At 59.8% G+C, this 54,698-nt stretch carries 62 protein-coding genes and 1 tRNA gene (1 of these 63 running past the window's edge); 16 read left to right on the top strand and 47 right to left on the bottom strand.

Annotated features, from left to right (window positions below; all coding sequences use genetic code 11):
• On the bottom strand, positions 1–260 hold the 5' portion of the coding sequence (locus tag KGA89_RS16555) for an Lrp/AsnC family transcriptional regulator (protein ID WP_003204111.1). The gene continues 241 nt to the left of window position 1, outside the view; only the first 260 of its 501 coding nucleotides appear in the window; it begins with the start codon at positions 258–260; its stop codon lies off the left edge, out of view.
• Between the two features lie 131 nt (positions 261–391).
• Here KGA89_RS16555 and KGA89_RS16550 point away from each other — a divergent pair, with 131 nt between their 5' ends.
• From KGA89_RS16550 to KGA89_RS16540, 3 genes are all read left to right on the top strand, one after another.
• Positions 392–1,852 carry an L-lactate permease gene (locus tag KGA89_RS16550; protein WP_223472057.1) on the top strand — a complete coding sequence of 487 codons (1,461 nt, stop codon included), beginning with the start codon at positions 392–394 and terminating at the stop codon, positions 1,850–1,852.
• 121 nt (positions 1,853–1,973) lie between these two features.
• Positions 1,974–2,363, top strand: a complete 390-nt coding sequence (locus KGA89_RS16545; RefSeq protein ID WP_003204115.1) for a hypothetical protein — start codon at positions 1,974–1,976, stop codon at positions 2,361–2,363.
• A 34-nt stretch (positions 2,364–2,397) separates the two neighbouring features.
• Entirely contained in the window at positions 2,398–3,084 is a 687-nt protein-coding gene (locus tag KGA89_RS16540) for a hypothetical protein (RefSeq protein WP_003204117.1), read from the top strand.
• Between the two features lie 29 nt (positions 3,085–3,113).
• Here KGA89_RS16540 and KGA89_RS16535 read toward each other — a convergent pair whose 3' ends face one another.
• The 7 genes from KGA89_RS16535 to KGA89_RS16505 all read right to left on the bottom strand — a co-directional run bounded on the left by KGA89_RS16535 (position 3,114) and on the right by KGA89_RS16505 (position 8,056).
• Complete coding sequence (locus KGA89_RS16535; RefSeq protein ID WP_003204120.1) at positions 3,114–3,659, bottom strand: NADAR family protein; 546 nt, start codon at positions 3,657–3,659, stop codon at positions 3,114–3,116.
• Between the two features lie 350 nt (positions 3,660–4,009).
• The gene (locus KGA89_RS16530) at positions 4,010–4,633 is read right to left on the bottom strand and encodes an SMI1/KNR4 family protein (RefSeq protein ID WP_003204121.1); all 624 of its coding nucleotides are present in this window, start codon (positions 4,631–4,633) and stop codon (positions 4,010–4,012) included.
• A 90-nt stretch (positions 4,634–4,723) separates the two neighbouring features.
• The gene (locus KGA89_RS16525) at positions 4,724–5,338 is read right to left on the bottom strand and encodes an alpha/beta fold hydrolase (RefSeq protein WP_003204123.1); all 615 of its coding nucleotides are present in this window, start codon (positions 5,336–5,338) and stop codon (positions 4,724–4,726) included.
• Between the two features lie 81 nt (positions 5,339–5,419).
• Positions 5,420–6,235 carry a suppressor of fused domain protein gene (locus KGA89_RS16520; RefSeq protein ID WP_223472056.1) on the bottom strand — a complete coding sequence of 272 codons (816 nt, stop codon included), beginning with the start codon at positions 6,233–6,235 and terminating at the stop codon, positions 5,420–5,422.
• Positions 6,232–7,329, bottom strand: a complete 1,098-nt coding sequence (locus tag KGA89_RS16515; RefSeq protein ID WP_027911469.1) for a sterol desaturase family protein — start codon at positions 7,327–7,329, stop codon at positions 6,232–6,234. The genes KGA89_RS16520 and KGA89_RS16515 overlap by 4 nt, the downstream gene beginning before the upstream one ends.
• A 99-nt stretch (positions 7,330–7,428) precedes the next feature.
• Positions 7,429–7,917, bottom strand: coding sequence for a GNAT family N-acetyltransferase (locus tag KGA89_RS16510; RefSeq protein WP_223472055.1), 489 nt, complete (start codon positions 7,915–7,917; stop codon positions 7,429–7,431).
• A complete protein-coding gene (locus KGA89_RS16505) occupies positions 7,886–8,056 on the bottom strand; it encodes a hypothetical protein (RefSeq protein ID WP_223472060.1) in 171 nt (56 codons plus the stop codon). The genes KGA89_RS16510 and KGA89_RS16505 overlap by 32 nt, the downstream gene beginning before the upstream one ends.
• Here KGA89_RS16505 and KGA89_RS16500 point away from each other — a divergent pair.
• Positions 8,019–8,585 (top strand): nucleotidyltransferase family protein, encoded by a 567-nt coding sequence (locus tag KGA89_RS16500; protein ID WP_223472054.1) that lies wholly within the window; start codon positions 8,019–8,021, stop codon positions 8,583–8,585. The two genes, KGA89_RS16505 and KGA89_RS16500, sit on opposite strands and share 38 nt — an antisense overlap.
• Before the next feature lie 6 nt (positions 8,586–8,591).
• Here the strand turns inward: KGA89_RS16500 and KGA89_RS16495 are convergent, their stop codons facing one another.
• The 7 genes from KGA89_RS16495 to KGA89_RS16465 form a co-directional block, all read right to left on the bottom strand.
• Positions 8,592–9,038: an NUDIX hydrolase gene (locus tag KGA89_RS16495; protein ID WP_027911472.1), complete on the bottom strand. Its 447-nt coding sequence runs from the start codon at positions 9,036–9,038 to the stop codon at positions 8,592–8,594.
• Between the two features lie 77 nt (positions 9,039–9,115).
• Positions 9,116–9,919 carry a diaminopimelate epimerase gene (gene dapF / locus KGA89_RS16490; RefSeq protein WP_223472053.1) on the bottom strand — a complete coding sequence of 268 codons (804 nt, stop codon included), beginning with the start codon at positions 9,917–9,919 and terminating at the stop codon, positions 9,116–9,118.
• Positions 9,910–10,275, bottom strand: coding sequence for a VOC family protein (locus KGA89_RS16485; protein WP_003204132.1), 366 nt, complete (start codon positions 10,273–10,275; stop codon positions 9,910–9,912). Before KGA89_RS16485 ends, dapF begins: the two co-directional genes overlap by 10 nt.
• A gap of 58 nt (positions 10,276–10,333) precedes the next feature.
• Entirely contained in the window at positions 10,334–10,897 is a 564-nt protein-coding gene (locus KGA89_RS16480) for a GNAT family N-acetyltransferase (protein WP_223472052.1), read from the bottom strand.
• 48 nt (positions 10,898–10,945) lie between these two features.
• Complete coding sequence (locus KGA89_RS16475; protein WP_223472051.1) at positions 10,946–11,527, bottom strand: hypothetical protein; 582 nt, start codon at positions 11,525–11,527, stop codon at positions 10,946–10,948.
• 183 nt (positions 11,528–11,710) lie between these two features.
• Positions 11,711–12,352, bottom strand: a complete 642-nt coding sequence (locus tag KGA89_RS16470; RefSeq protein WP_223472050.1) for a type II toxin-antitoxin system HigA family antitoxin — start codon at positions 12,350–12,352, stop codon at positions 11,711–11,713.
• A complete protein-coding gene (locus tag KGA89_RS16465) occupies positions 12,349–12,681 on the bottom strand; it encodes a type II toxin-antitoxin system HigB family toxin (protein WP_223472049.1) in 333 nt (110 codons plus the stop codon). Before KGA89_RS16465 ends, KGA89_RS16470 begins: the two co-directional genes overlap by 4 nt.
• A 156-nt stretch (positions 12,682–12,837) precedes the next feature.
• On the opposite strand from KGA89_RS16465, the gene KGA89_RS16460 reads away from it, so the two are divergent.
• Positions 12,838–13,188: a hypothetical protein gene (locus KGA89_RS16460; RefSeq protein WP_223472048.1), complete on the top strand. Its 351-nt coding sequence runs from the start codon at positions 12,838–12,840 to the stop codon at positions 13,186–13,188.
• A gap of 44 nt (positions 13,189–13,232) precedes the next feature.
• Here KGA89_RS16460 and KGA89_RS16455 read toward each other — a convergent pair whose 3' ends face one another.
• The 4 genes from KGA89_RS16455 to KGA89_RS16440 form a co-directional block, all read right to left on the bottom strand.
• Positions 13,233–14,189: a 2-hydroxyacid dehydrogenase gene (locus KGA89_RS16455; RefSeq protein WP_003204146.1), complete on the bottom strand. Its 957-nt coding sequence runs from the start codon at positions 14,187–14,189 to the stop codon at positions 13,233–13,235.
• Between the two features lie 32 nt (positions 14,190–14,221).
• Positions 14,222–14,980 (bottom strand): SDR family oxidoreductase, encoded by a 759-nt coding sequence (locus KGA89_RS16450; RefSeq protein ID WP_223472047.1) that lies wholly within the window; start codon positions 14,978–14,980, stop codon positions 14,222–14,224.
• A gap of 21 nt (positions 14,981–15,001) precedes the next feature.
• Positions 15,002–15,700 (bottom strand): fumarylacetoacetate hydrolase family protein, encoded by a 699-nt coding sequence (locus KGA89_RS16445; protein ID WP_223472046.1) that lies wholly within the window; start codon positions 15,698–15,700, stop codon positions 15,002–15,004.
• A gap of 101 nt (positions 15,701–15,801) precedes the next feature.
• On the bottom strand, positions 15,802–17,151 hold the full coding sequence (locus KGA89_RS16440; protein ID WP_223472045.1) for an MFS transporter: 1,350 nt from the start codon (positions 17,149–17,151) through the stop codon (positions 15,802–15,804).
• Between the two features lie 565 nt (positions 17,152–17,716).
• On the opposite strand from KGA89_RS16440, the gene KGA89_RS16435 reads away from it, so the two are divergent.
• On the top strand, positions 17,717–18,649 hold the full coding sequence (locus KGA89_RS16435) for a helix-turn-helix transcriptional regulator (protein WP_027911477.1): 933 nt from the start codon (positions 17,717–17,719) through the stop codon (positions 18,647–18,649).
• 21 nt (positions 18,650–18,670) lie between these two features.
• Here the strand turns inward: KGA89_RS16435 and KGA89_RS16430 are convergent, their stop codons facing one another.
• The 4 genes from KGA89_RS16430 to KGA89_RS16415 form a co-directional block, all read right to left on the bottom strand.
• Positions 18,671–18,898, bottom strand: a complete 228-nt coding sequence (locus KGA89_RS16430) for an integrase (protein ID WP_003204158.1) — start codon at positions 18,896–18,898, stop codon at positions 18,671–18,673.
• Between the two features lie 140 nt (positions 18,899–19,038).
• Positions 19,039–19,521, bottom strand: coding sequence for a nuclear transport factor 2 family protein (locus KGA89_RS16425; RefSeq protein WP_223472059.1), 483 nt, complete (start codon positions 19,519–19,521; stop codon positions 19,039–19,041).
• Positions 19,522–19,788: 267 nt separating this feature from the next.
• A complete protein-coding gene (locus tag KGA89_RS16420) occupies positions 19,789–20,997 on the bottom strand; it encodes an MFS transporter (RefSeq protein WP_223472044.1) in 1,209 nt (402 codons plus the stop codon).
• A gap of 216 nt (positions 20,998–21,213) precedes the next feature.
• Positions 21,214–21,303: transfer RNA gene (locus tag KGA89_RS16415), tRNA-Ser, on the bottom strand.
• 308 nt (positions 21,304–21,611) lie between these two features.
• On the opposite strand from KGA89_RS16415, the gene KGA89_RS16410 reads away from it, so the two are divergent.
• From KGA89_RS16410 to KGA89_RS16400, 3 genes are all read left to right on the top strand, one after another.
• Entirely contained in the window at positions 21,612–22,301 is a 690-nt protein-coding gene (locus KGA89_RS16410; RefSeq protein WP_013693979.1) for a crotonase/enoyl-CoA hydratase family protein, read from the top strand.
• 310 nt (positions 22,302–22,611) lie between these two features.
• On the top strand, positions 22,612–23,334 hold the full coding sequence (locus tag KGA89_RS16405) for a 1-acylglycerol-3-phosphate O-acyltransferase (protein ID WP_003204165.1): 723 nt from the start codon (positions 22,612–22,614) through the stop codon (positions 23,332–23,334).
• A 134-nt stretch (positions 23,335–23,468) separates the two neighbouring features.
• Entirely contained in the window at positions 23,469–24,440 is a 972-nt protein-coding gene (locus tag KGA89_RS16400) for a magnesium and cobalt transport protein CorA (protein ID WP_003204167.1), read from the top strand.
• A gap of 199 nt (positions 24,441–24,639) precedes the next feature.
• On the opposite strand, the gene KGA89_RS16395 is transcribed toward KGA89_RS16400, so the two are convergent.
• From KGA89_RS16395 to KGA89_RS16385, 3 genes are all read right to left on the bottom strand, one after another.
• Positions 24,640–25,374: an amidotransferase gene (locus tag KGA89_RS16395; RefSeq protein ID WP_223472043.1), complete on the bottom strand. Its 735-nt coding sequence runs from the start codon at positions 25,372–25,374 to the stop codon at positions 24,640–24,642.
• Positions 25,375–25,463: 89 nt separating this feature from the next.
• The gene (locus KGA89_RS16390) at positions 25,464–27,608 is read right to left on the bottom strand and encodes a 3-hydroxyacyl-CoA dehydrogenase NAD-binding domain-containing protein (protein ID WP_223472042.1); all 2,145 of its coding nucleotides are present in this window, start codon (positions 27,606–27,608) and stop codon (positions 25,464–25,466) included.
• A 26-nt stretch (positions 27,609–27,634) separates the two neighbouring features.
• A complete protein-coding gene (locus tag KGA89_RS16385; RefSeq protein WP_223472041.1) occupies positions 27,635–28,840 on the bottom strand; it encodes an acetyl-CoA C-acetyltransferase in 1,206 nt (401 codons plus the stop codon).
• A 607-nt stretch (positions 28,841–29,447) separates the two neighbouring features.
• Here KGA89_RS16385 and KGA89_RS16380 point away from each other — a divergent pair.
• On the top strand, positions 29,448–30,260 hold the full coding sequence (locus tag KGA89_RS16380) for a c-type cytochrome (RefSeq protein WP_043042622.1): 813 nt from the start codon (positions 29,448–29,450) through the stop codon (positions 30,258–30,260).
• Between the two features lie 164 nt (positions 30,261–30,424).
• Here the strand turns inward: KGA89_RS16380 and KGA89_RS16375 are convergent, their stop codons facing one another.
• The 14 genes from KGA89_RS16375 to KGA89_RS16310 form a co-directional block, all read right to left on the bottom strand.
• A complete protein-coding gene (locus tag KGA89_RS16375; protein WP_223472040.1) occupies positions 30,425–31,228 on the bottom strand; it encodes a transglutaminase N-terminal domain-containing protein in 804 nt (267 codons plus the stop codon).
• Positions 31,225–32,175 (bottom strand): alpha-E domain-containing protein, encoded by a 951-nt coding sequence (locus tag KGA89_RS16370; RefSeq protein WP_003204175.1) that lies wholly within the window; start codon positions 32,173–32,175, stop codon positions 31,225–31,227. Before KGA89_RS16370 ends, KGA89_RS16375 begins: the two co-directional genes overlap by 4 nt.
• A gap of 9 nt (positions 32,176–32,184) precedes the next feature.
• Entirely contained in the window at positions 32,185–33,594 is a 1,410-nt protein-coding gene (locus KGA89_RS16365) for a circularly permuted type 2 ATP-grasp protein (protein WP_003204177.1), read from the bottom strand.
• Between the two features lie 470 nt (positions 33,595–34,064).
• Positions 34,065–34,406 carry a ribonuclease E inhibitor RraB gene (locus KGA89_RS16360; RefSeq protein ID WP_003179463.1) on the bottom strand — a complete coding sequence of 114 codons (342 nt, stop codon included), beginning with the start codon at positions 34,404–34,406 and terminating at the stop codon, positions 34,065–34,067.
• Between the two features lie 201 nt (positions 34,407–34,607).
• Positions 34,608–34,844: a hypothetical protein gene (locus KGA89_RS16355; RefSeq protein WP_003204179.1), complete on the bottom strand. Its 237-nt coding sequence runs from the start codon at positions 34,842–34,844 to the stop codon at positions 34,608–34,610.
• A 140-nt stretch (positions 34,845–34,984) separates the two neighbouring features.
• A complete protein-coding gene (locus KGA89_RS16350; protein ID WP_003204181.1) occupies positions 34,985–35,593 on the bottom strand; it encodes an START domain-containing protein in 609 nt (202 codons plus the stop codon).
• 54 nt (positions 35,594–35,647) lie between these two features.
• Positions 35,648–35,902, bottom strand: coding sequence for a YkgJ family cysteine cluster protein (locus tag KGA89_RS16345; RefSeq protein WP_003204182.1), 255 nt, complete (start codon positions 35,900–35,902; stop codon positions 35,648–35,650).
• A 147-nt stretch (positions 35,903–36,049) separates the two neighbouring features.
• Entirely contained in the window at positions 36,050–36,526 is a 477-nt protein-coding gene (locus tag KGA89_RS16340) for a hypothetical protein (RefSeq protein ID WP_013693982.1), read from the bottom strand.
• 85 nt (positions 36,527–36,611) lie between these two features.
• A complete protein-coding gene (locus KGA89_RS16335; RefSeq protein ID WP_027911483.1) occupies positions 36,612–38,054 on the bottom strand; it encodes a PLP-dependent aminotransferase family protein in 1,443 nt (480 codons plus the stop codon).
• A 200-nt stretch (positions 38,055–38,254) separates the two neighbouring features.
• Entirely contained in the window at positions 38,255–39,064 is an 810-nt protein-coding gene (locus KGA89_RS16330) for an OmpA family protein (protein ID WP_058544284.1), read from the bottom strand.
• The gene (locus tag KGA89_RS16325; RefSeq protein WP_003204190.1) at positions 39,061–39,420 is read right to left on the bottom strand and encodes a DUF4398 domain-containing protein; all 360 of its coding nucleotides are present in this window, start codon (positions 39,418–39,420) and stop codon (positions 39,061–39,063) included. Before KGA89_RS16325 ends, KGA89_RS16330 begins: the two co-directional genes overlap by 4 nt.
• Before the next feature lie 9 nt (positions 39,421–39,429).
• Complete coding sequence (locus KGA89_RS16320) at positions 39,430–40,254, bottom strand: substrate-binding periplasmic protein (RefSeq protein WP_223472039.1); 825 nt, start codon at positions 40,252–40,254, stop codon at positions 39,430–39,432.
• Between the two features lie 75 nt (positions 40,255–40,329).
• Positions 40,330–41,259, bottom strand: coding sequence for an electron transfer flavoprotein subunit alpha/FixB family protein (locus tag KGA89_RS16315; protein WP_003204194.1), 930 nt, complete (start codon positions 41,257–41,259; stop codon positions 40,330–40,332).
• Between the two features lie 2 nt (positions 41,260–41,261).
• A complete protein-coding gene (locus KGA89_RS16310) occupies positions 41,262–42,011 on the bottom strand; it encodes an electron transfer flavoprotein subunit beta/FixA family protein (protein ID WP_003204196.1) in 750 nt (249 codons plus the stop codon).
• A 546-nt stretch (positions 42,012–42,557) separates the two neighbouring features.
• Here KGA89_RS16310 and KGA89_RS16305 point away from each other — a divergent pair.
• Positions 42,558–44,222 carry an electron transfer flavoprotein-ubiquinone oxidoreductase gene (locus KGA89_RS16305; RefSeq protein ID WP_003204198.1) on the top strand — a complete coding sequence of 555 codons (1,665 nt, stop codon included), beginning with the start codon at positions 42,558–42,560 and terminating at the stop codon, positions 44,220–44,222.
• Positions 44,223–44,324: 102 nt separating this feature from the next.
• Here KGA89_RS16305 and KGA89_RS16300 read toward each other — a convergent pair whose 3' ends face one another.
• Entirely contained in the window at positions 44,325–45,215 is an 891-nt protein-coding gene (locus KGA89_RS16300) for an AraC family transcriptional regulator (protein WP_003204200.1), read from the bottom strand.
• Between the two features lie 179 nt (positions 45,216–45,394).
• On the opposite strand from KGA89_RS16300, the gene KGA89_RS16295 reads away from it, so the two are divergent.
• Entirely contained in the window at positions 45,395–46,447 is a 1,053-nt protein-coding gene (locus KGA89_RS16295) for an NAD(P)-dependent alcohol dehydrogenase (RefSeq protein WP_003204202.1), read from the top strand.
• Between the two features lie 6 nt (positions 46,448–46,453).
• Here the strand turns inward: KGA89_RS16295 and KGA89_RS16290 are convergent, their stop codons facing one another.
• The 5 genes from KGA89_RS16290 to KGA89_RS16270 form a co-directional block, all read right to left on the bottom strand.
• Complete coding sequence (locus KGA89_RS16290) at positions 46,454–47,257, bottom strand: IclR family transcriptional regulator (RefSeq protein WP_013693986.1); 804 nt, start codon at positions 47,255–47,257, stop codon at positions 46,454–46,456.
• Positions 47,258–47,316: 59 nt separating this feature from the next.
• Entirely contained in the window at positions 47,317–48,627 is a 1,311-nt protein-coding gene (locus KGA89_RS16285; protein WP_003204206.1) for an MFS transporter, read from the bottom strand.
• Positions 48,628–48,804: 177 nt separating this feature from the next.
• Positions 48,805–49,953, bottom strand: a complete 1,149-nt coding sequence (gene dgoD, locus KGA89_RS16280) for a galactonate dehydratase (RefSeq protein ID WP_003179439.1) — start codon at positions 49,951–49,953, stop codon at positions 48,805–48,807.
• A gap of 49 nt (positions 49,954–50,002) precedes the next feature.
• Complete coding sequence (locus KGA89_RS16275) at positions 50,003–50,623, bottom strand: 2-dehydro-3-deoxy-6-phosphogalactonate aldolase (protein WP_003204208.1); 621 nt, start codon at positions 50,621–50,623, stop codon at positions 50,003–50,005.
• Between the two features lie 19 nt (positions 50,624–50,642).
• Complete coding sequence (locus KGA89_RS16270) at positions 50,643–51,623, bottom strand: 2-dehydro-3-deoxygalactonokinase (protein WP_003204210.1); 981 nt, start codon at positions 51,621–51,623, stop codon at positions 50,643–50,645.
• 187 nt (positions 51,624–51,810) lie between these two features.
• On the opposite strand from KGA89_RS16270, the gene KGA89_RS16265 reads away from it, so the two are divergent.
• The gene (locus tag KGA89_RS16265; RefSeq protein WP_003204212.1) at positions 51,811–52,443 is read left to right on the top strand and encodes a glutathione S-transferase family protein; all 633 of its coding nucleotides are present in this window, start codon (positions 51,811–51,813) and stop codon (positions 52,441–52,443) included.
• 5 nt (positions 52,444–52,448) lie between these two features.
• Here KGA89_RS16265 and KGA89_RS16260 read toward each other — a convergent pair whose 3' ends face one another.
• The gene (locus KGA89_RS16260) at positions 52,449–52,931 is read right to left on the bottom strand and encodes a GNAT family N-acetyltransferase (protein ID WP_003204214.1); all 483 of its coding nucleotides are present in this window, start codon (positions 52,929–52,931) and stop codon (positions 52,449–52,451) included.
• A gap of 117 nt (positions 52,932–53,048) precedes the next feature.
• On the opposite strand from KGA89_RS16260, the gene KGA89_RS16255 reads away from it, so the two are divergent.
• The 3 genes from KGA89_RS16255 (at position 53,049) to KGA89_RS16245 (ending at position 54,547) form a co-directional block, all read left to right on the top strand.
• Positions 53,049–53,705: an HD domain-containing protein gene (locus KGA89_RS16255; RefSeq protein WP_003204216.1), complete on the top strand. Its 657-nt coding sequence runs from the start codon at positions 53,049–53,051 to the stop codon at positions 53,703–53,705.
• 84 nt (positions 53,706–53,789) lie between these two features.
• Entirely contained in the window at positions 53,790–54,134 is a 345-nt protein-coding gene (locus tag KGA89_RS16250) for a hypothetical protein (protein ID WP_003204218.1), read from the top strand.
• A gap of 32 nt (positions 54,135–54,166) precedes the next feature.
• A complete protein-coding gene (locus tag KGA89_RS16245; protein WP_223472038.1) occupies positions 54,167–54,547 on the top strand; it encodes a Rho termination factor N-terminal domain-containing protein in 381 nt (126 codons plus the stop codon).
• Positions 54,548–54,698: the final 151 nt, after the last annotated feature.

Genomic DNA, 54,698 nt, shown 5'->3' with positions numbered 1-54,698 from the left:
TCGATGCTGGTGCGCTCTGCCATCACTTCCACAATGATCGTGATCGGCCGTCCTACGGCGGTGGGATCCACGATGGCTACGTTGCCCGTGATGACGCCCCCCGCTTCCATCCGCTTGATACGGCGCTGAACGGCGGCCGTGGAAAGATTGACCTGCTCGGCCATGAGGCGCAGCGGCATCGTGTTGTCGCGCTGGACGAGGTCCAGGATGGCACGGTCGAATTTGTCCAACGATTCAAGTGCTGCGTCGTTTTTGGCCATGGCAAACCCGTGAGAAATTTTCTCGAAAACTAACAGAAAACCGCGCCCCTTTATCTAGCCAAGAGAAATATTATCTTGCCAGCAGTCTGCGTACGCAGCCTTAGTCGCAACACACACAGGATATTATTGGCATGCTCGCACTGTTCCATCTTTCCCCTGTCCTGTTGGTTACAGCCATGCTTGTCGTGCTGCGCCGGCCCCCCATGCACGCCGCCATTGCAGGCACTGCATTGGTCCTGGTGCTCTGGCTCGCCGGCGCTGCAGACGCGTGGCGCCTAGGCAGTATGGTGGCCGCCGCTCAAGATACGGCCGTGCTGTTTGCAAGTACGGCTTTCGTGATCGTTCCAGGTCTGGTCTTCGTGATTTTTATCGAGCGCATGGGCGTCAACCTGGCGCTTAGCCGATGGGTGCAGTCACTGGGGCTTGGGCGCGGCGATCAAGTAGTGTTTATCGTTCTTGGACTGGCACCGCTGCTCGAAGCGATGACCGGCTTCGGCGTGTCGTTGATCGCCACGGTGCCCCTGCTGCTCAGTCTCTTCGAGCGTCGGATCGCGCTACGAATAGCACTGACCGGCATGGCAATCATGCCCTGGGGAACACTGGGCCTGGCATCGGTCATTGGTGCTTCGTTGGTTCACTTGGACGCAACCGCGCTGGCATCGACCTCGGCACTGACCAGCGCACCGGTTTTTTTGGTCCTCAGTGCAATCGCGCTATCTCTTGCAGGCGTTCGTGACTCGCGGGAATGGAGGGCGTTGGGGGCTTTCTGGCTGCCGTTTGTTGGCGTGCTTTACAGTGCCAGTCGGTGGCTGGGGCCGGAAGTGGCCGGCGTGGCCGCGGGCCTGGTGACGGCCGCAGCGGTACTCTCTGCTGGGCTGTGGCGCTTGCGCCGCAACGATAGCGAGCGCGGTGCAGTGCAATGGCCGCGTCAGGCATGGCCGTATCTGGTGCTGATTGTCTGCATTGTCGCATTGAAGATGGTGTGGGCGATCACCTCCTGGCAGGATCACTGGGTTGTACAGGGCGCTCAGGTCACCTGGAAGCCACTCTCCTCACCAGGCCTGGCACTGGTTCTGGTGCTGATCGGGCTAGGGTTTCACACGCGCCACACACAACGCCAGACAGCACTCGACGTCAGTATGCCTGCTGCGCTGGTGGCGCGGGCGAAGCGACCACTGTTGACCATTTTCTTCTTCCTCGCGATGTCGCAGATGATGGTGAAGGCCGGCTTCCTCGCGGGCTTGATGCAAATGCTGGCGGGCCTGTCGCCCGCCGCCGCGATGTCGCTGGTTGCCCTGTTTGGCGCGCTGTCAGGCTACATGACGGGGTCGAATGTTGGCGGCAACGCGATCTTCATGCCGGCCATCGCGATGTTGCCCGAATCCTCTCGCCTGTTGTTGGCTGCCGTCCAGAACAGCTCGGCAGGGCATGCAGCGCTGGGCTCGCTGTCGGTTGTCATGCTGATCCTGGGACTTGCCAAGACCCAGGCCAAGGAGGAAGGCGAACTGGTAAGGTTTGGCTTCACGCTGGTCTGTCTCAATACCGCGTTAGTCGCGTTGGGCGCGGTGTTGCTGAGTGGATGGTTTGGATAGCAGGGTATTTGCAGATGAGCACCTCTTTCTGCACTTTTTCCAGTCCCCTTTTTTCATGTCTCTTTCCCAATAGTTTCTGACTTAACTATCCTACGCCTCCACCCCAAACGGATTCGCCACGATGTATCTGCGTTCAAGCTTATTGTGCCTGTGCCTTTTCAGCAGCCTGAGCCAGGCCGCTGTCAACTGTTCGGCCCTGGCGGAAAAGATCTCCGGAACGGTGCCTGAGTTTCATCCGTCAGTGCAAGGCAAGGTCATTGGCACTGGGCGCCTGCATTTCCACGAAGCGCCAGATGAAGCCTGTGCCAATAAGAAGATTTTCGTAATCCCCGGCGACTCTCTCACCGTTTACTCCAGCCTTGAAGACGAATCATGGCTGGAAGTGAACTTCATCGCCAAGAGCGGCGACGACTATACCGGTTGGGTAAAGGCTGATCGGGTCGAGATTGGCGCACCTTACGGAGCGCCAGCAGACGATGCCGACGACGCGCCGGCGGGTGATGCCCAATAATTATCTTTTTCATTTTTGAAGTGCAGGAGAAACGATGACGGGTTCGCCAGAAGAGAACGGTCTATTCCCGGCCAGCCCACAGGGCGACCTCGACGCAGTTGATGGCACGGATTTCGACGCCTGGGCTCGCGTCTGGGCCGAGCTTGGCGTCGTATGCGCGTCACGAGAGACGTACGAAGAACTCATTCGACATTACTGCGAGCCGCATCGCGCTTACCACACCCTCCAGCACCTGAAGGAATGTCTTCAAGTGCGCCGATTCGTCAATGCGGCCTGCCAGGCCCCCGCCGAAATCGACCTCGCGCTGTGGTTCCATGACGCGATCTACGAGCCCCTTCGCAGCGACAACGAGCTGCGTAGCGCGCAATGGTTGGACGACGTGGCACGTGATAGCGGCCTGGGCGATGAAACGCGACGCAGGCTTTACGACCTGATCATGGTGACGCGACACGATGGCGCCCCGAAGTCGGCAGACGAAGCGGTGTTGGTGGACACGGATCTGGCGATCCTTGGAGCGTCGTTCGAACGGTTCGAGGAATACGACCAACAGATTCGCCACGAGTACCAATTTGTGCCTCTGCCTGTGTACCGCCAAAAGCGGCGCCAGGTCCTGGAGGGATTCCAGGCGCGCGGGCGGATCTATACGACCGCAGCGTACTTCGACGCATTCGAGCAGCAGGCACACGCAAATCTTGCACGCGCCATCGAGCGTCTCGACTGAGGACTGGATTCAAGCGGCGAAGGGATAACTTACTCCCCGTCCCGCACCTGCATCAGCGCAAATCCCAGCAGATTCAAGCCTTTCCACAGATTCGGATTGTTCGCATCCGCGTTGTCCTGTGCGAGCCCTATACCCCAGATGTTATCAACCGGGCTGGCTTCGACAATAACGCTCGAACCGGTTTGTAGAAGATATTCGTTCAACTGCGGATTTTGAGAGAACTTGGCCTGGTTCGCTCGAACGACGATGTCGTATCGGTGTTGCAGCCAAACCTGATCATCGAATCCGCGCACGTTGCGGCCAAGTGCCTTGGCGGCATTAGGAGTAGGTGCGTGGAGCACCTGCGCACGAATTTCCTGATCGTCGAACAAGGCCGCTTTCTCGGCCATCATGAAGTGTTCGGCTGTCGGGTAATGTTGCCCCTCGACAATGAACCCGGCCTCGAACCATTGGCTGAAGCACGAAGCCGTAACGGCAATTTTGCTGCGCTGGTGCCCCCAGAAAAACGTAAATTTCAGATGTTCTCCGGAGTTGAAACGGGCGCACAGTTCTTTCACATGTTCAGAGTCGTTCAATGAGATGTCCTTGCTGACTGAAGATCGAAGTTACAGCTACTGTGCTGACCCAGGCCGCTTCGTGTCTATAGCGCCCACTTGCATCGCTCATAGCTTATCGAAAGTTAACATTGTTGCCTGAAGCCTTAGGCAAGACAGCCAAGATAATTCTGCTCGAATCAACAGATCGTTTTTACCTATATCTCTGCTTCCAGATGAAGGCCGGCTTTATCTGGAAGCATCGCCAAGATCCGCAGTCTTTAAAAAAGCTACGAACGCCCGTAATGCTGCCGATTGGTGGCGACGACTTGGGAAGTAGAGGTAAACAGCCTCCAGGGGACAAGACCGGAATTCATCCACCCAATCAGTCTTCAAATCAACCGATCCACAACCCTCGCATTCCACAATTCCCGATACCGCTCCCGCCACCCCGGACTGCCCTTATCCAACCACTCCAACGTCGCCTCAATACTCTCAGGGCTAATGATGAAGTGATTGATATGCTCCTCGATCCGCTCTTGCGATAAATGCAGCGAATCCAGATAGCCATTGAAAGAATCCGCCAGCACCACGTACTCATCGCCCTGCTGACGGCGACCGGTCCAGGCAGGTAGGCCCGCCACCATCGCCGCCACGTCCTGGCGCCCTTCCCGCAGGTCCAGCAGCAAGATACTCGCGCCGCCGTCGCGACCGATCGGCAACAATCCCGTTGCGGGGAAACCGGGCTGGGCCCGCAGTTGCTCCAGTTCAAAGGGGTTGGATTCATATTCTTTGTCCGGGTCCAGCCCGTACAGTGAAAAACTGAGCAGTTCCTCATCGCCATTGGCCAGGGTCGCCAGCACATCGTATTCCACATAGGCGCCGTTGCAGGTCTTGAGGAATTGGCGATAGTCGTCCGGCAAGCGAGCCCCCAGGCTGGCTTCCAGTTGCGTGATGGCACGCTCGGTGGCGCCTTCACGGGTGTCTTCGAGGATGAGTCCGCGGTAGTCAGTCATTGATGTCTCGAAAAAGGTATTGGGTCCTGGAGGTCTTGAAACACGCCGCGCCGCACAATCAGTCCGACACTTTGATAACAAGTGCTCCGCTTACTCGCTCGCCAGATGTCTCTCGATCAGCCTCGCCGCCTCATCTGCGTGAGTGAAGCCCAGGCTGTGATCGGCGCCAGGAAAAACGTGCAGTTCAGCGCGGGACAACAGCTGGGCAAGGTACTGGCCAACACGAACGGGGCTGATCGGATCAGCGTCGCCCCAGAGCAGCAGGACCGGCATGCGCAACTCGATCAAGCGAGACGTGAGGTCGGTGCGGTCGTCGAGAAACCAACTCGGCAGTGTCGAGTTGGCCGCCGCAAAATCCGGGCGCCAGTCGTGTGCGCCCAGCGCCGACATGTCCACCCCGCCCGAGGTGACGGTCAACACGAGGTGGGTGATCAGCTCAGGGCGTTCAAGTGCTGCGAGCACAGCGACGATACCGCCCATGGATTGCGCCACCAGCGCTGTGGGTCGGTCGATCTCGGCCAGCACACGCGCCACCAGGTCACTCATGCCGGTCACGTCAGGCACAGGCGGCGTGTCTCCAAAACCGGGCCAGCCGATGTGTACTTGCTGCGCCGGGTGGGCCAAGCGTTCAGCGACCGGATGCCAGAACTGGGTGTTGCCCGAGGCGCCGGGCAGGAAGATGAGTTTGGCGGGGGATGCGGTCACGGGTTCGTCCTTGAAGATGGGATTGAAAGAGTCAGCAGGAGGCCAAAGGGATACCGCCAGGTTCGATGACCGGCTCCAGCATCACACCACACTCGCCCGATGCAAGCTGCTCATATGCCCAACACCCGCCGCCTTCAAACGACTCACCAGATCCTCCCGCGCCGCTCGCCCTCCCGAACGCACGTACTCCAGCTCCGCCGCCGTAATCAATACCACCGGCACCAATCTGACCGGGGACAAGGGCATGTCATCCAGTTGGGTAGGAAAATCCGGCGCCGGGGCGCCGAGTAGAACGCCGGTGGAGTCGTCATCGGTCACGAAGAGCTTGGGCAGTTGATCGCCCATGTGGTGCGATTGGCTGAGCCCTGGCAGTTCAAGGGATAGCGTCCCGTATTGGTCGAGTTGGTGGGTGATGCCGCCAGCGTCGGCCACCGTTTTGGCGACGTGCTCCAGCAGCTCGAAAGCCCAGCTGCCTTTGAAAGGATCGACCTCCCCCACAGGACCATAGGCGTGCTCGGGGATATCCGCGGTTTCGACGAACAATTCCATCTCGAAGCCGTTGCCCATTCCTTCCGTATCATCGAATGGATCGGACAGGCCTTCAGTGGCGAGAATGATCGTGTCGCCACGACGAACCACGCGGTAGGCCTGGCGGGTCGAAGGCCAGTAAGGGCCGCCGGAAAAGGTCGGGCTGATCAGGTAGGCAAGGACATCCCGCTCGACCGTGCCAACAGCGCTCCAATGACGATCCAGGCACGCTGCGCCGGCTTCCCGGACGGCCAGATTGGCGGCTTCAGCCTCGGTCAGGTCGCCAAGCTCGTGGGATTGCGGCGCGGGCTGGTCGTCTTGGGTTTCAGGGGCTTTCGATGAACCGAAGAGCTTCTTGAAGAAATTCATGGGCGTTCCTTGCTGGATTTTCGCTCAACCTCGCCCGCGTCAGCACTCGCTGATCCGATGGCAGGCGTTGGGCGCATTGTGGCGTGTTGGCGTTGATATGAAAACGCGGGCAGGCACTTGCGGGCAGTTTCAACGAAAGGCGTGACAATCAGGCTATACACCGTCAAGTAACGCTGGTGGTCCTGTTCTCCGGTGCCGAAACGCAAGTGCTCAGGCTGCGTGCTGGTGACATAGAGCGTGCCGAACATCCAGTCCCACAGCGACAGGTTGACGCCGAAATTGCGGTTGAAATGACGCGGTGCATCGCTGTGGTGGATCTGGTGCTGGGCCGGACTGTTCAGCACATGTTCCAGCACCGGACCAAAGGACAGCCAGACATGGGTGTGACGCAGGTTGGCCGCCAGGCTATTGAAAATGAACACCAGGTACGTCACGCCGAACAACGTGTAGCGGCTGATCTCACCACCACTGGCATACCAGAAGCCACCCGCGAAAAGACCCAGGCAGGCGGTGATGCCGAGCTTCTCGACGATTTTCTCCACAAAATGCATCCGACTCGCGGTGGCCGGCACCAGCACGGGCGCCGAGTGATGCACCTTGTGAAACGCCCAGAGCCAGCGCGAATGAAACGCCCGGTGTGCCCAGTAGTGGACGAAATCCTTCACCAGGAACACCCCCAGCCCATAAAGCAACGCGAGCGAAAAATTCTCACCGAGGCGCGGACGCGCGCCCCAGAGGTTGCTGAAAAAAGCCAGGTAATCCCCGGAGCGCAGGATGTACGGATCGACCAGATGAACAATGGGCAACACCAAGGCAATCTTGAGAATCGCCCGGACGAAGTAGTAGCGATAGTCCAGCAACGCCGAACGATGCAGGTACACCCCACGACCACCGATGAATTGCCAGAACGAACGAGCGTCAGTCAGGTGGCGGTGTTTTCTGAAACGGAACAGGCCATAGGCGACACCGTACGAAGCGCAGAGAAACAGGACTCCGAACCGACCGTTCAAGTTGAAGATGTCGAGGAACTGCTGGGTGATGGGGGCGATCACCCATGCGCTCAGGTGTTGATAGACAAGGGAAAACGCATCCACGAAATACCGGCCTCTGTCGAAGATGCGGTATTGTAAATCAGTCGCGTTGGGATGGGCTTGGGTTTTCAGGCATTTCTGGCGGTAGCCGCTCAAAAGGATCTAGGGGCGGCCCGTTCTACCGCGACGCATATGGATGAGTGCGGTTCTACGACTGTCTGGAGAAACTCGCTCTTCAACAGCGAAGGGCAAAAAGCCCAGCTTTGGATAAAGCAGCAAGCCTGCCGTGTTTTCATTGAAACACGATACCTGCACCTCAGTGGCGTCATAACGGTCGAACGCCAGGGCCGTCATCGTTTCCACAAGAAAGGTTGCAACGCCTTTACCTCGTGCCTCTTGGGCAACGATGACATTGCCGATACAGCAAACTCCACCTGTTTCAGCCCGATAGAAGTTAGCAAAACCAACGACACGGTTCCCAGCCTCGATGACCGTCGAATCGAATCGTTGAGCGATGGCGTCAGACAGCTGAGCCTCAGTCAGGGGGTATTGGGCTTTCGGGAACATATAGAACAGTTCCCGAGCGTCCTGCGCAAAGCTGCAGAGGGTCTTGATGTCATCAGCCTTCACTGGCCTGCTTTGCAATTGCATTGGGCGTCCTTGAAATCCATTCGTTTGGTATCTTGCTCACCTGATTTTGCTCAAACATTTGTTGGGGCGCCAGGACCGGATCGATTCCAAAAGGGATGCCTATGACATTGACGGCCGAAACTTTGGTCAGGATAGCCATGACCAATCCAATCAACGCGCAAATCACCTCGCGCGTGCCTTCACTCGGCTTGAATCAATGCATGCTCACCGCTGGCTGCTTGTTCCAAGCCGTCTGGAATCATCAGACGCAGCAGCCACCCGCTTGGGGCGTGAAGGATTACGACGTTTTTTACTTCGACCCGGATCTGTCTTGGGAAGCCGAGAATGAAGTGATCGACGCCGCGCAGCGGCTGTTCCAGGACCTCGACGTCAACATCGAAGTCAAAAATCAGGCCCGCGTCCACCTTTGGTACGGTCAGCGGTTTGGCAAGCCTTATCCTCAGTTGCGGTCGGCCAAGGATGGCATTGATCGTTACTTGATTGCGGGTACGTGTATTGGACTGGATGTTGAGACCGGTGAAATCTATGCGCCCTATGGCCTAGTTGACGTCGAGCAAGGTGTTCTTCGTATCAATCCAAAGAACCCTCAGCCCGATTTGTTCGATGAGAAGGCGAAAAGTTATCAAGCTCGCTGGCCGTGGCTCAGGATCATTGATGACCTTAGCTGATCCAACTCATTCCAGGAGCGAAGCCGACTTAAGTAAATCGTAAAGCCCTTCAGGTACCAGAGGGGATATAGCCGTGAAACTGGCACTGGAGCACCATGTTGCTCTGAACGATGCACCGTCGCTTTCAAAACCTTCCAGCCAAGGTTTTTCGTAGAGATCAGCGTCGTCAAACCTTGCATCGTAGACCTGGACGATCTCGTGCCCAGGCTTGCCGGCGTAGGTAAAAATGCTTTCCAAAGTGCCAATCAGTCGAAGGTCACTGATCGAGGCACCCAGTTCCTCTTGCACTTCTCGGACGATGGCATCATGGCTCCTCTCGCCGAATTCAATGCCACCACCAACGGGACGAAAAAACATCTGCTTTTTGTTGGCATCGTAGAACTGGTTGACCAGTATTTTTCCATGATGATGAAAGATACAAAGAGCGAGGGGGCGAATGCGTTGCTCCGACATGAATAAAACTTCCTTTTGATTTAATGATGCACAACGTCCTGCAAATCCCAGTGCCAGGGATTGAAACACCTACCGACTCAGCCTTGACTCATGGTCCCCGAAAAACTCGCCTCCACCGGCCCGATAAGAAAGACCGCGCCCACGCCATCCCAGCGAACCGTCACACACCCGCCATCACATTCAACCTCGACGGTGCTGTCCAACAAACCACGACGAATCCCATTAACAACCGCGCCACACGAGCAAGAACCTGAACCCAGCGCGACCCCAGCACCGCGTTCCCAGATGCGCAACCGAATATGCGTGCGATCAATGATCTGGACAAAATGAACGTTGGTCCTGAGTGGGAATAGCGCGTGGGTTTCGATGGCCGGGCCGATGGTCGCGATATCAACGGTTGCCAAATCTCCCACAAAGTAAGTGCAGTGCGGATTACCCATGCTGCACGCGGCTGGACTGCCGGCAAGTGGCAACACAGCGGTGTCCAGTGCTTGCGCCAAGGGGATGTCCGACCAGCCGAAAAGTGGCACACCCATGTCGACGGAAATGTCGCCGGTTGAGGTACGCTCGCACGTGAGCAGACCACGGTTGGTGCGCAGCGCTACCGAAGCAACATTTGCTTCGCGCATCAGCATATCCGCCGCTCCCCGTGTTGCGCTGCCGCAAACGTCCAGCGCGGAGCCATCCGCGTTCCAGAACATCACGCGCGCATCGGCATCGTCGCAATCGAGCAACACCGCGAGTTGGTTGAAGCCCACGCCCAAGTTCCGATCCCCCATTCGCTGGGCCATGGCACTCGTCACCGGGTTGGCCGAATTTCGCGAATCGACAATAACGAAGTCATCGCCATTGGCATGCATCTTTTGAAAGTTCAGCGGCATGCAAACGCCCTGCTGGAGATGGAAATGGAATTACCGTCGGGGTCCTTGGCGTTGGCGAAAGAGTAACCGTCCGCCCTGTGCGTAGCGCCAAACTTCAGGCCTTGGGCCAGGCACTTTGCCTTGAAACCCTCGACATCCTGGAGATCAAAGACAAGCTTTACGGTAACTTGCCCTGTTTTAACGGCCTTCCCTGCCGGGTGAACCATCAGGATCGCGCCACCGTTTGCAGGGCTCAATTCGGTGACGCGGTCATCGGTTTTTCTTTCACTGGTAAAACTGAAATGACGCTCATAAAAATCGCAGGTCGCTTGAACGTCCCGGACATACAGCATGATTCGATTGAGTGACGGTTGCATGTGTTCTTCCTTGATCAATGTCGACGATGAAACTCATGATGACGAAGCTTGATTCCGTTCAATGCGCTCCAGGTTTGGCCTTCCTTTCAAGCCACGCGTCACGCGTCATCTCCCAGACCTCCTTGAGCAACACCCCACAGACAAAATCCCCTTCCTGCGTCCCGATCAGGCGCATGCCTTCGTGCTCCGAAATCCTGCGCGAAGCAAGGTTGCCCACTGCCTTGGGCACTTGCATGACAGGGCGCCCCAGCGCTTCAAACCAATAGGCATTGATCACTTCACAAGCCTCGCGCATGTAACCCTTTCCCTGCCATTGCGGCGCCAGCCAGAAGCCACGGTTGTTGCCGGGCTGGTCGTAGAGGCTGATGCTGCCGATGCTCTGTGTCGGCTCTTCGGCAATACGGATCATCCAGTGCCACTCGCGTCCGGCTGCCATAGCGGGGAGCGCATGGTCGCGCACGTACGTCAGCGCGCCGTCATCCGGGTAAGGCCAGGGCACGCGGCTGTCCAGGTAACGGACCACTTCCCAATGGGGAAATAGCTGTTGAATTGCCGGTGCATCCGTCAGCTCAAGAGGTGTGAGGATGAGGCGGCGGGTCGGGAACGTGGGGGTGGGGCTCATGATGAAACTCCTTTTTCAACGTTATGGCGTCCTTGGAAACCCTCCACGCTAAAAGTTATCCGTCGCCCTGCACAGTTTGCTGTCCTCCAAGGATAAAGGGGGAAGCTCGGTCGTTTTCACGGACAGTTGCTTGAGGGTCACCGTGCACTTGTATCGCCCCGCGGCGTCCAGCTGGTAGTCCGCCCCTGCTTTAGGGACAAAGCGGAACATGTTGTAGCATTGAGCACCTATGTAATGAAACGCGATGGGCTGCCCGGCAGGCACCAGCAGCTCAGTCATTACCGTGGAAGATGAGTGTTTGTCGTCATCCGGCATACCCAGGCTTTCGCCGTTGCGATTGGCGTAGCCATCGCGGAACGCCACCATGACACCCGCGCCCGGCAGGCGGAAGTCCACACAATCGGACTTGGGTACAGCCCTGACCATGCCATCGCTGATCACCCGCAAGCGCGCGGTCTCGCCACCGTCAGGCGTTGAGTAAGGGGTGGAGAAAGAGCGGACATCCGACAGCGCTCCACAGCCGGTGAGCAGGGTCAGTAAGGTGAGGCTCCAGGTATATCGCAGGACGCGGGACGTAACGCGCGGAAAAATGTCAGTTCGGGAGTTGAGGGGGCGTGGCGATTGGCTCACGATGATGCTCCGTGCGGGTCAGATATCCATGGCCAACGGCGGTCGAGAGGAACGCGATGCCAGCGCGAGATTTTATAGAGGGTTCGGGGATTGGCTGCAATGGCCGATGTATCGGGCCGCGTATCATCCTGAGCTCCCGTGGATCGACAACCAACCCGGCCCCCTGATCAGCAGATAATTGCCCTACCCCTTGTCCGGCTCTTTGGCCGTCTTTCTGCGACCCTTCGAAGTCACTACTTTGTATTCACCGGCACCGGCCTCTTCCACTGAATATGCGATCAAAGAATCCCCGTGCAAAAGGTAATGAGCTGAAGTTTTACTGACGGAAAGAGGGACAGTTTCGATATGAGCCGCCACCTTTGCTGAAGTCGCGGTCAAGAAAGCACTCGGCTCCATCGCAAACCGCTCCGCCAGCGCATACGCCATCTTGTGGCTGATAGGCCTATCGCCATTGAGCACTTTGGACACCGCCGTTTTATCACCGATCTCAGGGAGGTCTGAACCGGTGAGCCCGAGCGTCTCCATCAGATCCTTGATCAATTGCACAGGCGTGCAGGTCGCCTCAAAAGCGGCATTCGACTCGCGAAACTGTTCGCAGTTGCGCTGGTAGGCCAGGATTTCGTCCTCGAGCTCAACGAGAATTTTCTCCTCAGTCTTGCTCAGTTCGCGCCCGTCGGTGAGCGCATCGAGCAGGTCGGTCGCACGCTCATAGTCGGCAGGGGTCTTGATGCCATGCACAAACTCACCGCGCAGGCGATCCAGTAACGCATGTAGCTCGCCAAGCGTTGCGATCACGGTTTGAAAGTCGTTCCGGGCTGCGCTCATCGTCTTACCCCTTTGTTTCTTGCATACCAGACGTTGGCAACGTCGTAATCGGCATGCGTGTAGATGTGTTTGACGTAGATCTTCTGCCGGGTGTAGTTGACGCCACCTATCACCCTGAGATTATTGCCGCCTACGTCGATCACCACCCAGTTCATTGCGGCTCTGGGCTTGAACAAGTCGACACCGTGCGTACCGAAAAGCTTTTGCAGGTCCGCGAACGCTTTGGGGCGCGCCATCCTCAAAATGCGCAGGCATCGATCAAGCCCGGCCTTGTCGTTCGGGTACAAAATCGCAGCGTCGTCAAAACGTGATGGCGTGAGTATATCCATGGGCTTCCTTGTCTTTGAGCCGATGGTACTCTGGTTGTGTTTTTTAACAACAACGATTTATTGGCAGCAGAGGGACTCATACAGTGGCAAGCAGGCGATTTAGCCGGCAGCATTGGGCCAAATGGGCTTATCACCTACACATCCCGAGACAAAAACATGAACCCTGTCGACTCGAACCGCCTGAAAACCTGGCAGGCCCTTTCCTCGTTCTTCCTGGATACCGAGATCGACGACCTGACCTACAACTACATCGCTCGCGTAGTCCTTGAAACCAATTATTCGCCAAAGGAAATCCACAGCATCCTGTGGAATGAAGTGTTCCCGGTGCTCGAAGCGAACCTCAGGTCCGTGGCGGGTGAATGGGCGGGATGGACGGATGAGTGGCTGCTGGAGCACATCAGTGCAAGTGATGAGCTGGAGCCCAGGAAAGGCCGCGGCAGCATTGCCAAGGAGATTGCCAGGTGTTGGAGCCAGGTCGCGACGCGGCTCCCACCCGGATACGACTGATGCAATTGCATCGCCACCTCAAGCTTCCCTGAAGTGGCCAACCTTCACCCCGTCACACACCCCTGCGGCACCTTCCCAGCAAAACTATCCACCAGACTCGCCACCACCATCTCCCCCATCCGCGTGCGGGTCTGCAACGTCGCGCTCGCGCGGTGGGGTTGCAGCACCACCTGCTCATTGCCAAACAATGCCTCGGGCACATGCGGCTCATCGACAAACACATCCAGCGCCACACCGGCGATTTCACCAGCGGTCAGCGCCGCCACCAGGTCGGCCTCGTTGACCAGTTTGCCCCGGGCCACATTGATCAGATACCCGCCCTGGCCCAAGGCACGCAGCACCTCGGCATCGATGATGGCTTCAGCCTTGTCGGCGGCGGCCGCGAGGATCAGGGCGTCGCTGTCGCGGGCCAGTTGCTTGAGGTCGGCGACGAAGGTGTGGCTCACGTCACTCATGGGCTGCAAGTCGGTGTAGCTGATCGAGCACCCGAACGCGGCGGCGCGGGTTGCCACGGCGCGACCGACCCGGCCCATGCCGACGATGCCGATGCGCATGCCGGACACCTGACGGGCCAATGGCAGCGGGGCCAGTGGCGTCGGGCTGTGGGGCCATTGGCCTGAGCGCACGTAACGGTCACCGGTGCACAGCCCGCGACACACGGCAATCAATAGACCAATCGCCAGGTCGGCGACATCTTCGGTCAGCGCGCCGATGGTGGCCGTCACGCGGATTCCGCGATCCCTGGCGTAGGCCAGGTCCACGGCATCGGTACCTACGCCGTTGACCGCCACTACTTCCAGCTTGGGCAGTTGGGCCATGAGCGCCTGACTGATGCCGGTATGCCCGCCAGTAATGACACCGCGAATATTGGCCCCGTGTTCTTGCAGATAGGCTTGTTTGTCGGCCTGTTCGAAATAGCGCCGCACCGTGAACAGCTCGTTGAGCCGGGCGTTGATTTCAGGGATCAGGATCGGGCTGAGTTGCAAGACTTCTGGCTTCATGTAGACCTCGTAACAGAATAAAAAAGACTGGCTCAACCGCGACCGGCAAACGGCATGGCCGTGGCCATGACGGTCATGTTCAGGACGTTGGCCGATAACGGCAGGCCGGCGATGTAGCGCACCGCGTCGGCGACGTGCTTGACGTCCACCATCGGCTCCACCGCGATGCTGCCGTTGGCCTGGAGTACGCCCTTGGTCATGCGCACGGACATCTCAGTGAGGGCGTTGCCGATGTCGATCTGGCTGCAGGCGATGTTGTATTCGCGTCCGTCCAGGGCCAGGGATTTGGTCAGCCCCAGCACCGCGTGTTTGCTGGCGGTGTAGGCGCTACTGAACGGTCGTGGGGTGTGGGCCGAGATCGATCCGTTGTTGATGATCCGTCCGCCCTGGGGCTGCTGCCGGCGCATCAGGCCGAAGGCGCCACGGGCGCAAAGGAAAACGCCGTTGAGGTTGGTGTCGATCACGTTTCGCCACTGCTCGAACGTCAGCTCATCCAGCGGCACGGCGGGCGCGTTGACCCCGGCGTTGTTGAACACGACGTCCAGGCGTCCGTAGACCTCGGCGATGGTTGCAAACAGCCCATCGACACTGACCGGGTCGCGCACATCAGTGGGCACCGCCAAGGCTTCGCGACCCTGGCTGGCCGCCAACTCGGCCAATGCCTGCAAGGGCTCTGGCCGGCGGCCGGCCAACACCAGCGTGTAGCCGTCTTCCATCAGGCCCAGGGCCACCGCACGGCCAATCCCGCTGCCGGCGCCAGTCACCAAAGCCACTTTCAATGTGTTGGACATGTGGGTTCTCCTTTCTCGAATTCAGTAAGACAAACGCGGACCGACGCGCATTTCCAATTCGCCAATACCGTCGATGCCAGCCGTGATGACATCACCCGGCTGCAACACATCGACGCCTGACGGACTGCCGGTCATGATCAGGTCGCCGGCCCGCAACGCCACCGATTGGGAGATGCGGGCGATCACTTCACTGACCGACCAGATCTGGCTGTCGAGGCTGTCGCGCTGGCGCTCCTGGCCGTTCACGTTCAACCACAACTCGCCATCGGGGTGCCCCGCCCGGGAGACCGGCACGATGGCGGTCATTGGCGCGGCGCCGTCGAACACCTTGGCGCCCTCCCATGGCAAACCGTTGCGCTTGGCCATGCGCTGGACATCACGCCGGGTCAGATCCAGACCCGCCGCGTAGCCCCATACATAAGCCAACGCCTGGCTCTCAGGGATGTTGGCGCCGCCCTCACCGATGGCCACGACCAATTCGATTTCGTGGGCGAACTCCTCGGTCACCGATGGAAACGCCACCTCACCGGCCGCTTCCACCACGCAGCTGGCAGGCTTCATGAAAAACACCGGTGGCACTCGGGATTCACCCTGGGTATCAGGCCAGGGATAGTTGCGGCCAACGCAAAAGACCCGGCCGACGGGAAAACGCTGCGGGGTGCCGACAACCGGCAAGGTCACTGGCAGGTCCGGGGTAAAGACATACTCGGGCATGTTCATCCTGATAAAAGTCCTGTTGGAAGCGTCAGCGTACGGCGGCAATCCCTGGCGAAGTTGGAGGAATGCCGCCTCGTGTTGGAGAAAAACGGTTTTTTCCGGGCTCAGCGCGCCTTCAGTTCAATGCGATACAAACGGCCAAGCAGCAACGAATAGGACAAGGTGCCGATCAGCGCCACGCCACCGATGAACCAGAAGGCCAAGGCGAATGAGCCGGTCTTGTGGACGATCGCGCCAATCACGATGGGGGTGACAATCCCGCCGATGTTGGCCGCCAGGCTGGTGATCCCGCCGGTCAGCCCGATCAGTTCCTTGGGCGCCACTTCCGACACCGCCGCCCACGAGGACGAAGCGATGCCCTGGGCAAAGAAGGCAACCGTCAGCACGGCGATGCAGATCACGTTCGAGTCGGTGAAATTCACCAGGACGATGGACATGCCCAGCATCGACCCGACCACCAACGGCAACTTGCGGGCAAAGGACAGCGAGTAGCCGCGACGGATCAGCAGGTCGGACACGATCCCGGCGAGCAGGATGCCCACCGTCGCGCCCACGAACGGCAGCACAGCGAAGATCCCCGCCTTGATCATGGTCAGCTGACGCTCTTCGATCAGGTACGTGGGGAACCAGGTGAGAAAGAAGTACAGCGCCGACGTGCTGGCGAACTTACCGATGCAAATCGCCCAGACCTGCCGATAGCTGAACAGCTCGGCGATCTGCCGCCAGTTGAAGCGGGTACGCTCCTGACTGCTCTTGACCAGCCCTCCCCCGGCTTCGATGTACTTGAGTTCTTCCTTGCTGACTTTCTTGCAGTTCATCGGGTCGCGATACAAAAACAGCCAGGCCACACCGAAGACGATGCCGAGTGCGCCGGTGCTGTAGAACACATGGCGCCAGTCATAAGTGGTCGCCAGCCAGAGCAGCGCACCGGTAAACAGCGCCGTGCCCAAGTACTGGCCGCACACGTAAATGCTGCTGGCCAGGCCCCGTTCACGCGCCGGAAACCACACCGTGACCGCCCGGCTGTTGGCCGGAAAAGCCGGCGCTTCCATTGCGCCGACGGCCAGGCGCAGACCGAACAGCGAAGCGAAGCCCGTGGCCAAGCCCTGGCACACGGTGACGGTCGACCAACTGATCAGCGACACCCCGTATGTGAACCGGGAACCGAAGCGATCGGCAATGAAGCCGGCGGGCACCAGTGCGATCGCGTAGGTCCAGGCAAACGCGGAAAAAATCAGGCCCATCTCGATCTTGTCCAGGCCCAGGTCCTTGGCGAGGAACGGCGCGGCAATCGAGATATTCACCCGGTCGATGTAGTTGATGATCGTCGCGATCAGCAGCAGCGACAGCATGAACCAGCGCCGCCGTGACGGCAGGCGTTCTGGTACTGCGGCGTCCCGGGCGCCGGCAACCACCGGTGCTGCGGCGGTCTGGGAGGTGTGGGAATTCGACATGAGTGGACCTCGTTATTGTTAGAAGCGTCGAAATGTTTACGAGCAGCCGAAATCAATGCCCTCGATGCCGGGGCAGAACAATCGCTACAGGAATGAAAGGTGCGAACAGCCGATGTCAGGTGTTCGAAGAGACCTTGCAACAGGATCTGTTGCAGGAGCGGTCGGGAGGGTCAGCGAGAAGCAGGAACAGGTTCATGATGTGCGCACCTTTTGATTGTTTTTGGATGGAGGGTCGGGTTGCGTGGCTCAACAGTGGTCGTACAACAAATCAAAATCAACTGAGCTGTTAGATCATTTTTCCCGTTTAAAACCGCGTCCAAGGAACCTGTCCAAAAAAATCAGATTGGTGAATTTTTTCATATTCTTTTTAAGTTCAAGTTAACTATTTGTTTTTAAAACATAAATTAACAAAGCAGAATTTATCATTCTTGGACAAGCGCCCTACATTTTCGAGAGACAGAAAATTCACGCCAACGGCCTCGTCATCGTATGACTTCTTGAAAGTCATCCAGATACACCGTCACAATCGTCATCACCGCCATGCACCGCAAAGGATTCCCTGGAGATGTCATCACCGAGCCGAGTCCCTACCTATGTCATGCAGCAACGCAGCGAATTGACGGATTTCTACATTCGCGACAAAAAGGGCCGGCGCGCCGAAACCAGCCCGCATCGCCACGAGTATTTCCAGATCCAGATCAACCTCGGTGGCGACACCGTGCAACACATTGGCAACGTCGAACGTCCGTTCCCGCGCAACACCCTGGCCTTCATCCTGCCCCACCGCGTGCACGTGATTCCGCACCCGGCCGAGAGCAACTTCATGGTGATCAATTTTTCCCAGACCTTCCTGCTGCCGCATTTGCAATGCGACCCGATGGACCTGGAAGAAGTCTCGATTCTGCTGGCGCCGGAACTGTCGCCGTTCCGTTTCCAGGAACATTTGGACTTCATTCTGGGGGATGAGGATTTCGCCAAAGCCTGCGCGCTGATCGAGCAGATGCGTGGCCTGGACCAGAACCGTCAGTTCGGCACCCGCGAGATGCTCAAGGGCTTGTTGCTGCAACTGATCGGCAGCGTCTGCGCCTTGTACGCCGAGCCGCTCAAGCGCCTGGCCGAAGAGAACGCCGCCGAAGTCAGCCGACGCGATGCGCTGGGCCGGATGTCCGAGTACCTGCGCAAGAACATCGCCGACCCCGACCTCAACCTGATCAAGGTGGCCGCGGCGACTTACCTGTCACCGACCTACCTGACCCACTGGCTGCGCAAGGAAATTGGCAAGACCTTTACCGAGCTGGTGCTCGAACGTCGGATGCATGCGGCGCGCAATTACTTGCTCAACGGAACACGGCCAGTGGGCGAAGTGGCGAGGTTGTGCGGGTTTGCCGACGAGGCCTATTTTTCCAGGCGTTTTCGCCAGATACACGGACAGCCGCCGGGGCAGTTCAGGCGGCAGCAGTTGAACCCGGACAGTCCGCAGTTGCCGTTGAATACATAAGCCGACAATCGCGGATACGGGTCACCGCAAGATCAACACCGCGGCCACCGCAATCACGGCCACCACGCCAAAGACCATCCGCGCGATCCAGGGCGCGGTGAGCCAGACGCCGGTCACCCCGGCAATCTGCCCCACGTTCTTTTCGGTCAGGCGGAAACTCGGCTCCCGAAAAGGATTGCCGCAATGTGGGCAGGCGTAGGCCTTGTCGGAAATTCTGGAAGCGCATTCAGGGCAATCGATCAGACTCATGTGCGACCTCAGGGAGAGACGAACTTGGGGTACTGACAGAGACCACGCATCTCCAGTTTTTGTTCTGAATCGAGTAAACCTTTTGCAGAGCACACTACGCAAAAGCGAACTGCTTCACAGCCAACAAGATAGTCCAGCCACTACTGTGGGGGTTCTACGCGCCGGATAAGATCGTTCAGCACGTAAGTGTCCAGAAAGGCTGTGACTTCAATGATCTGACCATTCTTGAAGGTCATGTGCCACAGGTAGGTGTTGTTGTAGGGTTTGCGATCAAGCGCCATGGCTGTTCCGTTCCACAGAACAACCACGACATCATTCTGAGCAACGATGCTCTGCACCGTGGGGACAATCGGTGTTGCCAGTCGCGCGGTAATCGGCCGCACGACTTGGGCCAGCTCAGCCTTGCTGTTATAGACACCGGAAACAGGACTCGTCCCGGCCACGGTCCATTTCGCATTGGGCGCCAGCAGATCGAACACCGTGCCTTTGCCCTGCTGCCAGTGAGTGAACGCCTGGCGGACCAGCGTCGCATTCGCGTGCGGGGTGTTTTCCGAAGCCCAGACGTTGTTCGTAAAAAATATTAAAGACAGTGCAAGCGCCTGGACGCGCCAAGCGAAATTAATCCATCTGGTCATGATGTTCTCTCACAGCAATGCAGTTGATAAGACGCTCTTCCAGGAGAACCTTAACGGCATGTGCCCAGAAACCTTTGCCCGATACTGCTGTGAGGTTGCCTGATGCTATTCAGTGGCGAGGTTCCACGAGCAGCCGTTCATCAAGCAATTTGCCGTGCCTTTCTGTCTTCAGTCTTCAGTCTTCACGACCTTCTTGCACCTGTGCTCAAACTCCCACCCCCACCGGGAAGCTATCGCACGCCAGCGGAGAGTATTTCATTCCGAGGGAGAGAGAGAGGCTGGTTTCCAGAATCGCCAGGCCAGCCAGCGACTGACACTCAAGGCCCAGGCAAACAGAGCGATCAATCCGACACTAAGCTGCATCCCATTCACGCCCGTGCTGCTGATGAGCTTGCCGGCGATAAAGGGAAACCCGAATACGCCAATGAAGTAGGACAGGCTGAAAAGCAGCAGTGCTTGTGCGGTCAGCCCAAGTGGCGCCTCGTTGGCAGCCAAGACATTAATGACCGAATAGTTGAGACCATAACCGACCCCAAGCAAGGCGGCGGTCAACCCATAACTCAGACTGTCATGGACCCACACACCGAACCCCGTCACGGCGACCAACATCAACGTGGTCAGCAGGCAAGAAGTCGCGAAAGGGTCACGGCTGACCACCCACCCGGCAATCAACAACCGACAAACGATAGCCGACCCCATGAAACCGATGAAAAACAGGGAGTAGTCAAGCCCCTGACTGGCTGCATAACTGGTCTGGAAACTGCCCAGGCCACCGAAGATCGCGCCCCCCAGCCCCACCATCAAAATGGACAACGCTGAACGTGAGCGCAGCACATCCGTCGCCGATCTCAGCCCCATCCGAGCCTTATCGCCAGACCGGCGCTCCACTTCGGCAAAGCCCGTTCTCAGCCACCAAAAATACACCCCACCCAGCAATGCCGCGGCGGCGGCAAAGAAGAAAGCCGTCTGGATGGGTAACCCAACGGAACTGGCCAACTTGCCTGAAAGCGGGCCACTACCGATCCCCGTCAACATGCTGCCCGACAAAAGCGCGAAGCAATGAGTCCGCCTGGCTGGCTCGACCATCGCTGCGACCATGATGGGCCCAACCGTGTAAAACAATCCCCACCCGATCCCCAGCATCAAACCGCAGGCCAACAAACCGATGCCAAGACCCGATAGCAGCGCAAACCCCATGGATGCAATGACCAGAAATACAGCGCCAAGGGCCATGCACAGTGCAGCGCCTACGCGCTGCATCAAATGCCCCGAGGCGACCACCGCGACCAGGGTACTCGTCATGGCAACGGCAAAGACCTGCCCTGCATCGCGCTCAGTTCCCCCCAGGGAGGACACCAGCAGCGAGACCAGGAAAGTGGCGCCATAAGAAATGGACAGAAGGAAACTGGCTACGCAAAACAGGCCGAATCGATTGGAGGGCCTGCCGTTGGAGAGCGGTGGCATCGGAGTTTTCCCACGCGTTGAACAGGCCGTTTTGTAGCACGGCTACATGGGGGGATAGTCATTTGGGTGGCGGAGTCAAGGTTAGGAAATCCACACCTTTTGCGCTGCCGGCGTATCACCTGGGGGCCATTGCCCCTATCGTCATTTTTTCAGACGGCAGAAACCACAAAACCCCTGGTTTTCTTGGAAAACCAGGGGTTTTGTGTGTATCGAATTTGGCGGTGAAGGAGAGATTCGAACTCTCGATACAGTTTCCTGTATACACACTTTCCAGGCGTGCTCCTTAAGCCACTCGGACACTTCACCGTATCTCGGCAAACTGTTCAGTCTGTCGAGGCGCGCTAATGTAGTCGAAAGCTTTTCCGATGGCAAAGGTTTTTTTCAGAATTTTCATGCGGTTAAGCTTGGTCGAGCATTTAAAACGCGCTTGGTCATGGCAAACCGGCCAATCTTCGGGGCTATGCAGACGCTGTTCTATAGATGAAGGCGAAGCAGGATGGGCGGGCCAGGCTGTTTGCAGGGCCTCGGGCTGACCGGTGAGTCAGTCACGGCGCTTTACCTGACCTGCGGCGGTGAGTAACGTCTGCGTCACTTCTCTTACAAGGAATAGCGTCATGAGCGACTTGATTGCCTACCATCTCGAAGACGGTATCGCGACCCTGACCTTGAACAACGGCAAGGTCAATGCCATCTCGCCAGATGTGATTGCCGCGTTCAACGCAGCGCTGGACCAGGCGACGGCGGATCGGGCGGTGGTGATCATTACCGGGCAACCGGGGATTTTGTCGGGTGGTTATGATCTGAAGGTGATGACCGCCGGTCCCAAGGAAGCGGTGAGCCTGGTCACGGCCGGCTCGACCCTGGCCCGCCGCCTGTTGTCGCACCCTTTCCCTGTCGTTGTCGCTTGCCCGGGGCATGCGGTGGCCAAGGGTGCGTTCCTGCTGCTCTCGGCGGACTATCGCATTGGTGTGGAAGGGCCGTTCAGCATCGGCCTGAACGAAGTGCAGATCGGCATGACCATGCACCACGCCGGTATCGAACTGGCCCGTGATCGCCTGCGCAAGTCGGCGTTCCATCGCTCGGTAATCAATGCCGAGATGTTCAATCCGCAGGGCGCCGTGGATGCCGGTTTCCTCGACAAGGTGGTGTCGGCCGAAGAACTGCAGGGCGCGGCCCTGGAAGCGGCGCGTCAGTTGAAGAAGATCAACATGACAGCCCACAAGAACACCAAACTGAAAGTGCGCAAGGCTCTGCTGGATACGCTGGACAGTGCGATTCTGCTGGATCAGGAGCACCTGGGTTAACGCTGTAGGAGCTGTCGAGCGGAGCGAGGCTACGATTGGTAATGGAAAGATCGCAGCCTCGCTCCGCTCGTCAGCTCCTACGAGCCCAGCGAGAGCAAACTCCCTCACCACCGGTGCAGCCATCCCCTAGAGCCAGGCTTTTTTCCTACGCGCGTCGTTTAAAAGTCCGCAACCGCTCTGGGCCGCTTCTGTCACGACGCGTGGAAACATGCGCTTAAACATCGTCCATCTCCTACCTCTATAGCGGCAATTGCCGAAAACAGTGCACATCCGTACACTGCGCCACCTTTTGTCCCGATGGGGCCTGTAGATGCTGTTTGTATTGCGTATGTTGTTGATGGGCCTGCATTTTGTATTGGCTGGCGTGCTCGGGGTGATTCTGGGGCTGTGCCGGCCGTTCAACCCGGACAACAGCCGTTTATGCGCAAGGTTGTACGCGTTGCCGGCGATGTGCATTTTGCGCCTGCGGGTCCGCACGCAAGTCGACTCGCTGGTGAATAAGCCCAACGGCTGCGTCATCATCGCCAACCACCAATCCAACTACGACCTGTTCATGTTTGGCAACGTGGTGCCGCGCCGTACCGTGTGCATCGGCAAGAAGAGCCTGAAATGGGTGCCGCTGTTCGGGCAATTGTTCTGGCTGGCGGGCAACGTGTTGATCGACCGCGGCAACGCGATCAAGGCCCGAAAGTCGATGCTGACCACCACCCATACCTTGCAGCACGAGGACACCTCTATCTGGGTTTTCCCGGAAGGCACGCGCAATTTGGGCGAGGATCTGCTGCCGTTCAAGAAAGGCGCCTTCCAGATGGCAATAGCCGCCGGAGTGCCGATTGTTCCGGTGTGCGTCAGCAGTTACATCAAGCACATGCGCCTCAATCGCTGGCGCAGCGGTGACATCCTCATACGTTCATTGCCGGCGATTCCTACGGCCGGATTGAGTATGGATGACATGCCCCAGCTCATTGCCCAATGCCGTGAACAGATGCGCGAGTGCATCGCGACAATGGACCGGCAGTTGCAAGCAGCCTGAATGGAAACCCGCCCCCTCGGCGGGTTTTCTTTTGCCGCCGAACTCCGCAGATTTTGCTGACTCTCAAGCTACAGGGCGCGTTAAGCTGGACGCTGCCTGCCACTGCCATTTACAACAAGAAGTGAACCACCATTATGGGTAGAGTCGTTGCTGCTGCGGTCTACAGCGCCGGTAAGAAAGTCACTAATATCACCCTCGACGAAGGCAGCGCCTGGGCTGCCAAACCTGGTCATTTTGTATGGATTGGTCTCGAAGAGCCGAGCGCCGTGGAGCTGACCAACCTGCAGCGTCAATTCAACCTGCACGAATTGGCGATCGAAGACGCCATGGAGAAACACAGCCGGCCCAAGTTGGAGACCTTTGGCGATGCGCTGTTTATCGTCACGTATTCGCCGATACGCAAGGACGGCAAGCTGCTGTTCATCGAAACCCATATCTTTGCCGGCAAGGGCTACATCATCACCGCTCGCAACGGCCACTCAGCGTCCTACGCCCACGTCCGGCAGCGCTGTGAGGCACGTCCGCTTTTGCTGAAACACGGGGAAGATTTCGTCCTCTACGCCATCCTTGATTTCGTGATTGAAAACTACCAGCCAATGGGTGAGGCCATTCACGCCGAAATCGATGAGCTGGAACACAATGTCATGTGCAGCTCCCTGAACGAACGGGACATCCAGAACCTGCACAGCTTGCGCCGCGACGTATTGCGCCTGCGCCGTTACGCGGCGCCAATGGTGGAGATCAGTGAAGAGTTGCAGAAACTCGACTTCCCCTTTATCGACAAGAACATGAGCCCGTATTTTCGCGACGTGCAGATTCATGTCACGCGGCAAATGGAAGACCTGACCACCCTGGCCGACATCGCCAGCCAGACCATCGAAGTCGGCGTGCTGCTCGAAGCATCGCGCCAGAGCGTGGTGCAGCGCAAGTTCGCGGCTTGGGCGGCGATCCTGGCGTTTCCCACGGCCGTGGCCGGGATCTATGGGATGAACTTCCAGGACATGCCGGAGTTGAGTTGGCAATACGGCTATTTCGCGGTGCTGGGGGTTATTGCGGTGGGCTGCTCATCACTGTGGTGGAGCTTCAAGCGATCGGGGTGGCTGTAGGCGAACAGAGGAATTTGTGTGGGGTTCACCGTCGGAACGCCGCCCGAAGCAAGCTCGCTCCCACAAGGGATTTGCGTCGTACACAGATCCAGTGTGGGAGCGGGCTTGCTCGCGAAGACGGCGGCACATCCAACATCAACGCCAACTGATCCACCGCGATCGCGAGCAAGCTCGCTCCCACATTAGAGAGTGGTGATCTTTAGCCTTGGGTGGCTTCGGCCTGCGGCTTGTGAGCGACGAAACGCATCATCCACTCCGCCACCGTGGTGCCATGGTGCTCGTGGGCAAGGCTCGCCACGCCCTGGCTATAGATCTGCTCGCCGAGGTGTTGCTGGCGAATCTCCAGCAAGGCCCGGGAATAATCATGGATGAACTCCGGGTGACCCTGGAAGCACAGCACCTGGTCGTTGATGTGGTAGGCGGCAAACGGGCAGAAATCGCTGGAGGCGATGACCGTCGCGCTTTCGGGCAATTCGGTGACCTGGTCCTGATGGCTGATCAGCAAGGTCAGTTCTTCCATCACCGGGCTCATCCAAGGCGCCTTGGCGGCGAGTTTGTAGCAATGGGTGCCGACGCCCCAGCCTTGGGTGGCGCGTTCGGTCTTGCCGCCCAGCAACAACGCCAGCAGCTGATGACCAAAGCACACACCAAGCAATTTATCGCCGCGCTGGTAGCGCTCCAGCAGGTAGCTCTTGAGGGTTTGAATCCAAGGGTCGGTGCCGAAGGAGTCAGCCTTGCTGCCGGTCACCAGATAAGCGTCGAACTGCTCGTCATCGCTGGGGTAATGCCCCTCCATCACGTTGTACACGACGAATTCGGCCGCAATGGGCTGCTGCGAAAACAGGCGCTGGAACATCTGCCCGTAACCCTGATATTGGTCGACCAGTTCCGGACGCAGGATATCGGTTTCCAGAATGCAGATGCGTAGCGACATAAAAAATACCTGACACGATGATGGGAATATTGCACACCCCAGAGCCTGCCCTGAAACACGGTCCCAAGGCAAGCCCCTTCCCGGGTCTGTCAGAACAGTTCGTGGCGAGCGGCTTTCTCCAATAGCAAGGCCGGCGGTGAGAAGCGCTCGCCGTATTGCTCGGCCAGATACTGGGCGCGACCGACAAAGTCCTGCAGGCCATATTGATTGATGAACTGCAGTGCACCGCCGGTCCAGGCCGCGAAACCAATACCGAAGATAGAGCCGACGTTGGCGTCAGCCGTCGAAGTCAGCACCCCCTCCTCCATGCAGCGCACGGTTTCCAGGGCCTGGATGAACAGCAGACGATCACGGATATCCTGCGGGGAAATCTGCCCGTCGGCTTTCTCGAAGCGGCTTTTGAGCGACGGCCACAGGGACTTTTGCCCATTGGCCGGGTATTCATAGAAACCGGCGCCGGCGGCCTTGCCCGGTCGCTTGTATTCGTTGAGCAGCAAGTCAATCACGGCGAACGCCGGATGCTCAATCGGCGTTTTCCCTTCTGCGCGCAGGTCCTTGGCGGTTTGCGCGCGGATATGGCTCATCAGGCTGAGGGAAACTTCGTCAGAGATCGCCAGAGGCCCGACCGGCATCCCGGCCTTGCGCGCTTCGGTCTCGATCATCGGCGCACTCACGCCCTCGCCGAGCATGGCGATGCCCTCATTGGTAAAGGTGCCGAATACCCGGGACGTAAAGAAGCCGCGACTGTCGTTGACCACAATCGGCGTCTTGTTGATCTGCAGGACAAAATCGAACCCCCGGGCCAGGGTCGCGTCACTGGTGCGTGCACCCTTGATGATCTCCACCAGGGGCATTTTCTCCACCGGGCTGAAGAAGTGCAGGCCGATGAACTTCGTCGGGTCCGGCACAGCCATGGCCAGGCCGGTGATGGGCAAGGTCGAGGTGTTGGAAGCGATCACCGCATCATCGCCCACCACCGCCTGGGCGGCGGCCGACACGCTGGTTTTCAGGGCGCGATCTTCGAACACCGCTTCGATGACCAGGTCGCAGCCGGCCAGGTCGGCGTTGCTGTCAGTGGGGTGAATCCGCGCCAGCGTGGCTTCGCGCTGTTCGGCGGTGAGTTGGCCGCGGGCGACCTTTTTATCCAGCAACGCCGCCGAACGGGCCTTGCCCTTCTCGGCCGCCGCCAGATCGACATCCTTGAGGACCACTGCGATGCCGGCCACGGCGCTGACATAGGCGATACCCGCCCCCATCATGCCCGCGCCGAGCACGCCGACTTTTTTCGTCAGATAAGGCGCAAAACCCTGTGGGCGAGAACCACCGGCCTTGATCTCGTTGAGCTGGAACCAGAAGGTGCCGATCAGGTTCTTCGCCACCTGGCCGGTGGTCAGTTCGGTGAAGTAGCGGGTTTCGATCAGATGCGCGGTGTCGAAATCAACCTGGGCGCCCTCCACCGCTGCGCTGAGGATTTTCTCCGGTGCTGGCAGGCAACCCTGGGTCTTGTTGCGCAGGATCGAAGGGGCAATTGCCAGCATTTGCGCAAGTTTCGGGTCAGCCGGCGTGCCGCCCGGCAGTCGATAGCCCTTTGCATCCCAGGGTTGGATGACGCAGGGGTTGGCAAGAATCCAGGCCCGGGACTTGGCCAGCAGTTCGTCACGATCCTTCGCCAGCTCATCGATCAAACCGGCCTGCAACGCTTGTTGCGCATTGACCTTCTTGCCCTCGAGCAGATATGGCAAGGCCTTTTCCAAACCGAGCAGGCGCACCATCCGCACCACCCCGCCACCGCCCGGCAACAGACCGAGCGTGACCTCCGGCAAGCCGAGCTGCACCGACGGCAGGTCCAGGGCCACGCGATGATGGCAGGCCAGGCAGATTTCCCAACCACCGCCGAGGGCCGCGCCATTGATGGCCGCCACCACGGGTTTGCCCAGGGTCTCCAAGGCACGCAGTTGCGCTTTAAGCAGCAGAACCATGTCGTAGAAAGCCTTGGCCTCGGGCTTGCCGACCTTGATCAATTCATTGAGGTCACCACCGGCGAAGAAAGTGTGCTTGGCCGAGGTGATGATCACACCGGCAATCGAGTCCTTTCCAGCCTGCAAACGGGCGACGCAGGCGGCCATGGCCTCACGGTACACCGCGTTCATGGTGTTGGCGCTCTGGCCCGGCATGTCCAGGGTCAGGACGACGATCCGGTCCTGGCCGGTTTCGTAACGAATGGCATCGGTCATGAAAAAGTGTTCCTTGAAGTCGGGGCTCAGAGGCGTTCAATGACGGTGGCAATGCCCATGCCGCCGCCGACACAGAGGGTCGCCAGGCCATAACGCCGGCGACGCACCTCCAATTCGTCGAGCAACGTGCCAAGGATTGCGCACCCCGTAGCGCCCAAGGGGTGCCCCATGGCGATGGAGCCGCCGTTGACATTGACCTTGGCCGGGTCGATGGCCATGTCCTTGATGAACTTGAGCACCACCGAGGCGAAGGCTTCGTTGACTTCGAACAGGTCGATGTCCTCCACCCGCAACCCGGCCTTGGCCAGGGCCTTGCGGGTAGCCGGCGCCGGGCCGGTGAGCATGATGGTCGGGTCGGTGCTGGTGACGGCGGTGGCGACGATCCGCGCCCGAGGTTGCAGGCCCATGGCGCGCCCCTTGGCTTCGGAACCGATCAACATCAGCGCGGCACCGTCGACGATGCCGGAACTGTTGCCCGGCGTGTGCACGTGATTGATTCGTTCGACGTGACTGTAGACGCGCAGCGCCGTGCCATCGAAGCCCATCTGGCCCATGGCTTCGAAACTCGGTTTGAGCTTGCCCAGACCTTCGAGCGTGGAGTCGGCGCGGATGAATTCGTCGTGGTCCAGCAGCACGATGCCATTCTGGTCCCGCACGGCGACCAGGGATTTATTGAACGAACCGTCAGCCCGGGCACGCGCCGCTTTTTGCTGGGAATTCAGCGCATAACCGTCGACATCCTCACGGCTAAAGCCTTCCAGCGTGGCGATCAGGTCGGCGCCGATGCCCTGGGGAACGAAGTGACCGTGCAGGTTGGATTGCGGGTCCAGCGCCCACGCGCCGCCATCGCTGCCCATGGGCACCCGGGACATGGACTCGACGCCGCCGGCCACCACAAGGTCTTCGAACCCGGAACGCACTTTCATGGCCGCCAGGTTCACCGCCTCCAGGCCCGAGGCGCAAAACCGATTGAGTTGCACGCCTGCCACGCTGACATCCCAATTGGCCACCAGCGCAGCGGTCTTGGCGATATCGGCCCCCTGTTCACCCACCGGGGTCACACAACCGAGCACGATGTCATCGACCTGACTGGTGTCCAGGTCCATGCGTTGCTGCAAGGCGCTGAGCAGACCACCCATCAGGTTCACCGGCTTGACGCTGTGCAAGGCGCCATCGACCTTGCCCTTGCCACGGGGCGTGCGTAATGCGTCGAAAATCAAAGCTTGGGTCATGACGTCCTCGAAACCACGGGGGTAATGCGATGCTTCAACCATAAGCCCAGCGGCGCCTGATTCAATGACCACAGCGCTCAATGGCGTTGACGGCCACGCTCAGACGAACGGTAGCGAGCTATCGGGTTAACCGATTCAGGAGGGCAAGCTGTCTAGCAAAAGGGCCGGCAGGAAGGTGGCAATAGGCCTCATACCTTTTTTAGAGCAACCTGTACCAAGCTGATATGAATTGGATCTAAGCCAAGGCCGCCACGGCCCCTAATGTAATCCTTGTACAAGAAAGTCGTCGGGTTTTGCCGAGGCGCTTGTCGAACAGGAAGTGCAACGCCAGCCGCCATGGATATGCAGGCTGGCTTTTAGGAAATAACAATAAAGGCGGGTCAGCCATGTTCAAACATTCGAAAGTTCGCCAAGCCGGACTCATTCTCTTTGCCACGACGCTGCTGTTGATTTTGCCGAATATCACCAAGGTGATTGGCTGAATCCTGCGCGTGGGCATCTGCATCATCCATTAGTTGTGTCGCCAAAAAATGTGACGGGTTCTCTGTTCGAGCCGCGATGGCTGTGCCAACCTTTGCGGCCCCCCTCGACATGGAAGGCGATCGACTTGAAAGCTCTTATTGTGTTCGGGGCGTTGCTGCTCAGCACGCCCCTTTATGCCGCGCAACTGGTGCTGGAGTTGGGCGCGGGCACGCGCACCTGGCAAACCGAAGAACTGCTCAAGCACCCGGACGCTCAAACGGTCCAGATCGCTGATGACGTTTCCTACAAGAAACCCATGAGCTATCGAGCCGTGCCGCTGACGGCTCTATTGACGGGCGTCCAGGCGGACGATCACCTGCAAGCCGTTGCCCTGGACGGCTTCGCTGCCGAAATGCCTGCGGCGCCGTTACTCAACAAGAGTGGCGCCCGAGCGTGGCTGGCGATCGAGGACCCGGCCAAGCCCTGGCCGCCGCTGGGGGAAGGCAAGCACAGCGCCGGGCCTTTCTACCTGGTCTGGACCGATCCGCAGGCTGGCCACATCAGCCCGGAGCAATGGCCCTACGCGGTGGCGACCATCAAGCGCCTGTCGGCCGTGGCCGAACGCTTCCCGGCCCTGCTGCCGGCGCCCAACCTGGCCAAGGACGACCCGGTCAATAAAGGTTTCGAGCTGTTCCAGAAAAATTGCCTGGCGTGCCATCGGCTCAATGGCGCGGGTGATGCGCAGTTCGGCCCGGACCTGAACATCCCTTTCAACCCGACCGAATACTTCTCCGGGGATTTCCTCAAGCGCTATATTCGCGACCCGCAAGCGCTGCGTCGCTGGCCCCAGGGCAAGATGCCTGGGTTCTCGGCAGCGGTGCTGCCGGATTCGGAGCTGGATTTGCTGGTGGGTTATTTGAAGCATATGGCGGGACGCAAGCAGCCATTGGCCCCGTAAGATTGCTTTTTTTGTGGCGAGGGGATTTATCCCCGCTGGGGCGCGAAGCGGCCCTGAACCCAGACTCCTCAGTGTGCCAGACGGATTGAGTTGTCTGTTTTGGGGCTGCTTTGCAGCCCAGCGGGGATAAATCCCCTCGCCACAGAAGCTCCCTCGTCGGAGGGTTATTGTTGTTGCACCGTGATCACCGGTGCTGCAGGCACGACCAGCTTGGCATGCATCTGCTCGCAACCGCCGCCGCGGCGCATGCCACGCACCGGGCAGGCGTCCAGGTAATCCAGGCCCACAGCCAGCTTCAGGTGGCGCTCCGGACGAGCCAGTTGGTTGGTCACATCGAAGCTGTACCAGGCGTCGTCAAGCCAGGCCTCCGCCCAGGCATGGCTTGCCAGGTGTTCGCTCTCTTCGCTGAACAGATACCCCGAGACATACCGCGCCGGCACCCCCAGGCTGCGGGCGCAGGCCAGGAAGGCGTGGGTGTGATCCTGGCACACCCCGCTACGACCGGCAAAAGCCTGCGCCGCACTGGTCTCGACCTCAGTGGTGCCAGGGGTGTAGATCATGTGCTGGTTCAGCCCGTGCATCAGGTCGATCAGCGCCGTGCGATCGCGACGCTGTTGGCATTGCTGCGCGGCGAAGGTTCGAAGGTCCTCGTCCGCCTCGGTCAGCCGGGTGAAGCGCAGGAACGGCAGCGCCGATTGGCTCTCGTGCTCGGCTTCGCGCAACGGATCGATGTCCACCTGTCCGCGGGCGCCGATGATGACCGTTTCGTGAGGTTCGTCCAGGGTCAGTACGTGAAGGATGTTACCGAACGGATCCAGCTGCGCCCGCACCGGCCGGGGCAAGTCCAGTTGCCAGCTCAACACATGCTGGCGTTCGCTGTCGTGGGGCGTCAGGCGCAGGTACTGGATGCTGGCGCGCACCTGATCTTCATAGTGGTAGGCCGTTTCATGGCTGATCGAGAGTCTCATATGACCTCCAGGTAGGAACTGTGAATGGCATTGCCCAGTTCACGGACCAGTGGGATGAATTCGGTGAGCCAGGCATGCAGGCCCCCGTCGAGGATTTCATTGATGCCGGTGTAGCGCAGGCGTGCGTCCATTTCCGCCGCCAGCCGTTGTGCTTGCCGACCGTTGGTGCCCGGCAGGCTCGCGAGGATCTGGTTGATTTCTTCGGTACAGGCGCGCAGCGAACGCGGCACATCGGCGCGCAACAGCAGCAACTCAGCCACATGGCGAGCGCCCGGGGCGTCACGGTAGATCTCGGTGTAGGCCTCGAAGGACGACAAGGCCCGCAACAAGGCGCTCCATTGGTAATACGCGTGGGCCGTGCCATCGCTGACCGTGTCGGCCTGGTCGCCGGCCATTTCGTAGCGGGCGTCGAGCAAGCGCAGGGTGTTGTCGGCCCTTTCGATAAAGGTCCCCAGGCGAATGAAGCGGAACGCGTCGTTGCGCATGATGGTGCCGTAGGTTGCACCGCGAAACAGGTGGGATCGCTCCTTGATCCACTCACAGAAACGGCTCATGCCGTAGCGATTCAAGCCCTGCTCGGCGATACCGCGAATCTCCAGCCAGGTGGCGTTGATGTTCTCCCACATGTCGGCGGTGATTCGTCCACGCACCGCGTGGGCACTGGCTCGCGCGGCGCCGAGGCAACTGTAGATACTGGCCGGGTTGGCCGCTTCCAGGGCAAAGAAATGCAGCAGGCGCTCGGCGTGCAGCTCGCCGTGTCGCTCCCGGTAATCATCCAGCGTGCCGGTGATCAGCAATGGCATGGCCAGCTCGTGCAGGCCGTCGCCACGCCCGTCCTGAGGCATCAGTGACAACGAATAGCTGACGTCGAGCATCCGTGCGAGGTTTTCCGCGCGCTCCAGGTAGCGCGACATCCAGTACAGGTCCGAGGCGGTTCTACTCAGCATGGCAGCTCCTCAATCCTCGACTACCCAAGTGTCCTTGGTCCCACCGCCCTGGGATGAATTCACCACCAGGGAACCTTCGCGCAGCGCCACCCGTGTCAGCCCGCCAGGCACCACGCGGGTCTCACGGCCAGCGAGCACAAACGGCCGCAAGTCGATGTGGCGCGGGGCGATGCCGTTTTCGACAAAGGTCGGGCAGGTCGAGAGCGACAGCGTCGGCTGAGCGATGTAGGCGTGCGGCTTGGCCTTGATCCGTTCGCGGAAGGCATCGATCTGCGCCGTCGTCGCGGCCGGCCCCACCAGCATTCCATAACCGCCGGAACCCTGGGTTTCCTTGACCACCAGGTCGGGAAGATTCGCCAACACGTGGGACAGCTCGGCAGGATTACGACATTGCCATGTAGGAACGTTCTTCAGGATCGGCTCTTCGTCCAGGTAAAAACGGATCATGTCGGTGACGAACGGGTACACCGACTTGTCGTCCGCCACGCCCGTGCCGATGGCATTGGCCAGCACCACGTTGCCGGAACGGTAGGACGACAACAGGCCCGGCACCCCGAGCATCGAGTCCGGATTGAAGGCCAGTGGATCGAGGAACGCATCGTCGAGGCGACGGTAGATCACATCCACCGCTTTCGGGCCGTCGGTGGTGCGCATGAACACTTTGTCATCGCGCACGAACAGGTCGGCGCCTTCCACCAATTCCACGCCCATCTCCCGGGCCAGGAACGCGTGCTCGAAGAACGCGCTGTTGAAACGCCCTGGCGTGAGCACCACGACACTGGGATCGTCCAGCGGGCTGGAGCTTTTCAGGGTATCGAGCAGCAGGTTCGGATAATGGTCGATGGGGGCGATGCGCTGGGCGGCGAACAGTTCGGGGAACAGGCGCATCATCATCTTGCGGTCTTCGAGCATGTAGCTGACGCCGCTGGGCGTACGAAGATTGTCTTCGAGCACGTAGTACGTGCCGTCACCGTCGCGCACCAGGTCGACACCGCAAATGTGCGCGTAGATGTCACGGTGCAGATCCAGCCCTTGCATCGCCAGTTGGTACTGCTCGTTGGCCAGCACCTGTTCGGCGGGAATGATCCCGGCCCGGATGATCCGTTGTTCGTGGTAGAGATCGGCCAGGAACATGTTCAGCGCCTTGACCCGCTGGATGCAGCCACGTTCGACCACCCGCCATTCACTGGCCGGGATGCTGCGCGGGATCGTGTCGAAAGGGATCAGGCGCTCTGTCCCCTGCTCGTCGCCGTAGAGCGTGAACGTAATGCCAGCACGATGAAACAACAGGTCGGCTTCGCGCCTGCGTTGCGCCAGCAGCTCATCAGGCGTTTCAGCCAGCCAGCGGGCAAACGCCTGGTAATGCGGGCGGACCTGGCCGTTGGCATCGTACATTTCATCAAAACCGCTGCGGATCATGCCGTACTCCTTGTCACCCTGGCAGCAAGGCTTCGCAAGCCCCGTGCCATCGGCATAAACGCTTTATGATCAACGGGTTGGATTCTCCTCTGACAGGCCGCGCACTTTTCTAGTGCAACAAATGCCCCCACCCCGCTGTCCCCCGCTTCATTGCGACGCAGGGGCGTCGCTCTGCTGAGCATAGTCACGGAAAAACGACGCGGCTTGATCTGGATACAGTTAGGTACAAAACCTGGCGCTTGTGGTGTTGCCGGGGGACATGCTCGCCTATTCGGCGTCCGCCACAAATCCCTGTGGGAGCCAAGCTTGCTCGCGATGGCAGTGGGTCAGCCCCGCATCGATGTTGAATGTGCCGCCGCCATCGCGAGCAAGCTTGGCTCCCACAGTAATGTTCAATGTTCGGTTAGCTCACAGACATGAAAACGGCCGACACAAAGGTCAGCCGTTGCTGTGGTTGCGGTGAGTAACTGTCAGGCCTGCAGGCGCCGGATCTCTTGCTTGACACCCCAGCCCTCGATCACACCACCCAAGGGTTCGACGACTGCCTCAAAGTCTTGCTCGAAGTCGCCAATGTCATCGTAGGTGGCGTACATCACCCGGCTCAGTTCCAACGACCAAGCCCCATCGTCCCGTGCACTGATCTGCGCGTTCAACGATTCTCCCCGAAAATGACCTGCCGCCCTGCGCGCCCGCTCCTCGTCCGGGAAAATGGCGTAGAACTCAATGGGATGGAATCGGGAAAAATCGAAACCGCCTTCTTTCATGCGGCGCAACACGCTGGTGCTGATGTCTTCTTGATAGGCTGTGCTCATGAAACGTCCTCCTGAAACCAATGGATAGACTTTCCGTCTTCCCGTGCGTGAAGCCCTCAGGCTGCAAGCGGTACGGCATCAAATGGCCGTCGGGACACAAGCATGTAGCTGACAAGACCGGACCTTCGCGATCCTTTCGCTGATCTCAATTGCAGAGTAGCCGCAAGTGGCAGCCGCTGCCAAGCGAGACCAGGCACCGTTTCATGAAATCGGTGTAATGCTGATGATTTCAATGCTGTGCTGGGACTTGAGGTTCTTGACGGTGGGATCTTCGGTGCGACCTTCCAGGTCGTTGAGGTCCAGTTGGGCGGGCACGGGCAGCAATTTTTCGCGAATCAGTTGTGCAGCCTGCTCCATCGTAGGCTCCTGCTCGTAGTCGAACTGCTCGGCGATGGCTTCGCCATGATCATCCACGAAAGTGATTTCCCACTTTTGCATCGGTGTCTCCTTGATCAATTCAGGGCCTGGCTTACCTCTATCTCGACATTGAGGGCCGGACAATCGTTCCGCCGGGCGTCTGGACGGCACACATGAAAAGACCGCCTCCGGGGCGGTCTCTGCAGTGCAGCCGTGGCCGATCAGTTTTCGGCGCGTTCCTTCAGGGCTTTCAAGGTGTTGAACGGCGCATCCACCACGAACTTGTTCGCCAGCCAGGACGGCACGTCACCCCCTGGTTCGGTATGGACCTGGTAGGTCACTTCGATCTGGTCAGCGCCCTTTGGCGTGAACTTCCAGAAGCCGTCGACCTGGGTCACCCGCACGAAACCTTGCTCTTCAGGCAGGTATTTCGGCACGCCCTTGAGCTTGCGGGTCAGGCTGCCATCAGCGCCCTCTTCGGTGGTAACTTCAAGCACCGAGTCCCGGGACGTCACCGGCCATGGCGTGTTGAACTGGGTGTAGGTCCAGCTCTGATTGCCTTCGTGCTTGAGCAGTTTCTGGCTCTTGCATTCATGAATCCAAGCGCAGGCACCGGGAACGTCTTCCTGCAGGGCCCGCAGCTTGGCCATGGTGGTTTTCATCACCGTCACGCCACGGTAGGCCTTGTATTTGGAGCCCGTCACCTCACTGAGGGAAACCTTGATACCGTCCTTCTCCTTGGCAACCTGCCAGTCCTCTGCCTGAGCGGTGGCCGCTGCCAGCAACACGGTCAACCCACACAACACAGCCATACGATGCAGCGAACCCATAGTTCTTTTCCTTATTGTCCAAGTTCGTTCAGTTAGGATCCGTTCATTGACTCATTACGCTGCCGTGATTTGCTCCCACCAACCGATCAGTCGGATGGCCTCTTCACTGCTGCTGCCGCAAACCTCGATGTCGGCTTCGAACGCCGAGCACACTGCCGGACGCTCCGGCTGGCCGAAGATCCGGCACAGGTTATCGACCGACAATTGCGCGCAACGTTCTCCCGCCGGTTTGCCTTGGGGCATGCCAGGGATAGGTGAGCTGATGGAAGGGGCGATGCAACAGGCGCCACAGCCTTCACGGCATTTCATGACGACAACATCCTCACGACAGTAATGGTTAGTAACAGAACACAGAGTAACGGCTAAAACACTCGTTTTAAATTACCGTCTGCGTGTTTTTTTGCCCACGGCGAGATGACCGAATGGTCAGCGACGAACCGCAGGCCTGCCGAAGGTTTATTGCTTGAATTCGAAGTCCAGCGCCGCGCCTTCCACCTCGTGGCGCTCCGGGCTGCGCAGTGGCAGCTGCATTTCATTGCTCAACAAACGGCCATTGAGCTGAAAGGGACCGGGTTTCTCACCGAACATCGACGGCAAGAGCGGCTCACGCCTGGACTGTACCACCTTACCCGGTGGTTGCAGTTTATCGACCATCTCATGGGGCAAGCTCAAATCCAGTTTGGCCGGCGGCAATGGGGTCTTGGCGACCTCGTGGGCGGATTTGCTCTTGGAGGCGATGGGGGCGCGTTTTTTCTTCGCGGGTGCCACTTTCTTGGCGGAAGGCTTCTTGGCCGCTGTGTTTTTTTTCGGCGCATCCTTCGTGGCACTGGCAGCCGGTTTTTCCTGCGCTGGCGCTGCCGCGACGACGCCTCCCATGTGGAAGACGCTCAACAGACCGATCAAAACCCAGGCAGCAGGAACAATGGCTTTCATAAATACAACAGCATTGACGGCAGAGACCCCCATGCTCGCCTGATAATGAGGCGCTGACAAGCACATCGAGCCAAGTCGCTGATATCTAAAGAAATCCGCTGACCGTCTCCTGGCACAATTGAGTGGCCAACAGCCCCAGCGTCATCAAGGCCCGCTCCGCCTCCCGGTTCCAGGGTATGCCGCAGTTCAAGCGAATGCAGTGGTTGAACTGCTCGGTATTACTGAAAATCAGCCCTGGCGCGATACTGATGCCCTGTTGCAACGCCCGCACATGCAACTCCTGGGTATTGACCCGCCCCGGCAGGCTGACCCACAGGATGAAGCCTCCAGTGGGACGGCTCATCTGCGTGCCTTCGGGGAAGTACTGCTGCACCGCCAGCTGAAAGGCGCTGAGGTTCTTGCGGTATTCCTGGCGGATATAGCGCAAGTGCCGGTCATAGCCGCCGTTTTCCAGGTACGCGGCAATGCCCATCTGCGTGACGCTGCACGCCGAGTGCGTGCTGAAGGTCTGGAGCCGCTGGATTTCCTGTTGGAATTTCCCCGCGATCATCCAGCCGATGCGCACACCCGGCGACAACGTCTTGGAAAAACTCGAACAGTAGATGACCCGGTCCAGCCGGTCGTAGGCCTTGAGGGCCTTGGTGCGCCCCTGCTCGAACATCAACTCGCCATAGATATCGTCCTCGACGATCTGGATGTCGAAGTCCGACGCCAGGCGCAGCAGTTGCTTTTGCCGCTCTTCCGGCATGGTGCCGCCGAGAGGATTGCTCAGGCGCGTGGTCAGCACCAGCGCCTTGATCGACCACTGGTTGGCCGCCAGCTGCAAGGCCTCCAGACTCATGCCAGTGACCGGGTCGCTGGGGATCTCGATAACCTTGAGGCCCAACAGATCCGCCAGTTGCAGCAAGCCGTAATAGGTCGGCGACTCGGCGGCGATCAAATCCCCCGGCCGCGTCAGCACCCGCAAGGACATCTGCAGCGCATCGACGCAGCCGTGGGTGATCACCACCTCGGAAGGGTCCACCACGACGCCGGCATCGCGCATGCGAATCGCCACTTGGCGACGCAACGGCTCGAACCCCGGGCTGAACATGTAGCTGAACGCCCGCGGGCTGTGGAAGCGCGTGACCTTGGCCAACTGCTGATGCAGAGCCCGGACAGGCAGATAGTCGACGCTCGGCACCGCAGCCCCCAGGGGAAACACCCCTTCGCGGCGCGACTCGACCAATATTTGCTGGATGATACTGCTGCGTGTCACCAACCCCGGACGCTCAACCCGGGCAATGTCCGGCGTCGGTGCCGTGAGGGCCGGCGTCTGGTGCACGTAGTAGCCCGACTGCGGCCGCGCGCGAATCAGCCCCTGGTCTTCAAGGTTGGCGTAGGCCTGCAGCACCGTGGCATGGCTGACGTTGAGCTGCGAGCTCATCTTGCGCACCGACGGTACGCGCTCACCGGGCTGATACACACCGCGCCGGATGTCTTCAGCCAGCTGTTGAGCAATACGTTGATAGAGCAGAAGGTTGGTCATGACGCAGCACTCGATTTCACGGGCATTTTATTCTTGTCGGAAACGATACCGGAACAGTTTAGAAGTGTACTGGGACAGTTGCCAGATTACTCGACAGTACAGTGGAGTGACAGCTCTAACTGTACCCATCGTGCATCGATTGCAGGGCCAAAAAAACCCGGCGCCTTTTACAGGGGCCGGGTTTTCCAGTGACGCAGCCCTTAGCGGGCGGCGCCGAGCTGGCCTTTTTCGTCGGAGAACACAATTTCAACGCGACGGTTCTGTGCCCGGCCACGCTCGGAAGCGTTGACGTCCACCGGGTATTGGTCACCGTAGCCTTCAACCTGGATACGCTTTTCGTCTATCCCCAGGTCCACCAGCACATCCGCCACCGCTTGCGCGCGGTCGCGAGACAACTTGAGGTTTTCCTGCTTGCCGCCGGTGCTGTCGGTGTACCCCTCGATACGGACCACACGCTTGGGGTTGAGCTGCAGGAACTGCACGATCTTGAGCACGACCCGGTTGGCCGAGCTCTTCAGTTCCGCTTCGCCGGTGTCGAACAGCACGTCACCCAGGGTCATCACCAGACCGCGATCGGTTTGTGTGGTCGCCATCGCCATGATCTGTTCCTCAAGCCATTTGCCCTGCTGCTGCACGCTCAGCAACTTGGATTCACGCAGGGCCAATTGCAGGCGCTGGCGTTCCAGTTCGAGCTTGGCGGCACGCTCTTCGTTGAGCACCTGGTTGCTGTGCTCCCGGGCAATCGCACTGTAGCGCTGGCTCAGGTAGGCGTAATGCTGCACATCCTCACCGCTGCCCCAGTAGCTGGACAAACGATCGGCACGGGCCAGGGATTCGCCAGCGCGGATCACGTCCCGGGGTGCGGCACGCAATACGTTGGCGTCTTCCTTGACCTTCTGGAAGTCGGTGCTGGCCTGCTCGAGCGCCGCTTCGCTGCGCTGGCCGGCGCAGCCATACAAGCTCGCCAGGCCGGCGAGCACCAGGCCGCCCAATACGTGGGAGTGCTTCATTGGGCATCCTCCCTCAATTGTTTGCGCAAGCGCTTGATGCGGGTGTCGAGCACGTTCAGTTGCTCCTGGCTCTTGAGGGTCAGCACCTTCGCTTCGGCCAGGCGGGCGTCGAGTTCGGCCTGTTCGGCCCGCATGCGCGCCTTCTTGTAGGATTCGTCGGCCATGTTGGATTTGGCGCGGGCGAATTTTTCTTCAGCCAGTTTCAATTCGGGCACTTCATCGGCAGTAGCGCCAACGGCCCGGGCTTGCTCCAGTGCCTGTTCAGTCAGGCGGATCTGTTCATTCGGCGCCGGATCGGCTGCGCAACCCGCCAGAGCCAGAACGGCCAGGGCAGCGAAAAGAGGTCGAATAGTCACTAATGTTCCCTACTGTTTTGGGGCGCTGACAGATGGCTGCAACTGTGTATTCCAACGCTCGAGATTGCGTTGCAACACAGCCTCCGCCAGGCCGGACGCGGCCAATTCTGTCATCTTTTGCGCCAGCTGTCCGCGTAACCATGGGTCATTGCAGGCGGAGTTATGGGAAATCGCGAGGAACAGCCCGGGTTTGTCCACCGGTTGCGGTGCGGCTTGCAGGTCATTGGCCATCCCCAGTGTCTGCGCCATTGCCAGGCCCGCGTAGCGCCCCGCCAGGACATATTCCACCTCGCCCAGCAGCAGTTTCTGAAAGGCCTGGGTCAGGTTGGGCGTGCGTACCAGGGACAATTGCCGCTCGGCAAAGACGCCGAATTCCTGGGTCATGCGGGCCTTTTCTGACAAAGCCCCGGGATGACCGTGAAGGTCTGCGGGCTGATCGATGACCAGCGTCGAATCCTTGCGGGTCCAGACCAGGTAATCGTTTTCGAGCAAGGGCGGATGAACGTAATCCAGCACTTCAAGCCCGGTAACGGTCAGTGGCGCGTCGGTGAGCAGGTCCATGCGTCCACTGCGCACTTCGTCCAACGCCTGGGCGCGCTTGCCGGCATACAGCAGTTCGATCTTGATCCCCAGTTCTTGCCCGACCTGCGCCAGCAGGTCGGCGCCGGCGCCAATCAAGTGCTTGGGGTCCTGAGGGTCCTGCCAGAGATAGGGTGGTGCATCCGGGCTGCCGGTGGCGATCAGTCGTTCACATTTGCCGGCGGCGACAGACAGGCCTGGCACGAGCGCCAACGTCCACAGCAACGACCAGCCGGCCAAACGACGCAGATCCATGGCAATACGCTCCTCTGATGCGGAAATAAAAAGCCCGGCCAAAGGGCCGGGCTCTTTATAAGTGAAGACGCCGGATTAGACCAGCTTCTCCAGCTCAGGGATGGCTTCGAACAAGTCCGCCACCAGGCCGTAGTCGGCCACTTGGAAGATCGGTGCTTCTTCGTCCTTGTTGATCGCAACGATCACCTTGGAGTCTTTCATGCCGGCCAAGTGCTGGATCGCGCCGGAGATACCGACGGCGATATACAGCTGTGGCGCAACGATCTTGCCGGTCTGGCCGACCTGCATGTCGTTGGGCACGAAACCGGCGTCGACCGCGGCGCGGGAAGCACCGACGGCGGCACCGAGCTTGTCGGCCAGGGCGTACAGGTGCTTGAAGTTGTCACCGTTCTGCATGCCACGCCCGCCCGAAACGACGATCTTGGCGGCGGTCAGTTCAGGACGATCGGACTTGGCCAGTTCTTCGTTGACGAAGCTGGAGATGCCGGCGTCGTGGGCAGCGCCTACGGCTTCAACGGCAGCCGAGCCACCTTCGGCGGCAACCGGGTCGAAACCGGTGGCGCGAACGGTGATGACCTTGACCGCAGCGGTCGATTGCACGGTGGCAATGGCGTTGCCGGCGTAGATCGGACGCTTGAAGGTGTCGGCGCTTTCTACCGAGATGATCTCGGAGATCTGGTCGACGTCCAGAGCAGCGGCCACGCGCGGCAGGATGTTCTTGCCGTTGGAGGTAGCGGCGGCCAGGATGTGGCTGTAGCCCTTGCCCAGCTCGGCTACCAGCGGCGCAACGTTTTCCGGCAGTTGGTGTGCGTAGGCAGCGTTGTCAGCCGACAGCACTTTGGCCACGCCAGCGATTTTCGCAGCGGCTTCGGCCACGGCGCCAGCGCCCTGACCCGCTACCAGCACGTGAATATCGCCACCGATTTTAGCGGCAGCAGCAACGGTGTTCAGCGTGGCTGGCGCCAGCGCCTTGTTATCGTGTTCGGCGATTACGAGGATAGTCATGATCAGATCACCTTCGCTTCGTTTTTCAGTTTCTCGACCAGTTCAGCCACCGACTTGACCTTGATGCCCGCGCTGCGTGCAGCCGGCGCTTCGACCTTGAGGGTCTTGTTGGTGGAGGCGGTGGAAACGCCCAAAGCGTCAGGCGTCAGCACTTCAAGCGGCTTCTTCTTGGCTTTCATGATGTTTGGCAGAGACGCATAGCGCGGCTCGTTCAAACGCAGGTCGGTGGTGACGATGGCCGGCAGTTTCAGGGAAACGGTCTGCGCGCCGCCGTCGATCTCGCGGGTCACGGCAACGCTGTCACCGGACACTTCGACCTTGGACGCGAAGGTGCCCTGACCGTAGCCGCTCAATGCAGCGAGCATCTGGCCGGTCTGGTTGTTGTCGCTGTCGATGGCCTGCTTGCCGAGGATCACCAGCGATGGCTGTTCCTTGTCGACAACGGCCTTGAGCAGCTTGGCCACGGCCAGGGAGGTCAGCTCTTCGGCGGATTCGACGAGGATGGCGCGATCGGCACCCAGTGCCAGCGCGGTGCGCAGTTGTTCCTGGGCGGTGGTCGGGCCGATGGAGACGACGACGATCTCAGTCGCCACGCCTTTTTCCTTCAGGCGTACGGCTTCTTCTACGGCGATTTCGCAGAAAGGGTTCATCGACATCTTGACGTTGGCGAGGTCGACGCCGGAGTTGTCCGCCTTGACGCGAACCTTGACGTTATAGTCGACCACTCGTTTGACAGCTACAAGAACCTTCATGGATTCCTCGTTACTCTCCGGTGAAAAAAAGTCGCCTAGGCGAACCTGGCGGTTGATGCTCATGGGCGCAAGGGCACCTCTAAAAACGCCGGCATGAACCACACATGACCCAGCTCACGGGAGTGAAGACCATTCGTCAGTGATGACCGATGAGTCATTCATTATCGCGGCGTGTAAACTGCGCGTCAGAACCACGCAATGCGTCACTTTGTGCTGCCTTCGCCCTGTCTTTAGAGGTGCTCTTGAAACCAACAGTCAGCCTACGGCGAGCGCAAAACCGCCCGTATCTTGACCGGAACGCCTATTCCGGTCAATACGGCAAAATGGTCAGTCATAAGCCGTACGTCAGTGATTTATCTGGGCTGCGGCAATTTCAAACAAACGTTTGTATTGGACCCTGAGAGTGGTGTAGATATAATGCGCCGCTTAAGAGAGACACGCGTTTCATCCATTGTCGCTTTCGTCGCTTTTCGCGAAGGAAACAACGGATGCAACGCCAAACCTCCAATTAGAAAAAACTGTGAGCCTTGAGTAGGAGATAGCCCTGTGGAACGCGAATACATGGAATTCGACGTGGTCATCGTCGGTGCCGGCCCCGCTGGCCTGTCTGCCGCTTGCCGACTGAAACAGAAGGCCGCCGAAGCCGGTAAGGAAATCAGCGTCTGCGTGGTCGAAAAAGGCTCCGAGGTCGGTGCGCACATCCTCTCCGGTGCGGTGTTCGAGCCCCGCGCCCTGAACGAACTGTTCCCGGACTGGAAAGAACTCGGCGCCCCGTTGAACACGCCCGTCGTGCGTGATGACATTTATGTCCTGAGAAACGCCGAGGCCGCGAGCAAAATCCCTGACTTCTTTGTGCCCAAGACCATGCACAACGAAGGCAACTATATTATTTCCCTGGGCAACCTGTGCCGCTGGCTGGCCCAGCAGGCCGAGAACCTGGGCGTGGAAATCTACCCGGGTTTCGCCGCCCAGGAAGCGCTGTTCGACGAGAACGGCGTGGTGCGCGGGATCATCACCGGCGACCTGGGCGTCGACCGCGAAGGCAATCCGAAGGAAGGCCTGTACACCCCTGGCATGGAACTGCGTGGCAAATACACGCTGTTCGCCGAAGGCTGCCGCGGCCACATCGGCAAGCAACTGATCAAGCGCTTCAACCTGGACAGCGAGGCCGACGCCCAGCACTACGGCATCGGCCTGAAGGAAATCTGGGAAATCGACCCGGCCAAGCATCAACCTGGCCTGGTGGTGCACACCGCCGGCTGGCCGCTGGACATCATGGGCACCGAGAACACCGGCGGTTCCTTCCTCTATCACCTGGAAAACAATCAGGTAGTGGTCGGCCTGATCGTCGACCTGTCCTACAGCAACACTTTCCTGTCGCCGTTCGACGAGTTCCAGCGCCTCAAGCATCACCCGGTGCTCAAGCAGTACCTGGAAGGTGGCAAGCGTGTCAGCTATGGCGCCCGTGCCATCTGCAAGGGCGGCCTGAACTCGCTGCCGAAAATGGTCTTCAAGGGCGGCGCGCTGATCGGTTGCGACCTCGGGACCCTGAACTTCGCCAAGATCAAGGGCAGCCACACCGCCATGAAGTCCGGCATGCTTGCCGCCGACGCCGTGGCCGATCGCCTGTTCGCCGAGTCCGAAGGCGGTGATGAACTGACCGCCTACGTCGACAGCTTCAAGAGCAGCTGGCTGTATGAAGAGCTGTTCGCCAGCCGCAACTTCGGTGCAGCGATCCACAAATACGGCGCGATCATCGGTGGCGGCTTCAACTGGTTCGACCAGAACATCCTTGGCGGCAAAATGCCGTTCACCCTGCACGACACCAAGCCCGACTACGCCTGCCTCAAGCTGGCAGCCGATTGCAAGAAAATCGACTACCCGAAACCGGACGGCAAGATCAGCTTCGACAAACTCAGCTCGGTGTTCATCTCCGGTACCAACCACGAAGAAGAACAGCCTTGCCACCTGAAGCTGACCGACCCGAGCATCCCGATCAGCAAGAACCTGCCGTTGTACGACGAACCGGCCCAGCGCTACTGCCCGGCCGGCGTGTACGAAGTGGTGACCAAGGAAGACGGCGAGAAGCGCTTCCAGATCAACGCCCAGAACTGCGTGCACTGCAAGACCTGTGACATCAAGGACCCTTCGCAGAACATCACTTGGGTGTCGCCGGAAGGCGCTGGCGGACCGACTTACCCGAACATGTAAGCCATTGCGCTGAACATCAAGGCTCCCGTAATGGGGGCCTTTTTGTTGCCTGCCATCCAAGCAGTACCACAGCTCGCTCCCACAGGGGGTGATATCAGTGGATCAAGCGGCGCGCTCTTCCCCAGGGTTGCGCTCGAAGTAGCGCTTGTACTCCCGACTGAACTGCGACGAGCTCTGATACCCCACCTGGTGCGCGACCTGGGCCACGCCCATGCCCTCGGTGAGCAGCAGCCGCTGGGCCTTGAGCAGGCGCAAGCGCTTGAGGTACTGCACTGGCGACAGCAAGGTGCTGCGCTTGAAATGCTCATGAAAGGTCGAGGCGCTCATGTTCGCGCAACTGGCCAAGGTCTCGACGTTCAGCGGCTCGGTGAAGTGCGCATGCAAATGGCCCAGGGCCGCGGCAATCCGGGCGAATTGGCCTTGCTGCTCCACCAGCGCCCGCAGCACATCGGCCTGGGGCCCGCGCAACGCGACGAACAACAACTCCCGCAGCCGCGCCTGGCCCATGACCTGGCATTCCAGTGGGTCGTGCAAGCAACGCAACAAGCGTTCGACACACCCACGCATGGCGTCATCGAGCACTGCGCAGGTCATTGATTCCGGCGTCTGGGGCGCCAGGTTCCGCCCCGGCACCAGCCCCATGGCCAGTACCAACTCCCCCAGCATCGCCCGATCGATCGCAACGGAAACCCCAAACAGCGGAGCATTGGGCATGGCGTAGGTTTCGCACTCGAACGGCACCGGCAAGGCCTGGATCAGATAGTGCCCGGCGCCATATTCCAGTGTGCGCGGTCCCAGGTACGCCAGTTTGCTTCCCTGGGCGATGATCACCAGGCTCGGCTCGTAGAGCTGCGGGCCACGGGCGACGTCCTGGCTGGCCCGAAGCGCATGTACGCCGGGCAGTGGCGTCGGGACGAAACCGTCGCGGGTCGCCAAGGGTTCTATCAATGAAACCAGCGTAGCGTTGGCATCGAGATGGCGGGTCAACAACATGGGCGAAAACTTCACGAAAAAAGGGATGAAACCATCATCGCAGGTCTGGCGTCACATAGGATCAGATCCTGGCCAAGACCGGAGGATTAGGCATGACAGGCGGAGGAATCGCCATCGCCACCTGTCGCCGGGACTCCCAGAATGAAACCCTCAACGTTCATTGCTTAGCGAGGTCCATCATGTACACAGCCATCGGATATGCCGCCCAGTCGGCCACCACTCCCCTCGCCCCCATGAAATTCGAGCGTCGCAGCCCGCGAGCCGACGATGTGGCGATCGACATTCTCTACTGCGGCGTCTGCCATTCCGACATCCACCAGGCCCGCAACGAATGGGGCATCGCCGTTTACCCGCTGATGCCCGGCCACGAAATCATCGGCAAAGTCACCGCCGTCGGCGCGGACGTCACCCGCTACAAGGTTGGCGACCTGGTGGGCGTAGGCTGCATGGTCGACTCCTGCCGCGAGTGCGAAGCCTGCCGCGCTGACTTGGAGCAATACTGTTTCGAAGGCATGACCCAGACCTACGCCAGCCCGGACCGTGTGAGCGGCGGCCACACCATGGGCGGTTACTCCAACAGCATCGTGGTCAACGAACACTTTGTGCTGCGCATTCCAGCAGCACTCGACCCGGCCAGCGCCGCACCACTGCTCTGCGCAGGCATCACCACCTACTCGCCCCTCAAGCACTATGGCGTGAAGGCTGGCGACAAGGTTGGCGTGCTGGGCATGGGCGGCCTGGGCCACATGGGCATCAAGTTCGCCAAGGCCTTGGGCGCAGAAGTCACGTTGTTCACCCGCTCGGCGAGCAAGGCCGAAGAAGCCCGTCGCCAGGGCGCGGACCATGTGATCGTATCCACCGACGCCGAACAGATGGCCGCAGCAGCCGGACGATTCCACTTCCTGCTGGACACCATTCCGGTACAGCACGACCTCAATCCCTACCTCGACACGCTGCGTTTCGACGGAGTGCACATCCTGGTAGGTCTGGTCGAGCCGATCGATCCGCCGGTACACGCGGCAAAATTGATCATGGGCCGTCGGGTCCTGGCCGGTTCGTTGATTGGCGGTATCGCCGAAACCCAGGAAGTGCTGGATTTCTGCGCCGAACACAACATCAGCTGCGACATTGAAATGCTCGACATCCGCCAGATCAACGAGGCCTACAGCCGCATGATCGCCGGGGATGTGAAATACCGCTTTGTCATCGACATGGCCACGCTCAAGGCCTGACGTTCGTCAAACCTTGGCGCCCAGTTCCGCCGACAACCGGGCTGTGACCCCTTTGACCAGGGGAATCAGCTCGGCCATCTTTTCCAGCGGCATGTACGGCACGGTGCTGGCGATGCTGATGCCGGCAACAATGCGCTTGCCGGCGTCACGGATCGGCGCCGCCACACAGCGAATCGACGGTTCGTTGTCTTCCAGGTCGAAGGCATAGCCCCCCGCCACATACTCCACCATCCGTTGCTGGAACTGTTCCCAGGATTGCTCCTGATGCTGGGGCCAGAATTGATTCTTCCCACCGGCTGGCAGGCTGATTTCATACAGCCGCTTCCATTGTTCCTGCGAGTCATCGAGCATCAGCGCCTTGCCGATCCCAGTGCGCGCCAACGGCATCCGATGGCCTACGCGCGAGCGCATTTCCGGGCCGTTGCGCCCCGGATTCTTCAGCAGGTACAAGACTTCGTCACCTTCGCGAATCGCCAAGTGAACGGTGTCCCCGGTAAGCGCCGACAGCTCGTCCAGGTACGGCCCCGCCAGGCTCACCAGTGGCAACTCTTCCCGGGCCTGAAAGCCCAGCTCGATCAATTTCGGCCCCAGCAGGTAGCCCACTTGCGGCACCACGCGCAGGTAACGCTCATCCACCAGGCAACTGGCCAGGCGATGGGTGGTGCTGCGGGTGGTGCCGATCAGCCGGGCGATTTCCTTCAAGTCACGGGCGCCGCTGGCGACCGCCTGGACCACCCCCAGGCCACGCAACAATGTCTGCGTGCCCGTAGGTGCGGCGTCCTTGGTGATTTTTGGATCGTCTTGCTGCATAGCCGGCCTTCAACAGTGAGCGGGGAACGGGCGGCATTATGGTCGCCCGCCCCGTCGGACTACAACTCGATGCGCTCGACCTTCCCGACCAGCAGGATGTAGGACAGCGCGCCAGCCAGTGCCAGGACAGAGATATAGGTGATGGCCGGGGCAAACGAATCGCCGCTGGCGAGAAAGCCAATGACGATCGGCGTGGCGATGGCCGCCAGGTTGCCGATGAAGTTGAACACCCCACCGGTCAACCCGAGCAGTCGCGCCGGCGCCAGTGTGGAGACCAGCGACCAGGTGATCGACGCCAGGCCATTGCCGAAGAACGCCAAGGCCAGGAAGGCAATCACCAGCGGCGTCGACTCGACGAAGTTGGCGCCGATGATCGAGGTCGAGATCAGCAGTCCACCGATGATCGGCAGCTTGCGCGCGAAACCTACGGTGGCGCCACGACGAATCAACCAGTCGGAGAAGAACCCGGAACACAGCACGCCGACGAACGCTGCGAGGAACGGCAACGACGCCAGCAGGCCGGACTTGATGAAGTCCATGCCGCGATATTTCACCAGGTAGGTCGGGAACCAGGTCAGGAAAAACCACAGCGTGGAGTTGAGGCAGAACTGCCCCAGGTAAATGCCCCACAACTTGCGTTGGGTCAGGACAATCCCCAGGTCGGTCCAGCTGAATTTGGCCTTGACCTTGGCGGTATCGGCCTGGATATCCACCAGCCCGCCGCCTTCGCGGATCAGTTCGATTTCGGCGGCGTTGGCACCTTTGAAATCCCGCGGTTCGCGATACACCGCGTACCAGATCGCCGCCCAGATAATGCCCACCGCGCCCGTGGCGACAAACACCATGTGCCAACCGAAGGCGTGTTGCAGCCAGGCCAATACCGGGGTCAGGAAGGCCAACCCGACAAACTGCCCGGAGGTATAGAAACCGATGGCCGTGGCTCGCTCGCGCTCAGGAAACCAGGTGGTGACCACGCGGCTGTTGATCGGATAAGCCGGCGCTTCCAGGGCACCGACCGCCATGCGCAGTACGAACAGCGCGATGAAACTGGCGGCGAAACCCAGCATTACCGTGGCCACCGACCACAACAGCAGGGCCACGCTATACAGAATCCGCGGCGGCACCCGGTCCACCAGCCAGCCACCAGGGATCTGCATGGCGGCGTAGGTCCAGCCGAACGCCGAGAAAATCAGCCCGACGTGGATCGGATCGATGCCCAGGTCGCTGGTCAGTGCGGGAGCGGCGATCGAGAGGTTGCTGCGGTCCAGGTAATTGATCACCACGGTGATGAACAGCAGGACCATGATGAAAAAACGCTTGCGGCTGGGCGTCACCAACGACGCCTGCGCGCTCAGGGTGTGCGCTTGCATGTGAGGTGCCTCTTTTTATGTTTATTGAGGAGTCGAGCACGCCCGATCGTTCCCACGCTCTGCGTGGAAACGCCTCTACGGACGCTCTGCGTTCGGCTCTTGAGGGACGCGGAGCGTCCCTGGCTGCATTCCCACGCAGAGCGTGGGAACGATCAAACCGAGAGAGTCAGGCGTGACTCACCACTCGGCAAAACTGCCATCGGCATGGCGCCAGATCGGGTTGCGCCAGCGGTGGCCGATGGCCGCGCGTTCGATGACGTATTCCTCGTTGATCTCAATGCCCAGGCCCGGGCCGTTCGGGATCTTCACAAAGCCCTTGTCGTAGTCGAACACCTGCGGATCCTTGATGTAATCCAGCAGGTCGTTGCTCTCGTTGTAGTGGATGCCCAGGCTCTGTTCCTGGATGAAGGCGTTGTAGCAGACCGCGTCCAGTTGCAGGCACGCCGCCAGGGCGATCGGGCCCAGCGGGCAGTGCAGCGCCAGCGCCACGTCATAGGCCTCGGCCATGTTGGCGATCTTGCGGGTCTCGGTGATACCCCCGGCGTGGGATGCATCCGGCTGAATGATGTCCACGTAGCCTTCGCTGAGTACACGTTTGAAGTCCCAGCGCGAGAACAAGCGCTCGCCCAGAGCGATCGGGGTGCTGGTCAGCGGCGCCAACTCCTTGAGGGCTTCGTAGTTTTCGCTGAGCACCGGCTCTTCGATGAACATCAGCTTGTAGGGATCGAGTTCCTTCATCAGTACCTTGGCCATCGGCTTGTGCACCCGGCCGTGGAAGTCCACGCCAATGCCGACGTTCGGCCCCACCGCGTCCCGCACCGCCGCGACGTTGGCCAGGGCCAGGTCGACTTTTTCAAAGGTGTCGAGAAACTGCAGCTCTTCGGTGCCGTTCATCTTCACAGCGGTGAAGCCCCGCGCCACGGCTTCTTTCGCCGCGCGAGCGGTGTCGGCCGGCCGGTCGCCGCCGATCCACGAATACACACGGATCTTGTCGCGCACCTGGCCGCCCAGCAGGTCGCTGACCGACACGCCCAGGGCCTTGCCCTTGATGTCCCACAGCGCCTGGTCGATGCCGGCCAGGGCGCTCATGTGAATGGCCCCGCCGCGGTAGAAGCCGCCACGATAGAGCACGGTCCAGATGTCTTCGATGTTGCGTGGGTCTTTGCCGATCAGGTAGTCGGACAATTCCTCGACAGCCGCCGCCACCGTGTGGGCACGGCCTTCGACCACGGGCTCGCCCCAACCGGTCACGCCCTCGTCGGTCTCGACCTTGAGGAAGCACCAGCGCGGCGGAACGATAAACGTGGTCAGCTTGGTGATTTTCATCTTGTTGTCTCTCTTGTCAGATGCAGCGCACGGGGCGCTGGAAAAGTCTTCAGTTCAAGGCGTTCCATGCGGCCACGTAGGCCTTGGCGCGCACCGCCACTTCATCCGCTGTCAGGCCCGGCTTGAACAGCCCGGAACCAAGGCCGAAACCCTTGACGCCGGCTTCGACGAACACCGCCATGTTGTCCGGGGTAATCCCGCCCACCGGCACCAGCACGGTCCCGGCCGGCAGCACCGCGAGCCAGGCCTTGACCACCGCCGGGCCCATTTGCTCGGCGGGGAACATCTTCAGTACATGGGCGCCTTCGGCCAGCGCGGCAAAGGCTTCGGTGGGCGTGGCGACGCCTGGCGACAGGTACAAGCCCGCCGCTTTCGCCGCACGCAGCACCTTCGGATCGCTGTGGGGCATGACGATCACTTGGCCGCCAGCGGCTTTCACCTGCTCGACCTGTTCCGGCGTGAGCACGGTACCGGCACCGATCAGGCAATCGGCGGGCAAGGTACTGCGCAGGATGCGGATGCTTTCGTACGGTTCGGGGGAATTGAGCGGTACTTCGATGACGCGAAATCCGGCGCTGTACAGGACTTCGCCGATGGCCGCCGCCTCTTCGGGACGCAGACCACGCAGGATCGCGATCAGCCCGTTGTGCGCCAGTGCTTGTGTGAGCATGTCAGACCTCCAGTCAGGTTCAGGGGGCGGTGGAATCGAGCAACCCGGCCGCCACGGCCAGTTGCCACAAACCGCGTTCGGTGGCCTGTTCGGCCAGGACCACCCGGGCGAAGCCGCAGGCGTCGAGGGCCCGTTGATAACGGACACAGAGTTGGGAGTTGCCGATCAGCACCACCGTCGGCAGGTGGAGGCTGTCGCGTCGCCGACGCTGCACCTCGGCCAGCGCCGTCAGCTCATGGCCGATCAGCAGGCCCGAGAGGTAATCGGCCTGGGCGCTGGCCTCCAGTTCGCCGGTCAAGCCCAGGCTGCGGGCACTGAACACCGTGGACAACGGACCGATCTGGCCATCCACCGACAACGCCACCTGTACGCCACGATCAAAGGCCACGCCATCGAAGGTCGTACTCCGTTGCTGGGTGCGGCCGAGAATGCTGTGGTCACTGAGCACGGCGAAGATCTCGCCGGTCATGAAGGTGTCGAAATGCACGATGCAGCCATCGGCCACTTCCACCCATTTCGAATGACTGCCGGGCAAGCCGATCAGCACCGCTTCGTCCGGCAGGCTGTGCAAGGCGCCGAGCACTTGGGTTTCTTCGCCGCGCATGACATTGGGCAAGCGTGAACGCTGAATCACGCCCGGCACGATGTGCACATCGACACCGCGAAGGCTGCGAACGGTTCGTAGAGAATGTCCGAGATTGGCGACGTTGGCGGGTGTGTCGCAGTAAGGCGCTTCACGCCAGCCTTGAGCACTGCCGACCATGCCACAGGCGATGACAGGCAAGCCTGGCTGAGCATCAAGCCAGTCGCCGCAGGCTTCGTCGAAGGCCAGTTCGAAACCGTCGATGCACACCCGGCCGGCCACGGTTCGCGGCCCGGAAGGCAACTGCATGATCCCCGATGACAGCGAGCGCTGCTCGAGCACCTCGCCACCGGCTGCGAGTTTGTAAGCCCGTAATGAGGTGGTCCCCCAATCGAGCGCGATCAATTGCGCCTGCATCCGCTTCACCTGTTCTGTTTTTTGGCAGTGAGTGAACGGACTATAAACCTGGGCGCAGCAAAATCTCAATATATAAATATCTCTCCCACATATTGGGATATTTCATATCCACCACAAAGCCAATCGCCATCCGCCCAAGACCCTGCTACGTTTCTGATCGGACGCCAAACAACTCAGGGAAAAAGTAATGGGACAACAGCTGAAAATCCTCGGCCGCACTTCCTCGATCAACGTCAGAAAAGTGCTGTGGACCTGCCAGGAACTGGAAATCGCCTACGAGCGCGAAGACTGGGGCATTGGTTTTTCTTCGACCCAGGATCCGGATTTCCTCGCTCTGAATCCCAATGCCCAGGTGCCGGTGATCATTGATGAGAACGGTGTGCTCTGGGAGTCCAATACCATTTGCCGTTACCTGGTGGGCAAGCATGGGCGCAGCGACCTGCTGCCTGTCGAGCCTGCCGCACGGGCGCGTGTCGAGCAGTGGATGGACTGGCAAGCCACAGAGCTCAACCCGTCATGGGGCTACGCATTCCACGCCCTGGTACGCAAGAATCCGGACTTCCAGGACCCGCAACGCATCGCCGCCGGCATCAAAGGCTGGAACGAGAAGATGGGTTTGCTGGAACAGCAATTGAACCGCACCGGCGCCTATGTGGCCGGTACGGCGTTTTCCCTTGCGGATGTGCTCATCGGCTTGTCGGTGCACCGCTGGCGCCAGGCGCCCATGGAACGCCCGGACTATCCTGCGGTGGCCGCCTACTGCAAACGCCTTGAGCAGCGCCCGGGGTTTGCCGAATACGCGTGCGCCGCGCACTCATGAAATGCTCAGTTGCCGTTAGCAAAATCCCGTAGCACCTTGCCGTCCATTCGGTAGCGCACCCACTCTTCCTGTGGTTGCGCGCCGAGGGATTTGTAGAACTCGATGGCCGGCGTGTTCCAGTCCAGCACGCTCCATTCGAAGCGCCCGCAATCGTTGTCACAGGCAACTTTCGCCAAATGGCGCAGCAACGTCTTGCCCGCCCCGCCACCGCGCTGGTCAGGCGTGATGTACAGGTCTTCGAGGTACAGGCAGTTGCTGCCCAGCCAAGTGGAATAACTGAAGAAAAACACCGCGAAGCCAATCGGCACGCCATCACGCAGGCAGATCAACCCGTGGGCCGTTGCGCCCTCGCTGAACAGGCTGCGCTCGATGTCCGCCACACTGGCGATGACTTCGTGGCGGGCCTTTTCGTAATCGGCCAACTCGGTGATGAAGGCAAGGATTTGAGGCGCATCGCTGGGTTGCGCAGGACGGATCTCGATGGACATGAACAGGCCTTGTAGCCAATTGAAAGCGCCATACTAAGCCGCCACGGGGCGCTCGTCACATATGAAAATGAACATCGTCCACGAATCCTCGAAGTACCGACATACAAAGGATCTGTCATGACCGCTGCCGCCTTTGCACCTTTTCAAACCGTCGCTGCCCAGCTGCTGCCTCACGCATTGGAGCCATCGGAGGATGGCGCTCACGATCTGTCACATCTGCAACGGGTCTGGCACAACGTACGCTTGCTCCACCGTCATGAAGGCGCAGACCTGCTTATCCTGCTGGCGGCAACGCTGCTGCATGACTGCGTGGCGGTGGAAAAAAATTCACCGCTGCGCGCCCAGGCCTCTCGCTTGGCAGCGGATAAGGCATCGACACTGTTGTCGACACTGAACTGGCCAGACGAAAAAATCAGCGCCGTTGCCCATGCCATCGAGGCTCACAGTTTTTCGGCCAATATCGCAGCGATCACACTCGAAGCCAAAATTCTCCAGGACGCCGACCGCCTCGACTCATTGGGCCTGCTCGGGGTGGCCCGCACATTCTATGTAGCCGGACGCATGGGCAGTGCACTCTATGACCCTCAGGATCCGCAGGCCAAGTCCCGGGATTACGATGATCGACGTTTCTGCCTCGATCATTTCCAGACCAAATTGTTGCACCTGGCCGACGGTTTCCAGACTGCCACCGGGCAACACATGGCGCTGATCCGCCACGAAAAACTGAAAAGCTTCATGGAGCAATTCATGGAAGAGGCCGGACTCGACGGTTAGACCATTCGTCGCGCCCGAGGCACAAACCCAAATCCAGCGAGGCCCAAGATCAGGTAAGCATTCTGAAAAATGGAGGCGACACTCATGATCACTAAAAGGCTGACCGCATTCACCTTCGCCGCGCTGCTGTCGTCGGTGGCTTTCGCGGCTTCGACCTCCGGCACCGGGCCGACCGACCCGGTACAGGCGCCCAACTCTCCCGCAACCGAAGGCCTGCCCAAGCTGAACACCGACGGCACCGGCAGTGGCCTGAACAATGGCCAGCCACCCGCCACCGGCACCGATCCGCGTGTGCAGGGTAATGACACGGGTCGTCAGGGCGGCATGAATACACCGGACTCGACAGCGCCTGATAACGCCGACACCGGGGTGGGCTCGAAAACCACGACCGGTGGTTCGGGCTCCGAAGGTGGCGCCGCCAGCCAGTAGCCTCTGCTCAGACATTTGAGGAGGAACATCCCATGCCTCGTGGAAGCAAAGACAAATACACCGCCGAACAAAAGCGCAAGGCCGCACACATTGAAAAAAGCTACGAGAAAAAAGGTGTGTCCGAGAACGAAGCCGAGGCACGCGCCTGGGCGACCGTGAACAAACAGTCCGGTGGTGGCGAACGCTCCGGTGGTTCTGGCAAGGAAAAACCGGCGACGGCCAAGAAAACCGACCGCAAGGAATCGGCCCGGCGCGCCGCCAAGACCCGCGAAGGTCACCCGCGCACCAGTAAAGCCTCCCACGCGACCCAGACAGTGGACAGCTTTATGAAGGAGGCCCGGGCGAAAAACATTCCCGGGCGCTCGAAGATGCGTAAGCAGGAATTGGTTGAGGCGTTGCGCAAGGCGGGGTGATTGTCGGCGTCTGGGAGAACGCCTTCGCGAGCAAGCCCGCTTGTGTCTTGCGCTGCGATTAGACTGAAGGTGAGAGCGGTGGGCGGCAAGCTGAACGCCCGAAGTGCTTAAAGCACGTGTGGGAGCCCATGCTGCCACTCACCTCTCCACT

This window comes from Pseudomonas sp. A-RE-22 (assembly GCF_019956035.1).
Lineage (GTDB): Bacteria > Pseudomonadota > Gammaproteobacteria > Pseudomonadales > Pseudomonadaceae > Aquipseudomonas > Aquipseudomonas brassicacearum.
The sequence above is the reverse complement of the archived record's forward strand: the minus strand, read 5'-3'. Positions and strand labels throughout refer to the sequence as shown.

What these genes read in the sequence shown, in the direction of transcription:
- KGA89_RS16550 (WP_223472057.1), top strand. Translation starts at nt 392, where the DNA reads ATGCTCGCACTGTTCCATCTTTCCCCTGTCCTGTTGGTTACAGCCATG.
- KGA89_RS16545 (WP_003204115.1), top strand. Translation starts at nt 1,974, where the DNA reads ATGTATCTGCGTTCAAGCTTATTGTGCCTGTGCCTTTTCAGCAGCCTG.
- KGA89_RS16540 (WP_003204117.1), top strand. Translation starts at nt 2,398, where the DNA reads ATGACGGGTTCGCCAGAAGAGAACGGTCTATTCCCGGCCAGCCCACAG.
- KGA89_RS16530 (WP_003204121.1), bottom strand. Translation starts at nt 4,633, where the DNA reads ATGACTGACTACCGCGGACTCATCCTCGAAGACACCCGTGAAGGCGCC.
- KGA89_RS16520 (WP_223472056.1), bottom strand. Translation starts at nt 6,235, where the DNA reads ATGAATTTCTTCAAGAAGCTCTTCGGTTCATCGAAAGCCCCTGAAACC.
- KGA89_RS16510 (WP_223472055.1), bottom strand. Translation starts at nt 7,917, where the DNA reads ATGCAATTGCAAAGCAGGCCAGTGAAGGCTGATGACATCAAGACCCTC.
- KGA89_RS16500 (WP_223472054.1), top strand. Translation starts at nt 8,019, where the DNA reads ATGACATTGACGGCCGAAACTTTGGTCAGGATAGCCATGACCAATCCA.
- KGA89_RS16505 (WP_223472060.1), bottom strand. Translation starts at nt 8,056, where the DNA reads ATGGCTATCCTGACCAAAGTTTCGGCCGTCAATGTCATAGGCATCCCT.
- KGA89_RS16495 (WP_027911472.1), bottom strand. Translation starts at nt 9,038, where the DNA reads ATGTCGGAGCAACGCATTCGCCCCCTCGCTCTTTGTATCTTTCATCAT.
- dapF (WP_223472053.1), bottom strand. Translation starts at nt 9,919, where the DNA reads ATGCCGCTGAACTTTCAAAAGATGCATGCCAATGGCGATGACTTCGTT.
- KGA89_RS16485 (WP_003204132.1), bottom strand. Translation starts at nt 10,275, where the DNA reads ATGCAACCGTCACTCAATCGAATCATGCTGTATGTCCGGGACGTTCAA.
- KGA89_RS16480 (WP_223472052.1), bottom strand. Translation starts at nt 10,897, where the DNA reads ATGAGCCCCACCCCCACGTTCCCGACCCGCCGCCTCATCCTCACACCT.
- KGA89_RS16470 (WP_223472050.1), bottom strand. Translation starts at nt 12,352, where the DNA reads ATGAGCGCAGCCCGGAACGACTTTCAAACCGTGATCGCAACGCTTGGC.
- KGA89_RS16465 (WP_223472049.1), bottom strand. Translation starts at nt 12,681, where the DNA reads ATGGATATACTCACGCCATCACGTTTTGACGACGCTGCGATTTTGTAC.
- KGA89_RS16460 (WP_223472048.1), top strand. Translation starts at nt 12,838, where the DNA reads ATGAACCCTGTCGACTCGAACCGCCTGAAAACCTGGCAGGCCCTTTCC.
- KGA89_RS16455 (WP_003204146.1), bottom strand. Translation starts at nt 14,189, where the DNA reads ATGAAGCCAGAAGTCTTGCAACTCAGCCCGATCCTGATCCCTGAAATC.
- KGA89_RS16450 (WP_223472047.1), bottom strand. Translation starts at nt 14,980, where the DNA reads ATGTCCAACACATTGAAAGTGGCTTTGGTGACTGGCGCCGGCAGCGGG.
- KGA89_RS16445 (WP_223472046.1), bottom strand. Translation starts at nt 15,700, where the DNA reads ATGAACATGCCCGAGTATGTCTTTACCCCGGACCTGCCAGTGACCTTG.
- KGA89_RS16440 (WP_223472045.1), bottom strand. Translation starts at nt 17,151, where the DNA reads ATGTCGAATTCCCACACCTCCCAGACCGCCGCAGCACCGGTGGTTGCC.
- KGA89_RS16435 (WP_027911477.1), top strand. Translation starts at nt 17,717, where the DNA reads ATGTCATCACCGAGCCGAGTCCCTACCTATGTCATGCAGCAACGCAGC.
- KGA89_RS16430 (WP_003204158.1), bottom strand. Translation starts at nt 18,898, where the DNA reads ATGAGTCTGATCGATTGCCCTGAATGCGCTTCCAGAATTTCCGACAAG.
- KGA89_RS16420 (WP_223472044.1), bottom strand. Translation starts at nt 20,997, where the DNA reads ATGCCACCGCTCTCCAACGGCAGGCCCTCCAATCGATTCGGCCTGTTT.
- KGA89_RS16410 (WP_013693979.1), top strand. Translation starts at nt 21,612, where the DNA reads ATGAGCGACTTGATTGCCTACCATCTCGAAGACGGTATCGCGACCCTG.
- KGA89_RS16405 (WP_003204165.1), top strand. Translation starts at nt 22,612, where the DNA reads ATGCTGTTTGTATTGCGTATGTTGTTGATGGGCCTGCATTTTGTATTG.
- KGA89_RS16400 (WP_003204167.1), top strand. Translation starts at nt 23,469, where the DNA reads ATGGGTAGAGTCGTTGCTGCTGCGGTCTACAGCGCCGGTAAGAAAGTC.
- KGA89_RS16395 (WP_223472043.1), bottom strand. Translation starts at nt 25,374, where the DNA reads ATGTCGCTACGCATCTGCATTCTGGAAACCGATATCCTGCGTCCGGAA.
- KGA89_RS16390 (WP_223472042.1), bottom strand. Translation starts at nt 27,608, where the DNA reads ATGACCGATGCCATTCGTTACGAAACCGGCCAGGACCGGATCGTCGTC.
- KGA89_RS16385 (WP_223472041.1), bottom strand. Translation starts at nt 28,840, where the DNA reads ATGACCCAAGCTTTGATTTTCGACGCATTACGCACGCCCCGTGGCAAG.
- KGA89_RS16375 (WP_223472040.1), bottom strand. Translation starts at nt 31,228, where the DNA reads ATGAGACTCTCGATCAGCCATGAAACGGCCTACCACTATGAAGATCAG.
- KGA89_RS16370 (WP_003204175.1), bottom strand. Translation starts at nt 32,175, where the DNA reads ATGCTGAGTAGAACCGCCTCGGACCTGTACTGGATGTCGCGCTACCTG.
- KGA89_RS16365 (WP_003204177.1), bottom strand. Translation starts at nt 33,594, where the DNA reads ATGATCCGCAGCGGTTTTGATGAAATGTACGATGCCAACGGCCAGGTC.
- KGA89_RS16360 (WP_003179463.1), bottom strand. Translation starts at nt 34,406, where the DNA reads ATGAGCACAGCCTATCAAGAAGACATCAGCACCAGCGTGTTGCGCCGC.
- KGA89_RS16355 (WP_003204179.1), bottom strand. Translation starts at nt 34,844, where the DNA reads ATGCAAAAGTGGGAAATCACTTTCGTGGATGATCATGGCGAAGCCATC.
- KGA89_RS16350 (WP_003204181.1), bottom strand. Translation starts at nt 35,593, where the DNA reads ATGGGTTCGCTGCATCGTATGGCTGTGTTGTGTGGGTTGACCGTGTTG.
- KGA89_RS16345 (WP_003204182.1), bottom strand. Translation starts at nt 35,902, where the DNA reads ATGAAATGCCGTGAAGGCTGTGGCGCCTGTTGCATCGCCCCTTCCATC.
- KGA89_RS16340 (WP_013693982.1), bottom strand. Translation starts at nt 36,526, where the DNA reads ATGAAAGCCATTGTTCCTGCTGCCTGGGTTTTGATCGGTCTGTTGAGC.
- KGA89_RS16335 (WP_027911483.1), bottom strand. Translation starts at nt 38,054, where the DNA reads ATGACCAACCTTCTGCTCTATCAACGTATTGCTCAACAGCTGGCTGAA.
- KGA89_RS16330 (WP_058544284.1), bottom strand. Translation starts at nt 39,064, where the DNA reads ATGAAGCACTCCCACGTATTGGGCGGCCTGGTGCTCGCCGGCCTGGCG.
- KGA89_RS16320 (WP_223472039.1), bottom strand. Translation starts at nt 40,254, where the DNA reads ATGGATCTGCGTCGTTTGGCCGGCTGGTCGTTGCTGTGGACGTTGGCG.
- KGA89_RS16315 (WP_003204194.1), bottom strand. Translation starts at nt 41,259, where the DNA reads ATGACTATCCTCGTAATCGCCGAACACGATAACAAGGCGCTGGCGCCA.
- KGA89_RS16310 (WP_003204196.1), bottom strand. Translation starts at nt 42,011, where the DNA reads ATGAAGGTTCTTGTAGCTGTCAAACGAGTGGTCGACTATAACGTCAAG.
- KGA89_RS16300 (WP_003204200.1), bottom strand. Translation starts at nt 45,215, where the DNA reads ATGTTGTTGACCCGCCATCTCGATGCCAACGCTACGCTGGTTTCATTG.
- KGA89_RS16295 (WP_003204202.1), top strand. Translation starts at nt 45,395, where the DNA reads ATGTACACAGCCATCGGATATGCCGCCCAGTCGGCCACCACTCCCCTC.
- KGA89_RS16290 (WP_013693986.1), bottom strand. Translation starts at nt 47,257, where the DNA reads ATGCAGCAAGACGATCCAAAAATCACCAAGGACGCCGCACCTACGGGC.
- KGA89_RS16285 (WP_003204206.1), bottom strand. Translation starts at nt 48,627, where the DNA reads ATGCAAGCGCACACCCTGAGCGCGCAGGCGTCGTTGGTGACGCCCAGC.
- dgoD (WP_003179439.1), bottom strand. Translation starts at nt 49,953, where the DNA reads ATGAAAATCACCAAGCTGACCACGTTTATCGTTCCGCCGCGCTGGTGC.
- KGA89_RS16275 (WP_003204208.1), bottom strand. Translation starts at nt 50,623, where the DNA reads ATGCTCACACAAGCACTGGCGCACAACGGGCTGATCGCGATCCTGCGT.
- KGA89_RS16270 (WP_003204210.1), bottom strand. Translation starts at nt 51,623, where the DNA reads ATGCAGGCGCAATTGATCGCGCTCGATTGGGGGACCACCTCATTACGG.
- KGA89_RS16265 (WP_003204212.1), top strand. Translation starts at nt 51,811, where the DNA reads ATGGGACAACAGCTGAAAATCCTCGGCCGCACTTCCTCGATCAACGTC.
- KGA89_RS16260 (WP_003204214.1), bottom strand. Translation starts at nt 52,931, where the DNA reads ATGTCCATCGAGATCCGTCCTGCGCAACCCAGCGATGCGCCTCAAATC.
- KGA89_RS16255 (WP_003204216.1), top strand. Translation starts at nt 53,049, where the DNA reads ATGACCGCTGCCGCCTTTGCACCTTTTCAAACCGTCGCTGCCCAGCTG.
- KGA89_RS16250 (WP_003204218.1), top strand. Translation starts at nt 53,790, where the DNA reads ATGATCACTAAAAGGCTGACCGCATTCACCTTCGCCGCGCTGCTGTCG.
- KGA89_RS16245 (WP_223472038.1), top strand. Translation starts at nt 54,167, where the DNA reads ATGCCTCGTGGAAGCAAAGACAAATACACCGCCGAACAAAAGCGCAAG.